Origin of the sequence: Fodinibius sp. Rm-B-1B1-1 (genome assembly GCF_038594945.1) — a bacterium.
GTDB lineage: Bacteria > Bacteroidota > Rhodothermia > Balneolales > Balneolaceae > Fodinibius > Fodinibius alkaliphilus.
This window is the reverse complement of record NZ_JBCFYD010000001.1, coordinates 1,153,429-1,211,099: the sequence shown is the minus strand read 5'-3', so window position 1 is coordinate 1,211,099 and position 57,671 is coordinate 1,153,429. Positions and strand designations below refer to the sequence as shown.

The 57,671-nt window shown below is 43.6% G+C and carries 47 protein-coding genes and 1 pseudogene (2 of these 48 only partly in view); 20 read left to right on the top strand and 28 right to left on the bottom strand.

The genetic code is table 11. From position 1 onward, the window contains the following. Both sucC and AAFH98_RS05495 read left to right on the top strand, forming a co-directional pair. Positions 1-500, top strand: partial view of an ADP-forming succinate--CoA ligase subunit beta gene (sucC, locus tag AAFH98_RS05500; protein WP_342521692.1) — the final stretch only. It extends 715 nt beyond the left edge of the window; 500 of the gene's 1,215 nt are visible here — the last part of the coding sequence; its start codon lies off the left edge, out of view; the stop codon is at positions 498-500. 130 nt (positions 501-630) lie between these two features. Next, positions 631-1,425, top strand: coding sequence for a hypothetical protein (locus tag AAFH98_RS05495; RefSeq protein ID WP_342521691.1), 795 nt, complete (start codon positions 631-633; stop codon positions 1,423-1,425). A 75-nt stretch (positions 1,426-1,500) separates the two neighbouring features. Here the strand turns inward: AAFH98_RS05495 and lacZ are convergent, their stop codons facing one another. The 3 genes from lacZ to bshA form a co-directional block, all read right to left on the bottom strand. Then, a complete protein-coding gene (gene lacZ, locus AAFH98_RS05490) occupies positions 1,501-4,725 on the bottom strand; it encodes a beta-galactosidase, LacZ type (protein ID WP_342521690.1) in 3,225 nt (1,074 codons plus the stop codon). 105 nt (positions 4,726-4,830) lie between these two features. Continuing rightward, on the bottom strand, positions 4,831-5,721 hold the full coding sequence (locus AAFH98_RS05485; RefSeq protein WP_342521689.1) for a DMT family transporter: 891 nt from the start codon (positions 5,719-5,721) through the stop codon (positions 4,831-4,833). Between the two features lie 45 nt (positions 5,722-5,766). Next, entirely contained in the window at positions 5,767-6,921 is a 1,155-nt protein-coding gene (bshA, locus tag AAFH98_RS05480; RefSeq protein ID WP_342521688.1) for an N-acetyl-alpha-D-glucosaminyl L-malate synthase BshA, read from the bottom strand. Between the two features lie 208 nt (positions 6,922-7,129). On the opposite strand from bshA, the gene AAFH98_RS05475 reads away from it, so the two are divergent. The 5 genes from AAFH98_RS05475 (at position 7,130) to AAFH98_RS05455 (ending at position 12,688) form a co-directional block, all read left to right on the top strand. Continuing rightward, on the top strand, positions 7,130-7,903 hold the full coding sequence (locus tag AAFH98_RS05475) for a YebC/PmpR family DNA-binding transcriptional regulator (protein WP_342521687.1): 774 nt from the start codon (positions 7,130-7,132) through the stop codon (positions 7,901-7,903). Between the two features lie 61 nt (positions 7,904-7,964). Next, positions 7,965-8,678 carry a bacterial transcriptional activator domain-containing protein gene (locus AAFH98_RS05470; protein WP_342521686.1) on the top strand — a complete coding sequence of 238 codons (714 nt, stop codon included), beginning with the start codon at positions 7,965-7,967 and terminating at the stop codon, positions 8,676-8,678. After that, a complete protein-coding gene (locus AAFH98_RS05465) occupies positions 8,662-10,446 on the top strand; it encodes a BatD family protein (RefSeq protein ID WP_342521685.1) in 1,785 nt (594 codons plus the stop codon). Before AAFH98_RS05470 ends, AAFH98_RS05465 begins: the two co-directional genes overlap by 17 nt. A 2-nt stretch (positions 10,447-10,448) precedes the next feature. Continuing rightward, positions 10,449-11,228, top strand: coding sequence for an SH3 domain-containing protein (locus AAFH98_RS05460; RefSeq protein ID WP_342521684.1), 780 nt, complete (start codon positions 10,449-10,451; stop codon positions 11,226-11,228). Between the two features lie 89 nt (positions 11,229-11,317). Next, positions 11,318-12,688 carry a dipeptidase gene (locus AAFH98_RS05455; protein ID WP_342521683.1) on the top strand — a complete coding sequence of 457 codons (1,371 nt, stop codon included), beginning with the start codon at positions 11,318-11,320 and terminating at the stop codon, positions 12,686-12,688. A 151-nt stretch (positions 12,689-12,839) separates the two neighbouring features. Here AAFH98_RS05455 and AAFH98_RS05450 read toward each other — a convergent pair whose 3' ends face one another. The 6 genes from AAFH98_RS05450 to AAFH98_RS05425 all read right to left on the bottom strand — a co-directional run bounded on the left by AAFH98_RS05450 (position 12,840) and on the right by AAFH98_RS05425 (position 19,945). Next, on the bottom strand, positions 12,840-14,879 hold the full coding sequence (locus AAFH98_RS05450; RefSeq protein WP_342521682.1) for a S9 family peptidase: 2,040 nt from the start codon (positions 14,877-14,879) through the stop codon (positions 12,840-12,842). Between the two features lie 125 nt (positions 14,880-15,004). Then, entirely contained in the window at positions 15,005-15,430 is a 426-nt protein-coding gene (panD, locus tag AAFH98_RS05445) for an aspartate 1-decarboxylase (protein ID WP_342521681.1), read from the bottom strand. An 8-nt stretch (positions 15,431-15,438) separates the two neighbouring features. After that, positions 15,439-16,320: a pantoate--beta-alanine ligase gene (panC, locus tag AAFH98_RS05440; protein ID WP_342521680.1), complete on the bottom strand. Its 882-nt coding sequence runs from the start codon at positions 16,318-16,320 to the stop codon at positions 15,439-15,441. A 36-nt stretch (positions 16,321-16,356) separates the two neighbouring features. Next, complete coding sequence (gene sucB / locus AAFH98_RS05435; RefSeq protein ID WP_342521679.1) at positions 16,357-18,141, bottom strand: 2-oxoglutarate dehydrogenase, E2 component, dihydrolipoamide succinyltransferase; 1,785 nt, start codon at positions 18,139-18,141, stop codon at positions 16,357-16,359. A gap of 171 nt (positions 18,142-18,312) precedes the next feature. Beyond that, positions 18,313-18,645, bottom strand: coding sequence for a hypothetical protein (locus AAFH98_RS05430; protein ID WP_342521678.1), 333 nt, complete (start codon positions 18,643-18,645; stop codon positions 18,313-18,315). Between the two features lie 175 nt (positions 18,646-18,820). Further along, positions 18,821-19,945, bottom strand: a complete 1,125-nt coding sequence (locus AAFH98_RS05425) for a trans-sulfuration enzyme family protein (protein WP_342521677.1) — start codon at positions 19,943-19,945, stop codon at positions 18,821-18,823. 70 nt (positions 19,946-20,015) lie between these two features. Here AAFH98_RS05425 and AAFH98_RS05420 point away from each other — a divergent pair, with 70 nt between their 5' ends. Together AAFH98_RS05420 and AAFH98_RS05415 are read left to right on the top strand one after the other, a co-directional pair. Continuing rightward, positions 20,016-20,885, top strand: a complete 870-nt coding sequence (locus AAFH98_RS05420; protein WP_342521676.1) for a LytR/AlgR family response regulator transcription factor — start codon at positions 20,016-20,018, stop codon at positions 20,883-20,885. A gap of 134 nt (positions 20,886-21,019) precedes the next feature. Continuing rightward, complete coding sequence (locus AAFH98_RS05415; protein WP_342521675.1) at positions 21,020-21,724, top strand: hypothetical protein; 705 nt, start codon at positions 21,020-21,022, stop codon at positions 21,722-21,724. Positions 21,725-21,770: 46 nt separating this feature from the next. On the opposite strand, the gene AAFH98_RS05410 is transcribed toward AAFH98_RS05415, so the two are convergent. The 4 genes from AAFH98_RS05410 to AAFH98_RS05395 form a co-directional block, all read right to left on the bottom strand. Next, positions 21,771-22,169 carry an ArsI/CadI family heavy metal resistance metalloenzyme gene (locus AAFH98_RS05410; RefSeq protein WP_342521674.1) on the bottom strand — a complete coding sequence of 133 codons (399 nt, stop codon included), beginning with the start codon at positions 22,167-22,169 and terminating at the stop codon, positions 21,771-21,773. A 186-nt stretch (positions 22,170-22,355) separates the two neighbouring features. Next, a complete protein-coding gene (gene sigZ / locus AAFH98_RS05405) occupies positions 22,356-22,967 on the bottom strand; it encodes an RNA polymerase sigma factor SigZ (protein ID WP_342521673.1) in 612 nt (203 codons plus the stop codon). A 103-nt stretch (positions 22,968-23,070) separates the two neighbouring features. After that, complete coding sequence (locus AAFH98_RS05400) at positions 23,071-24,300, bottom strand: M48 family metallopeptidase (protein WP_342521672.1); 1,230 nt, start codon at positions 24,298-24,300, stop codon at positions 23,071-23,073. A 53-nt stretch (positions 24,301-24,353) separates the two neighbouring features. Further along, a complete protein-coding gene (locus AAFH98_RS05395; RefSeq protein WP_342521671.1) occupies positions 24,354-24,692 on the bottom strand; it encodes a ribonuclease E inhibitor RraB in 339 nt (112 codons plus the stop codon). Positions 24,693-24,867: 175 nt separating this feature from the next. On the opposite strand from AAFH98_RS05395, the gene AAFH98_RS05390 reads away from it, so the two are divergent. Next, positions 24,868-27,105, top strand: a complete 2,238-nt coding sequence (locus AAFH98_RS05390) for an amino acid permease (protein WP_342521670.1) — start codon at positions 24,868-24,870, stop codon at positions 27,103-27,105. On the opposite strand, the gene AAFH98_RS05385 is transcribed toward AAFH98_RS05390, so the two are convergent. The 6 genes from AAFH98_RS05385 to AAFH98_RS05360 all read right to left on the bottom strand — a co-directional run bounded on the left by AAFH98_RS05385 (position 27,102) and on the right by AAFH98_RS05360 (position 33,793). After that, positions 27,102-27,803, bottom strand: coding sequence for a potassium channel family protein (locus AAFH98_RS05385; RefSeq protein ID WP_342521669.1), 702 nt, complete (start codon positions 27,801-27,803; stop codon positions 27,102-27,104). The two genes, AAFH98_RS05390 and AAFH98_RS05385, sit on opposite strands and share 4 nt — an antisense overlap. A gap of 24 nt (positions 27,804-27,827) precedes the next feature. After that, a complete protein-coding gene (locus AAFH98_RS05380; RefSeq protein WP_342521668.1) occupies positions 27,828-29,678 on the bottom strand; it encodes a TrkH family potassium uptake protein in 1,851 nt (616 codons plus the stop codon). A gap of 65 nt (positions 29,679-29,743) precedes the next feature. Then, positions 29,744-30,160: a hypothetical protein gene (locus tag AAFH98_RS05375; protein ID WP_342521667.1), complete on the bottom strand. Its 417-nt coding sequence runs from the start codon at positions 30,158-30,160 to the stop codon at positions 29,744-29,746. Positions 30,161-30,174: 14 nt separating this feature from the next. Continuing rightward, on the bottom strand, positions 30,175-30,426 hold the full coding sequence (locus AAFH98_RS05370; protein ID WP_342521666.1) for a hypothetical protein: 252 nt from the start codon (positions 30,424-30,426) through the stop codon (positions 30,175-30,177). 202 nt (positions 30,427-30,628) lie between these two features. Continuing rightward, positions 30,629-31,960: a sigma-54-dependent transcriptional regulator gene (locus AAFH98_RS05365; RefSeq protein ID WP_342521665.1), complete on the bottom strand. Its 1,332-nt coding sequence runs from the start codon at positions 31,958-31,960 to the stop codon at positions 30,629-30,631. 15 nt (positions 31,961-31,975) lie between these two features. Then, positions 31,976-33,793: a HAMP domain-containing sensor histidine kinase gene (locus AAFH98_RS05360; RefSeq protein ID WP_342521664.1), complete on the bottom strand. Its 1,818-nt coding sequence runs from the start codon at positions 33,791-33,793 to the stop codon at positions 31,976-31,978. A gap of 289 nt (positions 33,794-34,082) precedes the next feature. On the opposite strand from AAFH98_RS05360, the gene AAFH98_RS05355 reads away from it, so the two are divergent. Further along, positions 34,083-34,796: an SDR family NAD(P)-dependent oxidoreductase gene (locus tag AAFH98_RS05355; RefSeq protein ID WP_342521663.1), complete on the top strand. Its 714-nt coding sequence runs from the start codon at positions 34,083-34,085 to the stop codon at positions 34,794-34,796. Between the two features lie 413 nt (positions 34,797-35,209). Here AAFH98_RS05355 and AAFH98_RS05350 read toward each other — a convergent pair. The 6 genes and pseudogenes from AAFH98_RS05350 to AAFH98_RS05325 form a co-directional block, all read right to left on the bottom strand. Beyond that, positions 35,210-35,407, bottom strand: a pseudogene (locus tag AAFH98_RS05350) (BspA family leucine-rich repeat surface protein); the annotation flags it as partial. Between the two features lie 125 nt (positions 35,408-35,532). Further along, a complete protein-coding gene (locus AAFH98_RS05345) occupies positions 35,533-37,023 on the bottom strand; it encodes an InlB B-repeat-containing protein (RefSeq protein WP_342521662.1) in 1,491 nt (496 codons plus the stop codon). A 92-nt stretch (positions 37,024-37,115) separates the two neighbouring features. Further along, positions 37,116-39,077: a BspA family leucine-rich repeat surface protein gene (locus AAFH98_RS05340; RefSeq protein ID WP_342521661.1), complete on the bottom strand. Its 1,962-nt coding sequence runs from the start codon at positions 39,075-39,077 to the stop codon at positions 37,116-37,118. A gap of 70 nt (positions 39,078-39,147) precedes the next feature. Further along, positions 39,148-40,653 (bottom strand): BspA family leucine-rich repeat surface protein, encoded by a 1,506-nt coding sequence (locus tag AAFH98_RS05335; protein ID WP_342521660.1) that lies wholly within the window; start codon positions 40,651-40,653, stop codon positions 39,148-39,150. A gap of 91 nt (positions 40,654-40,744) precedes the next feature. Next, positions 40,745-42,829 (bottom strand): BspA family leucine-rich repeat surface protein, encoded by a 2,085-nt coding sequence (locus AAFH98_RS05330; RefSeq protein WP_342521659.1) that lies wholly within the window; start codon positions 42,827-42,829, stop codon positions 40,745-40,747. Between the two features lie 91 nt (positions 42,830-42,920). After that, positions 42,921-44,561 (bottom strand): BspA family leucine-rich repeat surface protein, encoded by a 1,641-nt coding sequence (locus tag AAFH98_RS05325; RefSeq protein WP_342521658.1) that lies wholly within the window; start codon positions 44,559-44,561, stop codon positions 42,921-42,923. Between the two features lie 440 nt (positions 44,562-45,001). Between AAFH98_RS05325 and AAFH98_RS05320 the strand changes: the two genes are divergently transcribed. The 9 genes from AAFH98_RS05320 to AAFH98_RS05280 all read left to right on the top strand — a co-directional run bounded on the left by AAFH98_RS05320 (position 45,002) and on the right by AAFH98_RS05280 (position 55,905). Further along, positions 45,002-45,571 carry a sigma-70 family RNA polymerase sigma factor gene (locus AAFH98_RS05320; protein ID WP_342521657.1) on the top strand — a complete coding sequence of 190 codons (570 nt, stop codon included), beginning with the start codon at positions 45,002-45,004 and terminating at the stop codon, positions 45,569-45,571. Positions 45,572-45,656: 85 nt separating this feature from the next. After that, positions 45,657-48,398, top strand: a complete 2,742-nt coding sequence (locus AAFH98_RS05315) for a serine/threonine-protein kinase (RefSeq protein WP_342521656.1) — start codon at positions 45,657-45,659, stop codon at positions 48,396-48,398. A gap of 338 nt (positions 48,399-48,736) precedes the next feature. Beyond that, positions 48,737-49,843, top strand: coding sequence for an alkene reductase (locus AAFH98_RS05310; protein WP_342521655.1), 1,107 nt, complete (start codon positions 48,737-48,739; stop codon positions 49,841-49,843). 148 nt (positions 49,844-49,991) lie between these two features. After that, positions 49,992-50,921, top strand: a complete 930-nt coding sequence (locus tag AAFH98_RS05305) for a VOC family protein (RefSeq protein ID WP_342521654.1) — start codon at positions 49,992-49,994, stop codon at positions 50,919-50,921. A 5-nt stretch (positions 50,922-50,926) separates the two neighbouring features. Continuing rightward, on the top strand, positions 50,927-51,856 hold the full coding sequence (locus AAFH98_RS05300; RefSeq protein WP_342521653.1) for a VOC family protein: 930 nt from the start codon (positions 50,927-50,929) through the stop codon (positions 51,854-51,856). Between the two features lie 150 nt (positions 51,857-52,006). Next, positions 52,007-52,684 carry an alpha/beta hydrolase gene (locus AAFH98_RS05295; protein ID WP_342521652.1) on the top strand — a complete coding sequence of 226 codons (678 nt, stop codon included), beginning with the start codon at positions 52,007-52,009 and terminating at the stop codon, positions 52,682-52,684. 4 nt (positions 52,685-52,688) lie between these two features. Then, positions 52,689-52,811: a hypothetical protein gene (locus AAFH98_RS05290; protein ID WP_342521651.1), complete on the top strand. Its 123-nt coding sequence runs from the start codon at positions 52,689-52,691 to the stop codon at positions 52,809-52,811. A 136-nt stretch (positions 52,812-52,947) separates the two neighbouring features. After that, a complete protein-coding gene (locus tag AAFH98_RS05285) occupies positions 52,948-54,522 on the top strand; it encodes a cation:proton antiporter family protein (RefSeq protein WP_342521650.1) in 1,575 nt (524 codons plus the stop codon). A 99-nt stretch (positions 54,523-54,621) separates the two neighbouring features. Continuing rightward, positions 54,622-55,905 (top strand): hypothetical protein, encoded by a 1,284-nt coding sequence (locus AAFH98_RS05280; protein ID WP_342521649.1) that lies wholly within the window; start codon positions 54,622-54,624, stop codon positions 55,903-55,905. A gap of 19 nt (positions 55,906-55,924) precedes the next feature. Here AAFH98_RS05280 and AAFH98_RS15070 read toward each other — a convergent pair whose 3' ends face one another. The 3 genes from AAFH98_RS15070 to AAFH98_RS05270 all read right to left on the bottom strand — a co-directional run. Continuing rightward, a complete protein-coding gene (locus AAFH98_RS15070) occupies positions 55,925-56,161 on the bottom strand; it encodes an SEC-C metal-binding domain-containing protein (RefSeq protein WP_407935479.1) in 237 nt (78 codons plus the stop codon). A 51-nt stretch (positions 56,162-56,212) separates the two neighbouring features. Then, positions 56,213-56,635, bottom strand: a complete 423-nt coding sequence (locus AAFH98_RS05275; RefSeq protein ID WP_342521648.1) for a MarR family winged helix-turn-helix transcriptional regulator — start codon at positions 56,633-56,635, stop codon at positions 56,213-56,215. A 114-nt stretch (positions 56,636-56,749) separates the two neighbouring features. After that, positions 56,750-57,671: the end of a glycogen/starch/alpha-glucan phosphorylase gene (locus AAFH98_RS05270; protein ID WP_342521647.1), read on the bottom strand. 1,532 nt of this gene lie beyond the right edge of the window; only the last 922 of its 2,454 coding nucleotides appear in the window; its start codon lies off the right edge, out of view; the stop codon is at positions 56,750-56,752.

The window sequence follows — 57,671 nt, the reverse complement described above, 5'->3', positions numbered from 1 at the left end:
TTGAAGAATTGCGCGATAAGTCGGAAGAGAATCCCGTTGAGCTGGAAGCTTCGGAGTACGGACTCAGCTACATCAAGCTGGATGGAAACGTAGGCTGCATGGTAAACGGCGCCGGCCTGGCCATGGCAACAATGGATATCATTAAGCTTTCGGGCGGTGAACCTGCCAACTTCTTGGACGTAGGCGGTAGCGCCAATGTTGAAACTGTGAAAAACGGCTTCCGCATTATCTTGGAAGATCAAAATGTGAAAGCGATCCTCATTAACATTTTTGGTGGCATTGTCCGCTGTGATCGCGTTGCCAACGGGGTCATCGAAGCAGTTAACGATCCCGAAATTGCTAAGAAAGTTGAAAATGTACCCATTATTGTGCGCCTGCAGGGTACCAATGCAGAGGAAGCAAAAGAGATCATTGACAATTCAGACTTAAATGTGATCTCCGCCGTACTCCTTAAAGAAGCAGCCGAAGAAGTTTCAAAAGTATTGGCACCTGCTTCATAAACAGGTTAATGACTTAGACTCTAACCCTGTCAGAATTAGATATTCTGACAGGGTTTCTTATTTAAAGGAACAGTCTATACTGTTTATCAGTTTTGTGTGTAGTTTATTTCATCCAATTCAGCTGACTTTCATGAAAAAGATACTTCAAATCGCCAATATTGCAGCACTTACTATTACCATCACTTTAAATTACGTAGCAGGTGCAGGTTTAATTAATGGGCAGACGATCGGTGATGTCTCAGCACGATATAATAACCTGTTTACTCCAGCAGGTTATGCTTTTTCGATATGGGGATTAATTTACCTGATGCTTGCAGGGTTTGTCATTTATCAGGTCCGCGGACTATTCAAAAAGGTGAATAACGATAACTTTATCCTTCAAATAGGTTGGTGGTTCGTTATAAGCTGTGTTGCCAACAGCCTGTGGCTTATTGCCTGGGTCTATGATATGATTGGCTTTTCAGTCCTACTTATTGTCTTGCTATTATTTTCACTGGTGAAGATTATCATCAATACCAACATGGAACGCTGGGATGCACCCTTTCCAAAAATTGTTCTACTATGGTGGCCCTTCTGTTTGTACTCCGGATGGATTACTGTAGCCATCATCGCCAATATCTCAACTTACCTTACAAAGATAGGCTGGAATGGTTTCGGTATTAGCGATGTAAGCTGGGCTATCACTATGATTATTATTGCAGGGTTCATTAATTTATTTATGATCGTAACCCGTAATATGCGCGAATTTGCACTGGTCGGTATCTGGGCTCTCGTTGCCGTAGCAGTAGCCAACTGGCAAACTCATCAATCAATAGTCATAACCGCACTTGTTGTATCAGTTGTTTTATTTATCGCTATTTCCATCCATGGCTATCAAAACCGCGCAACAGCTCCGCATGTAAAGTTCAAACAGATGCGTAAATAAATATGTATAATCCTCCCTCTCAGAAATCATACAACTCGCAGGGCACACCTTATCACTCCCATTTTTTAGTTATCCCTACTCATTGGGAAAGGAATAATTAGCAATATCATTAAGATTATCCATCTCAGTAGTAATTGGACGCAAATAATACCGATAGCGATAGTGTTCGCTTGTCGGCAATCGATACTGTGGCAATGCCCTTGCTAGTGACGTCCAGGTATTCGTCCCTCCAATTCCCTGCTGTTTATAATCCAGGTTTATGGTGTAAAAATCGCGCCGAGGCAGTTCATTGATGTGTTTTGCCTGCTCTAAATCCCACAACGTATAGGGCCATGCGCTCACACTCAATGTCTTTTCAGCAACTGCCATTATACCATTGCCCTGATCATCCGTAAACGCCACCCAACGCACGTCGCTGCGGTTTCCATTTTCCTGCGGATACGGGTAGTCAGTCCAAAGTGAATCAATTAAACCAGAATATCGACCAACGGCGATCCCCTTCTTACGATCCGAATAATTTTCTTCGGGGCCGCGACCGTACCACGTCATCCTTGTATATTCTTGTGGGATTTGCATTTGCATCCCTACCTTGGGAAGAGCCGGAGGAAGTTCTTTGCCAATAGGCTCTAATTGCTGATCAACCTGCACTGCGCCATTACCCAAAACAGTGTACTCAGTCTGGTAGGTTGATGCTCCAACTGGTAAAGTACCCTTAACCAAAATGCGCACCCGGTTGTTATTGACCTCTTTCACTTCAACGCTATTTACTGTTCGGTTTTTCGCCGCCTTCTTCCACGGGTCTAAATCGTTTTGCCACCCAGCGCGATCGTTATCTGTAGTGGCCCGCCAAAAATTAGGTTCGAGCGAACCGTCGATAAGATTATTGTCACCATACTTAAACTGCTCAAGAGCTCCACTTTTACGAGAAAACATCAAGTCAAAATCAGTACCGGAAACTGTAATCTTATTACCAGACTCCTCTACCTGTAACGGGGATACTTCCTCTACTGAAAACTCTGGAGCCGAACCTACTGCATAGGGCAACTTCATCTGTTCCCATGCTACCTTGAATCCCGCATCTGCCCAACGTGTCTCTTCTTTCAGGTGGAAACTCACATTTAACCAGTATTCTCTACCCGCCTGCAAATTAGGTGAAGAGGTCGGCAATGTTACTTCCTTTGATTCCCCGGGTCCAACATCCAGCTCGTCGACCCATCCCGACTGAACAGTTTGCCCATCTTGGTTCACCGACCAACGCAAACGGTAGTCATCAAGTGTTCGATGTGAATAATTATTCGTCACACGTACAACGCCTTTTTCAATATCAACTGGAGATACCGCAATAAATTGGTACGAATATTTCACTTTTTGAAGGGCTGGCTGCGGCTCCCGGTCGGGAAAAACAACCCCATTAACGTTAAAATTCCCGGCATTGGGATCATCACCGTAATCGCCGCCATATGCCCAATATCCCTCACCATTTTGGGTATCCTTCCACAATCCCTGGTCCACCCAATCCCAGATAAAAGCACCTATGAAATTACGGTTATTCTCCATTAGTGACATATACTCATCCAGGTTTCCCGTAGAATTACCCATTGAGTGCACAAACTCACACAACACAATCGGTTTGGTGATATCCGGATCATTCAACGCATCCTGCAGGTAATCCACAGATGGATACATGTAGCTCATCATATCGGCCACACTGTTCATATGCTGATAGTGAATAGGGCGCGTGGGGTCAGCTGTGCGTACGTCCGAAGCCATCTGCCTAAAATTGGCCCCATTGCCCGCCTCATTACCCAGCGACCATATTACCACCGAGGGATGATTTTTCCGTGCCTCAACCATGCTTCGGGCCCGGTCCATCACCGCATTGGTCCATTGCGGATCACTGCCCGGTAACAGGTTTTTGCGAAAGGAAATACCGTGCGTTTCGATATTAGCCTCATCCACCACATATAGTCCATATTCGTCAAAAAGATCATAATATTTAGCATCATGGGGATAGTGTGCCATCCGCACAGCATTCAAATTATGCCGCTTCATCAGTTTTACATCTTTCACCATGGTCTCATAATCCACTGTTCGACCGGTCTGTGGATCGTGGTCGTGCAGGTTCGCTCCCTTCAGTTTCACCTCCTTTCCGTTGACCATAAACATTTTGTCCCGGATTTCAACTTCCCGAAATCCCGTATTTTCGCGTGTAACTTCCAGCACTTTTCCATCAGAACCTTTCAGTACTAACACCACGGTATATAAATTCGGAGTTTCGGCTGTCCATTTTTGGGGATGATCGATCTCTGTCCGTAGTTTAGCCTGACTGTGCATTCCCGAGGGCATATCATGCTGCGTTTTTGCCGTAACTGCTGGTCCTTTTCCCACGCGATTACCCTGCGGATCAAAAAGATGTGCTTCTACCACAGGCGCAGAAATAGCCTCATCCGTACTGTTCCGCACCTCGGCTGTAACCTCCAATTCCCCATCTTGATATTGGTCATCCAATCCACCCCGGATCTCAAAATCCTGGAAATGCACATCGGGTTGGGAATGCAGGTACACGCTTCGATAAATTCCGCTCAGCCGCCACATATCCTGATCCTCGAGCCAAGAACCATCCGACCAACGATACACCTCCACCGAAAGCGTATTTTCACCATCTTTCAGATAGGGCGTAATATTAAATTCCGCCGGCGTCATGGATCCCTCGCTGTACCCCACTTTCTGGCCGTTCACCCACAGGTAAAATGCACTTTTAACACCACCAAAATGGATAAATGTCTGCCGGTCTTGCCAACCATCAGCCACGGTAAATGTCCGCCGGTACGAACCAACCGGATTATTATCACGAGGCACGCGCGGAGGAAACAAGCCACCCATTATCGACTCAAACGGGTATTGTGAATTCAAATAAATGGGTTGGCCATAGCCCTGCGTTTGCCACGAGGCAGGAACGGTGATTTCATCCCAGCTTCCGGCATCAAAACTATCTTCATAAAATTCTGCCGGACGATTTGTTGGGTTTGGCGACCACTTGAACTTCCACGGCCCATCAAGCGATTTGTGGAAATAAGAACCCATTTTATGATCGGTGTCATTAAGTGCCGATTGTACATCAGGATACGAGGCAAAAATGGTACGTGCAGGCTCCTTGTTGCTCCCAATGGTTTGGGGATTTTCCCAGTCGGGGAGCTCGGAAAGGGCAACCTGTGCTTGCACCTGCTGCCATCCCATCCCAAAAGAGAGAAACAGAAAGCTTAGAAAAGATAAGACTAATGATCGGGGATATTTACTCATAATGCTAATATTCTGTTGGCTTTGATCACTATGGTAACGCTAACATTTTATTTTGTAAAATCGAAATCCGTTACCAATTTTTTGATAGAGATAATGCTACTTCGACTACTTTTCTTGTGTAGCCCCAAGGTATATAGCACCCAATACAATAGTTGCCCCAGCATATTCTAAAGCTGTTGTAGGTCGGTCAAAGAATAATATATCCCACATAAAAGCCAGCGCCGGCTGTAGTAGCAAAGCTAATCCTGCTACTGAAGCATTCACCTGGGGCAGACCTTTTGAGATAAAAACCCATCCCAAAACTTGCCCAACAATCCCCAGCCCAACCAAGGCCCACAACGTTTGTGTATCTGGTATTCCAAAGTGTGCTCCCGGCTCAACTAAGACCGTTATTCCTAATATCGCTGCCGACATTAAACTTATCCACATCATATTGGTAATAAGGGAGTAGCGAAGTTTATATCCGGAAGATTGCGACTTTCGAAGGGTTAAAATATAAAACGCATACGAAAGTGCTGTAAGCAATCCATACAACACCCCCATTTCTACGTAACCACTTTCTTGTCCCCAATCGGTCTGCACAATCATAAATAATCCCACCACTGCAAAAGGAATCGCAACCAATAGTCGCCAACCAAGTTTTTCTTTTAAAAACAGTACCGCCAAAAGAGCTACAAAGAAGACCTGCATATTTCCCAGTATAGTGGCCAATCCCGGTCCTACAAAATTGATACTACGGTGCCAGAAGAAAAGGTCTAAACTGAATAACAGAGCACAGACAAGTGGAATACCGATACTCTTTATCCCAAACCATAAACGATCTCTTTTGGCAACGGTAATTCCCAATAAAATAAGTCCGCCAAAAAACATGCGGTAAAAAGCCGAAACGGTGGGACCTACATTCGTCAATTCTACTAATACAGACGTAAAGCTTACCATTGCCGCTCCAAAAATGATATAACCGATAGCGCGTAATGAAGTCTGAGAATCGGTCATATCAAATAGGAAATACTTTTTGACTTGATCATGAACACAAACCCTTTATGCCGCACTGCCCGACTCCTTTTCTAACTGCTGCTTACACTGCTTGTAGTATTCTTCGTACAAGGTGATAATTTTACTCATCTCAAACGTCTCAGCCTGCTTACGCGCATTTTCAGAAAGCTCTTTGTGCAACTTTTCATCTGATAGAATCTTAACTGAATAATCCCCCATGCATTCAATATCATCCAAATCGCATAAATACCCGGTTTTGCCATGAATATTAACTTCCGGAAGTCCCCCGATATTTGAACTCACCACGGGCACGCTGCAACTCATTGCTTCCAACGCGGCCAACCCAAAAGTTTCCGATCCCGATGGAATTAAAAACAGATCTGCAATAGATAAAATATCCTCCACTTGATCCTGCTTACCCAAAAAGCGAACCTGGTCGCATATCCCCAGCTCGCGGCATCGCTGCTCGGCACGCTGACGGTCGGGACCATCCCCCACTAACAGCAATTTAGCTTCAATACCATGCTCCAGGATATGTGCAAACACGCTTACTACTTCCGGCACGCGTTTCACTTCCCGAAAGTTTGATACGTGCACCACTACTTTTTCATCATTGGGACAAATTGCTTTTTTAAAATGATTCTGATTGGATTTCTGGAAACGATCCAAATCAATAAAGTTCGGTATGACCTTAATATCTTTTTTGATATCAAAACGCTCGTAGGTTTCATTCCTTAAATATTCAGATACCGCCGTAACACCATCACTTTGATTGATCGAAAAATCTACTACACTTTTATAACTGGGATCACTACCCACAATAGTGATATCCGTCCCGTGTAAAGTAGTAATCAACGGGACATGCGCCGCCTTTTCACCCAGGATCTGCTTAGCCAAATAAGCACTGGTGGCGTGCGGAATAGCATAATGCACATGCAATACATCAATTTTTTCGTATTCTATGAGGTTTGCCATCTGATTTGCCAACGCCAGATCATAAGGGGGATATTCAAACAGCGGATACGTATTCATATTCACTTCGTGATACGAAATATTGGTCCTAAATGTATCCAGCCGAGCCGGACGCGCGTAACTTAAAATATGCACATTGTGATCACGATGAGCCAACCCTTTTGCCAGTTCAGTAGCAACTACACCGCTTCCTCCAAAGGTGGGATAACAAACAATTCCTATATTCATTCGAAGCTATTTAAAAAATTATCGGAAAATTTCAGGCTATCACTTTTTGATAACCTAAAGGTGCAACAAAATAACAGTGTATCCCATTTCCTCCAATCCCATATTAGGTGCAAAGTGAGTTATCTATTATATTACAGGCTTTGAAAAATTTGGGTATCACCTGTACCCAAAAGCACATATTGTTTTTAAACAAAACAGATATTTACCTATGGCTGGTCATTCCAAATGGTCAAATATAAAACATAAAAAAGCGAAAGAAGACAAAAAGCGGAATAAGCTTTTTAATAAGCACCTGCGTGAAATTTCCGTTGCTGCACGCGAAGGCGGTGGCGATCCGGAAATGAATCCGAGGCTTGACACGGCTATCAACAATGCCAAAAGTGATAACGTGCCTAAGGATAATATTGAGCGCGCTATCAAAAAGGGTACTGGAGAACTTGACGAAGGCGACGGCAAATATGAAGATGCGACTTATGAAGGATATGGCCCCGGTGGCATTGCCTACTTTATTGAGGTAACCACCAATAACTATAACCGCACGGTGGGCGAAATTCGTCATATCTTTTCATCGCATGGCGGTAATCTGGGTACCGATGGGTCAGTGGATTATCTTTTTGAACAAAAAGGCATGATTCGCATAAAAAAAGAAGACCAAGAACATGATATTGATGAGGAGGAATTCATGCTCGAAGCTATTGATGCCGGTGCTGAAGATATTGATACCGATGGTGAGGTACTTAATGTAACAACTGGCCGCGAATCGATGTATGAGGTCCGTGACAATCTTGAAGAGCTTGACTACGAGATTGATTCAGCCGAACTTATTCGCATCCCCATGACTGAGGTAAAAGTAGAAGCCGATGTAGCTGAATCAAACTTTAAGCTAATGGAAAAGTTTGAGGATAATGATGACGTTTCCAATGTGTTTACCAATATGGAAATGGACGAGGAGACGTTGGCCATTGCTGAACAAATGGATTAACATCTCATAATTTTCAAGCCACTTTTTCGTTACGTTTTCTAAACAATTAATTGATTATCCCATGAGATATGTATTGGCTTTACTTCTGAGTATGTTCTTGCTGGCGCCTTCCATTGAAGATGCTCGCAAAGCAAATGAAGCTTATAATGAAGGCAATTATGAAGAAGCAATTACGCTTTACAAAAAGGCTATCGACGCTGATCCCGAAAATGAAAAACTTTACTTCAATCTGGCTTCTGCCCTTGCACAAAGTGGCCAGACTGAAGAGGCCATCCGTACTTTTGAACAGTATAAGTCGATGGCAGATAATGCTGATGATCGGGCAAAGGCCAACTATAACATTGGCAAAGTTTTATCTGATGCGAAAAAATGGGATAAGGCAGTAGATTACTTTAAAAAATCGCTGCGCTATACTGCTGGTGATGCAGATGCTAAACACAACTTTGAGCTGGCCAAAAAGAAAAAACAGGATCAGCAAAACCAACAACAACAGAACCAACAAAATAACCAGCAAAATAAAAATCAGGAGCAGAATAAGCAGCAACAGAACGAACAAAATAAGCAGAACCAGCAAGATCAAAATCAACAACAAAATCAGGATCGAAATCAACAAAATGAGCAGCAGCAAAATCAGCAACAACAGCCTCAAAAAATGAGTAAAGCTGAAGCTGAAAAAATCCTGAAAGCCCTTGAACAAAAAGAGAAAGAGCTACTCAAACAGTTCAAAAAACAAGAAACCGAGTCTGGAAACAGTTCTAATGAAAAGGATTGGTAACGCACTTTTTACGGCCGGCTTATTTCTTGTACTTACCTTAACAGGGAGCAGTGTTGGCTGGGCCCAATCAGATATTTCTGTTGAAGCAAGTGTATCCGAATCAACGGTTTATACCGGTGAACGGGTAAGCCTTTCTATTGAGATCAGCGGAAGCTTTAATAACGTTTCCCGACCGGAACTGCCCGACTTTGACAACTTTCGGTTGCTCAGTAATAGCCCTTCCACATCGCGTAGCTATCGTTATATAAATGGGCAGAGCAGTGTTACATACACCTATAGCTACTATCTGATCGCCCAAAAAAAAGGAGAATTTAAAATTCCTCCGGCCAACATAACCATTGACGGGGAAGCGTATACAACCAATGCAATACCCGTTCGCGTTGTCGATCGCGACGAATCGGCTAATTCTTCTGCCTCTGAACAACCTGATATTTTTCTCCAGCTGGAAGTATCTGACAAAAAACCTGTGGCGGGCCAGCAAATTATTACCGATGTCATCTTATTTTTCCGAGACGGATTAGAAGTAAATTCTTACCAACCGGTTCCGGGCTGGAAAGCGGAGGGATTCTGGAAAGAAGAGTTGGAAAATTCGGGTCGTCCCCGAGCAGAATCTACCATTATAGACGGTGTTCGATATCGAAAGGCGCGACTGCTACAATTCTCACTCTTTCCTACTAAATCTGGTAAACTCGAAATTAGTCCCTATAAAATTGTAGTTGCCGTACGATCTGCCCGTTCAAATAATGATCCATTTAGCAGCTTTTTCAGCGGTTTTGGCAATAACCAGCGCGAAGTAGAATTGACCAGCGATCCCATTACACTTGATGTTCAGCCACTATCAGAAACCGATAACGCCTATTACTTAGGAGCTGTTGGCGATTTTGATATTTCCCGAAGCATCAGCACGAATAACGCCATTGTGGGAGAATCGATTGAAATTGAAACCCACATTAGAGGTACCGGTAATATTCCGCTTATCTCAAAACCGAACTATGAACTTCCCGACGGTCTCGAAATTTATGAGCCACAGGAAAGTAGCCGGATCAATCGTCGTAATGGTGCTATCAGCGGCAGCAAAACATTTACTGATGTTATTATCGCACGATCACCGGGCAATTATACGATTCCGGAACGAACCGTATCATATTATGACCCGTCGCGTGATGAATATCAAACTACTACGCTGGCAGCCCTTACTTTTACTATAGAGGAAAATCCCGATGCCGTTGCAACAGCCACAAATTCTGGACAATTTCCCGTATCCCCCATTACAGGCTTGGCAAGCTGGGTTAGCGTTACACCAGCACCCGTCGATCTTCTTGCCATTTGGTGGTTCTGGGTGGGATGGATTATTCCCCTGCTTCTTTTGGGAGTTGCGTACTGGCGCAAATCGTATATCGAGAAAATGGAAACTGATACCGCTTTTGCCCGATCAGTTAAAGCAGCAGACAAAGCCCAAAATCGACTCGATAAAGCGGTTGCGGTCTCACAACAGGGCAACATCAAACAAGCATACAACCTGCTGCAAAAAGCAATTACTGGCTTCATCAGTGATCGATTAAACATGCCCGAAGCGGGCCTTTCAAATCAAGCCTATATAGAGGCTTTAAAAGATGAAGAAGTTGAGGAAAACCTCGTTAAAAATGTACGTATGCTTCTGGATAAATGTGCTTCAATCAGCTATGCTCCAAATACCACGCACGCGTACCTGAAATCACATGTAGGATTAGCCGAAAGCACGCTCGAAAAACTCCAAAAAGTATTATAAACGTGACAGCTCGACTCACAAGTACCATTTTTTGTATTCTTTTGTGGATGACCTTTTCATCTGCCGGCCTTGCGCAACCAAATGCCCAGGCTGTATTTGATGATGCTAATGAACAACTCCAAGCAGGCAATTACGGGCAAGCTCTTAGCCTATATCACGACTTGGAATTGCGTAATAATGTATCCGGAGCCCTCTTTTTAAATATGGGTATCACGTACCAGCGGATTGATTCGCTTGGCAAAGCTAAGTTTTACTTTTTAAAAGCTACAGAATTTGAAGAAACAGAACAGCGTGCCCAGCAGGCATTGGAATTTGTTAACTCACAATTCAGTCGGCAATCTGCAGTATTGCCTAAACTACCCTGGGATGTTGCCACTACTTGGCTACAAAAAAATATTGGAGCTAAGCTACTGCTTTTCATAGGTATTCTCCTTTTCAATTTGGGCATTTTTACTTTTATAACACACTGGTTTGGGCAGTTCTATCCCAAAATATTACGCATCTCGAGCTATTCTATCGTTGGATTTGCTATCCTTATTATTACTGCAAGCTTTTATACCCAATATATTAACGAGCGATACAGTACCGCAGTGATGATTACCGACCAAATTTCGGTCGTAGAAAATCCAACAGAGCAAGCACCAGTCGTAAGCCGTGCCTACGAAGGTTATACGTTTACAGTGGACCACTATCAGAGCCAGGATCAACCTAAATGGTCATATATTCGTATGAGTAATGGCTTGTACGGATGGATTCCAAACAGCGAGATACTTATACTCTGATTGGAAGTATTTGCTTATTCCGTAGTGCGTAGTACACCGATTTTACGCAATACGAAATAAGCAACACCATAAATTAAGATTATTTTCTTATGTCAACAGTATCTGAATATATCGATATCAATAAGGAACAGTTTAAACATGAGCTGTTCGATTTTCTGCGTATCCCCAGCATCAGCACCGACTCTGATTATAAAAATGAAATAAAGGATGCGGCTAATTTTTTGCTAAACAATTTAAAATCACTCGACCTTGACCGTACAGAACTGTTTGAGACAGATGGTAATCCCATCGTATACGGTGAACTAATTACCGATGAATCCAAACCAACGGTGTTGGTATATGGACATTACGATGTACAGCCACCCGATCCTATGGATTTATGGGAAACGCCACCTTTCGATCCAAAAGTGCGCGATGGTGATATTTACGGCCGGGGTGCCAGCGACGACAAGGGACAATCATTTACCCACGTGAAGGCGCTGGAGGCCTATCAAAAAACGGATACTGACTTTCCCGTAAATATTAAATTTATTTTTGAAGGCGAAGAAGAAATAGGCTCACCCAATCTTGTCCCATTTATTAAGGAGCACAAAGGTCTGCTCGAATGCGATATGGTATTGATTTCCGACACGGCCATGTTTGCCGAAGATACGCCTTCTATCACATACGGCTTACGTGGGCTGGCATATATGGAGATGGAAGTTCAAGGCCCCAATCGTGACCTCCACTCCGGCGTCTATGGCGGAGCGGTAGATAATCCGGCCAATGTACTGTGCGAAATTATTGCTCAACTAAAAGATGACGATGGAGTCATCCAAATTGACGGTTTTTATGATGATGTGATTGAACTAACTGAGGAAGATCGTGAAGCTTATCAAAAACTGCCTTTTGACGAAGAGGAGTATAAACAAAATCTTGGGCTCAAAGCACTCAAAGGCGAAAAAGGATACAACACCTTAGAGCGCACATCCGCTCGTCCAACGCTCGACGTCAACGGTATGTGGAGCGGCTACCAGGGCGAAGGGGCTAAAACGGTGCTTCCTTCCAAGGCTGGCGCAAAGGTAAGCATGCGACTCGTTCCCGACCAAGATCCCAAAAAAGTTGCGAAACTATTCAAAGAGCATGTAGAATCCATTGCTCCCGATACGGTTACTGTTAAAGTAGCGGAACATCACGGTGGACATCCGGCTATTACAGATTTATCGTTCTATGGACTGCAAGCTGCGGCGGATGCCTTTGAAGCGGTCTATGACAAAGAGCCATTGTTTGCACGCGAAGGGGGATCCATTCCCATCGTAGCTGACTTTCAAAAAGTACTGGGAGCCCAATCCATTTTGATGGGATTCGGACTCAACAGTGATGCTATTCACTCACCGAATGAAAAGTTTGCACTCAAAGATTTCTACCGAGGCATTCATACCTCCGCTAAATTCTTTGAGTTACTTCCCGATTACAGCTGATATTTGCTAATCATATCCGATATCTGGCCGCAGACCTCTGGTGTGCGGCCTTTTTTATTGAGACATGCCAAACCCGCCAGGTTTACCATAAACGAAATTGATGATTCCAAATTCACACCTGTTAAAAACCCTGCGGACTTAATTTCAACAATTATTCACCCGTTCGATACTGCTCAAACCACGCAATAATATGCTCAACCTTATCGATCAGCTGACTGGGACGGTTTGCGATAAAGTGAGAAGCTCCAGGCATCTCCACATATGCGGTTTCGATTTTTCGTAGCTTCAACGCACTGTACAACTGCTTGGCCTCCGAAGGTGGCGTTCGCAAATCATCCGTACCCACCATTACCATCGTAGGCGTTTCAATATTACCAACCAGAGAAACAGGCGAATTTTCCCAGTAGGCCTCGAAGTTCTCCCACGGCTGACCCGGATACCGGTAATTCGCATATCCATAATAATTGTCAGCAGTTAACGTCTTGCTGATCCAATTCATCACTGGTTTAATAACGGCTGCAGCTTCAAAGCGATTATTTTTACCAACCATCCAAGAGGTCATCGTACCACCAGCACTTCCGCCAGTGACAAACAGATTATCCTCATCCACATAGCCTTTCTCAAGTACTGCATCTACCCCATCCATCACATCGTGATAATCATCGCCGGGGTAATCATGATAAAGCAAATTGCCGAACTCTTCACCATAGCCGGTACTACCCCTGGGATTCGGATAAAAAACCACATAACCGGCCGAAGCGTAGAGCTGAATTTCCGGAGAAAATCGGTCGCCGTAATTCGAAATGGGGCCACCATGATTTTCGACTACCAGTGGATATTCTTTATTGGGATCAAAGCTGGGAGGCTTCACAATCCAGCCCTGGATTGGGCGCCCATCCACCGAAGACGTGTACCAAATCTCTTCGACCTGCCCTAAATCCCTATAATCAAGCAAAGCATCATTCAAACCGGTAAGTTTCGTTCCTTCTCCCTGATCTCTGGATGTCGTTGCCAATTCCGCCGGATGGTAGGGCGTCGTTTCATTATACGCTATAGTCCCATCATCAGCCACTGAATATGAACCGCCGCCATAAGGACGAGCTACCGTCGTTCCACCAACATCATTTGCTACTACCGAAGTTTCTCCATCAAGCGTTATATGTCCGATCTTGGTATTTCCCTCATCATCATACATAAAATACAGCCCCCGTCCATTTTCATCCCACTGGATGGAGGAAATACTTCGATCCAAATCCAACTCTACTTCTTGCTTCTCTTCACTATCAGTACTCATGGTATATAACTTGGTAAGCTGATAAGTCTGTACCTTGTCATCATAACCCAAATAGGCAATTGTTTCTCCATTCGGCGATACCCGGGCACTGTAATCCGGCCCCTTGCGATCAGTAAGCTGATCAATTTCTCCAGTTTCTACATCCACAGAATACAACTCAGACTCTCGGTAATTATGCTCCCAATCCTCATTCAGATTCGCGGAAAAAATTAGCTGTTCACCATCGCTGCTCCACTCAATATCTCCAGAATAATGATAATCACCCTCAGTGATTTGGCGCGGCGCTCCACCCTCAGCCGGAACCGTAAAAATATGTGTGAAGCCCGGATCAACATAACCCGAACCATCGGATTCATAATTAAGTCGCGTCGTCACCCGTGGACTTTCTGCCCACTCAGCTCCTTCTGGTGGATTTTTGGAATTCGTTAGCGTGGGATTTGATTCTTTCACCTTCATGTTAAAAGCCAAACGTTCACCATCGGGCGACCAACTGATTCCACTGGGTGCTTCCTCCAGCTGCGTAATGCGCGATAATGCCCCACTGTCCATCCAATACACATAAATTTCACTACCATCATCTTCTGTTGACGAAGTAAAGACAATTCTACTACCGTCGGGTGACCAACGCGCGCTACCTTCGCTAACATCCCGACCGGTAAGCTTCCGGTGATTGGAACCATCCGCATCCATAATCCACAGCTGCGAAGTACGACGATCTTTCATCTTATCCATCTGCCCCCGGGAATATACAATCTGCTCTCCGTTTGGTGATATTTGGGGATCGGAAACCCATTGCAGCTCAAAGACATCCATGCTTTTAAATGGTTTACTCGACTGGGCTATAGACATCAGTGGAAGCAATAAGACAGCAAATAGCGGAAGTAGTATACGTTTCATAAAAAGATCAATTTATTTAATGAGGACAATCGGAGGTTTTCTTCAAACTATATATACCCCTTAAATAAAAATAACCCTCAAGAAAGCAAATCCTGAGGGTTTTAAAAATCGTAAATAGTATTAGCTTATTCGTCAACCACCGTATTGTCCACCACGCCCTTTTTTAGATCATACTTGGTGGCATATTCGGTATCCTCAACAATAGTTTTGGGATCATTATTCTCATCCACAATAACCACCTTGGGCTTGAAGTCTTTGGCCTCTTCGGGCGTCATCTCGGCATAAGAAATAATAATAACCCGATCGCCCACTTGCGTTTTTCGCGCCGCAGCTCCATTTAGACAACAAACGCGCGAACCGGCATCACCAGGAATTGTATAAGTTTCAAGACGTTCACCATTGGTAATATTTACGACCTGCACTTTTTCATAAGGAAGAATACCCGACTCATCCAATAGCTCTTGGTCAATGGTAATGCTTCCCTCATAATGAAGGTTTGCCTCAGTTACCTTCATCTGATGCAATTTAGATTTGAACATCGTTAGCTTCATGGTCGTAACTATTTTTCAATAATGATATTATCAATTAAACGTGTTTCGCCTAAGTACACGGCGCCGGCCAAGATATATTTACTGTTTGCCTGGGGACTGGTAACCGGTTTCATCTTCTCAAACGAAAACAGGTTAAGATAATCAATTTTAAACCCTTTTGCTTCCAATTCGTTTTTCTGATGATCTAACAGTAATTCAACGTTTTTTGCTCCATCAACGATCTGCTTCCCCACATACTGCAGCGAACGATATAAACCCGGTGCTAATTTACGCTGTTCATCATCCAGATACTTATTACGACTACTCAACGCCAATCCGTCATTCGCTCGCTTGATTGGCCCCATGACCAATTCAATATCATGATTAAATTCGGTGACCATCTGCTGCAGAATACGGAACTGCTGGATATCCTTTTGACCGAACACCGCAAAATCAGGTTTGATAATATTGAAGAGCTTATTTACAACCAGCAAAATTCCCTCAAAAAAACCTGGGCGCGAACCGCCATCCATATATTCATTAAGTTCATCCACCTCAATACTTAAAAACTGCTTCCCGGGATACATAATCTCATCAGTGGGTGCAAAAACAGCTGCAACTCCTTCTTCTTCGCACTTTTCCAGATCATCTTGTAACTCTCGCGGATATTCCTCAAAATCCTCATCAGGAGCAAACTGTTCGGGATTTACATAGATAGAAGCAATGACCTTATCAGCCTTTTGTTGAGCAAGCCGAAAAAGGGACAGATGTCCCTCGTGCAGTGCTCCCATCGTGGGCACAAATGCGACCGTATTTCCCTCCCTCTTAAAGGATTGTACTTTGTCACGAATGTCTGCAATGCTTCGCTGTGATTCCATATAATTCCCAATAAAGAAGGGGTTTATTGCCATAAACCCCTTCTTTCAGATTATTATAATTTCGACTTCTTACACCGCGCGCTCGGGATCGAAGTTTTCGAGTAGCTCTTTAACTCGGTTAAGGAATGCTCCGCCATGAGCACCATCAACAATACGGTGATCGTAACTCATTGAGAGATACATCATGTGTCGAATGGCAATCACATCCCCTTCCGACGTTTCGCGCACAACGGGACGTTTTTCAATAGCACCCGTTCCGATAATAGCAACTTGTGGCTGATTGATAATAGGCGTACCCATCAGGTTACCTACACTTCCGTAGTTTGTAAGCGTAATCGTTCCGCCAACCAAGTCATCGGGATTCAAGTTCTTGTTCCGCGCCTTGATCGCAAGATCGTTAACCGATTTTGCCAAGCCGACAAGATTTTTCTCTTGTGCATGCTTAATCACAGGGACAATCAATCCGCCTTTACCCCCTTCACCCAGCGCCACGGCCAAGCCAAAGTTGATATCACGCTTCAACAGAATTTCATCATTCTCGGTATCCACCGAACTGTTGATAAGCGGAAACTCGCGTATAGCCTGAATCATTTTTTCAATGAAAAGTGGCGTATAGGTCAGCTTAACACCAGCCCGCTCCTGGAATTCCTGCTTATTAGCTTCGCGCCAGCGGACCAAATTGGTTACATCCACTTCAGAAAAAGTGGTTACATGGGCCGACGTCTGCTTAGATTTCACCATGTGCTCGGCAATCATCTTACGCATACGATCCATCTTGACGCGCTCGACATTTTCGGATGGGCGTTGCACATCAAGTTCACCGGCAGAAATAGATCCTTCCTTACCTTTTGCAGCAGGCTGTGATTGCATGCTCGGCTTACTGAGTCCACCTGAAGGCTGTGCAGTTTGTTGTGCCTTGCCAGCCTTACGATCTTCAAGGTAACTCATCACATCCTCTTTGGAAACGCGGCCGCCCTGACCAGAACCTTCAATACTTTCCAGCTCTTCTTGGGAGATGCCTTCTTCCTTAGCAATAGACCGAACTAACGGAGAATAGAATCGTCCGTCACTGCCAATACGCTGTGGTTCACTTCCACCAGAGGGTGCCCCATTTGTACTGGTAGATGCAGCAGGTTGTGATTTTTGCTCTTGTGTTGATGTCGTTTCTTCTTTCTTCTGAGTATCAGATGTAGGCTTTGTAGTTGAAGCAGCACCCGAAGCGGCCTTGCCGGTAGCAATAACAGCAATGGTTTGTCCAACCTCGACGGTGTCCCCTTCTTCAACCAGAATTTCAACCAATGTACCGGCTTGGGGCGAAGGCACTTCCGTATCTACTTTATCTGTAGAAATTTCTAAAAGTGTTTCATCTTCTTCCACTTCATCACCGATGGCCTTAGCCCATTCAATGACCGTACCTTCCATCACTGATTCACCCATTTGAGGCATCTGAACCTCAACACGTTCGCCTTCGTCATCAGCATCTCCACCACCTGTTTCTTCGGGAGACTCCTCAGTCTCCGAAGTCTCTGGCGCAGAAGAACCTTCTTCCGTCTCTGATTCTTCGGCTTCTTCCTCTGTAGATCCACTGTCACCTGAAGTATCGGCCGCATCAGCATCCGTTTCTATAACTGCAATGGGTTGGCCGACCTCAATGGTATCGCCTTCTTTGGCTAATTTTTCAATAAGAATTCCAGCTTGGGGTGAGGGCACTTCGGTATCTACTTTGTCAGTAGCAATTTCAAGAAGCGTTTCATCTTCTTCTACTTCATCACCGATCTCTTTACTCCATTCAATAACGGTGCCTTCCATTACCGATTCGCCCATCTGGGGCATTTCTACTTCAACTCTGGCCATTGGTACTCAGATTATATCATTAAAATTAAAATACCTTCAATCAAAATGCTGTTCATAACGTTCAAAATCAGCCCTCAAAGATCACAATAAATGGGATTAGATCAAAATAAATAGGCTGGCATAACACATATTTAAGTAACCAATTAGTTAATAGAATAAAACCTTACCTAACTAACTAAACACTCTCCATATCAATAAAAAGCAGGTTAACACGAAGAGTACTCCAAAAATCAAAAATATATAATCGGACAACCATTTCGGTAAAAACAGATCTGCTACGGAGCCTACTTTGGCCCCATGCTGCTCAGCCAGATCCGTCAGCGGACAGCGCCAGTTATTTAATAACAGTGCTAACAACTCTACAATAGTAATTCCAAACGCCCACCAAGTTAGGGTATTGATCTGATCCATGGCTGCCGTTACAAAAACATAGATCGTACTCCCCACTATCAAAAAGAAAAGCAGGGAATGAATCAGCTTTATATAAAATACGGTTTTGGACATCGATGTCATTAAGCATCAGAAAACTTGAGAACCTCATGTCATCCTGAATCCCAATGTGTCGGTACAAACGTTGTTGCTTGCAGGATCTACAAAAAACTCACTTTCACAGATGCTAAAATAAATTCAGCATGACACAAAACCTTTTAAAAAGTTAAAACTTCATACTTCCCACGAATCACTCATCTGATAACGCTCGTTCCAGATCCTCCAGCAGATCATCTGCATGTTCTAACCCAACGCTGATCCGGATCAGATTTTCCGGCGTAATCGAACCTTCGCCCTCACTGCTACGACGGTGCTCCCAGGTAGATTCCACTCCACCCAGACTGGTAGCCCTCCCAATAAGTTTGGATTTCCCAACAATTTCTATCGCCTCCTCGGCACTGCCATCAATCAAAAAGGAAATCATTCCTCCAAAACTGCTCATCTGCTTCGCAGCAATTTCGTGTCCCGCATGAGTAGCCAAGCCAGGATAGAAAACCTTTTCTACCTTTGGATGATTTTGTAGAAATCGAGCCAACGTTTCGGCATTTTGATTATGCCCTTTCATTCGATACGGCAACGTCCGTGTACTACGAGCCAACATCCAGCAATCATCCGGCGACGGCACTGCCCCACCTGTTCGTTGCACCATGCGAATTTTTTCAAATCTCTCATCATTTTTCCTACTAACTACTGCACCACCCAAAATATCACTGTGCCCGCCAAAATACTTCGTTGTAGAATGCACAACTAAATCCGCACCCAGCTTCAGGGGCATCTGGTTAATGGGCGTCGGCCAGGTATTATCTACACAAGCCATAGCATCATTTTGATGTGCCAAGTCACTAATGGCTTCAATGTCCATAATATTCATTAATGGATTAGAAGGCGATTCTATCCATATCAGTCTGGTATTGTCGTTAATATGATCCTCAACATTTTTTAGATCGGTCATATCAATAAAATCAGCCTGTAACCCCCAAGGCTTCATCAGATCATGTACCAGCTTGCGATTACCCGCATACACATCCTCGGGAATAATAATGTGATCGCCCGGTTCCAATGCCTGAAACACAGCAGAAGCGGCCGCCACGCCACTCGAAAATGCTGCAGCAGCTTCTCCTTCTTCCATCACCTTTAGCACTTGCTCCCACTGCACACGATTGGGATTTTCGAGCCGCGTATAATGCCAGTCGCCTTCGGATCGCCCTTCTTTATCCAGCTCGTAAACCGTAGAACGATGCACCGGCGGTACGATATCGGGATTGGGATTAGCAACTTCCATGGCAGCGTGAATTGCTTTAGTTTTGGTACGCATAGTTTAGAATTTTTTGTGCTCAATAGTTTGTAATTTATTGCAATAAAATAGAAGAATACTTTAAAAGCTAATGGGTATTTTGCGACTACTCGGTGTTTTCAATAAAGCATATCCTACAGACACCAACGAATCCAGACAAAAATGGTCTGTAATCTTAGTATCACTATTCGTTTTTTTATTTCTTTTCATCTTTGAACCTTTCGGCCTGCATACCTTCACGACATCCAATCGCCTCATAATTTGTCTTGGATACGGTAGTTGTACGGCTATGGCCATGAGCCTCAATTTCCTGGCTTTCAACTGGATAACCAACCGTTACCCGCTCGAAGAAACATGGACAGTCGGCACACACATCCTCTGGAATTGCTGGATACTACTGACTATTGCTTTTATTAACCTTCTTTATTCTAACCTTACTGACATCAGCAATTTTACTGCCCAAAACCTGTTTATCTCGCTGGGGCAAGTTTTTCTGATCGGCCTATTCCCCATTGGAGGTATCATATTATTAGACTACACCCATCTTTATCGGAAAAATATGCATCGAGCCAAAGAGCTCCGTAAAAAACTGAAACAAGAAACCTCCCATTCCTCTGAATTTATCATTTTACGTTCATCCAATAGTGATGATCGGCTGCAACTTAATCCCAATGAGCTACTCTATTTAACATCGGCCGACAACTACGTAAAAATAATTTACAGGGTAAATTCGACAATTAAACAAAAACTGCTTCGAGGCACCCTCAAGTATTTTGAGAATCACATTGACCACCCCAAAATCATTCGATGCCATCGCTCATATATTATCAACCTAATGCAGATCACCGATATTTCGGGCGATGCCCGTGGATACTCCCTATCCCTCCGGAGTACCGATACGACGATTCCCGTTTCCAAAACGTACGTCGATCATTTTAACCAGCAGCTATCGATTGATTAAGAATTGCACTTCATCCCTCATCAGTGCAATTCATCCCTTTGCCGCGATTAACTGTCCATCTTTTCATAGCTTTTCGATGGAACAGCACAAATGCTAATCTATTTTATCAACAGTAATTTCATTCTCAACGTAACATGATTCACATATTCTTAGTCATTCATATAATCGCGGGATTCGCAGCTCTTGTTACAGGATTTATTGCCATCACAACCCAAAAAGGCAAAGGATGGCATATTTATTCGGGACGCCTCTATTTCTGGAGTATGATTATAGTTGCTATTACAGCCATAATCTTATCAGCGGTGCGACCCAATTTATTCCTGTTGTTTATCAGTTTGTTCAGCTTTTATCTCACATGGTCGGGCTATCGTGCCATCCGGTGGAAAAACAATCCCTTGCCCGGCATAGCACATATCTTTGACCGTTTGCTGGTCCCACTATTTTTTGCAGCGGGCATCGCCATGATCGGCTTAGCATTAGGTGCAATATTTGAACTCCTTCACCATCCCCTCCTACAAAAAACCAAAATAATCATACTGGTTTTTGGGATAATATTTGCTGCCTTAACAGGACGGGATCTGGCATTGCGGATTGGATGGTTAGTCAAAACTAAATTCCAATGGATGTTCGAGCATATTCAAGGCATGCTTGCGGCATATATTGCCACCTTTACAGCATTCCTGGTTGTTAATGTTACCTTTCTGCCAATGGCGGTCGTATGGCTGGCACCAACTGTAATCGGTACGCCGGTTATTGCCTATTGGGTACGTAAATACAAACGAAAGTTTAACCGCCCCAACCCCTCATCCAAACAATCAGGAAAGAAAAATCCAGCCTAAATGATGAAAGCCCCCGGCAACTCTAAGGTACCGGGGACACCATAGGTTAACAGCACGCCGCCTCCTCTTCGGCGCTATATTCTTCACTTTCGCCAAAGGTGTGGAACGCCTCCCACTCTACGCCTTGCGGGTCGGCTACCCACGATTTGTTGGAGTTGGCATAGCAGCAAGTTGTTTCTCCCTCGTTACGAACCAACCCGTGCGTGCGATCGATATTGGATCGTAACTCCAGCAACTCTTCTTCACTTTCGGCCTCGATACCGAGGTGCTCGATTCCTTTTTCTCCATCGCGTTCAGCAATCGAAAAGTTTACCCGAGGATCATCGAGCATCCACTTGGCATAGTCTTCTTTTTGCTTAGTTGGAGCCACGCCAAAGAAAGTGCTATAGAATTCTACTGATTCATCAAGATTATTCACTTTTAACATTACGTGCATACGTTTCATAATGGTCACCTTTTTGTTTTTAGGATGATTAATTATAACTCTTCACCCTATGTAGTCGTGGCCCAACCCAAAAAGACGCAAAATTAATACAGATTTTTTTGATTGATCTGGTTATGCTCATGAATACTCTTTACAAAAATCGGGCATATCATCTAAAATCTCATCAGTCAAAAAGAAAATTAAACCTCAACAATCCTCACAAGACTCCTCTCCATTCTCATCTTTAATTTTGTGATATGCAACTGCACGTCCCTCTTCACCAAATTGCACCTCACAACAAGCCACCAACACGTCGCCCAACTTTTGCCGCGCCCGCTGCACTCTTGATTTGGCTCCTGATAGCGACAGCCCCAGATAATCAGCCACTTCTTGCTGCGTTTTGCCTTCGATATCTGCCATCTTAAGCGGCTTGCCATACTTCTCCGGCAGTTCATCAATCATAGGAATGAGCCAAGAAAGCACTTCTTCATGCACATCGTGATCCCCCTCAAATGTATTTAAATCTAACATAGGATCATCATCTCCGCCCATCGTTATTTCTGTACCAGCTGGCTCTTCTTTTTCTCTCCCTTTCTTTCGATAGTGGTCTGCTAATGCACGACGAGCGATCCCGAATACCCAAGATTGGACACGATCTTCCTGACGGAGATTATCAATACCTTTATGAATCCGAATAAAAATATCCTGGAGCACATCTTCGGCTTCATCATCATTGGATACTTTGGATCGTACAAATCCTCGAACTTGGTCGCTAAACTTACGCCAAAGCATTTCAGTATTAAGTTGATTTTCAGACATAGAAACAAAGAACTATCATTACTTTTTGTCTTTTATTCCTTACCACTAAGACACCAAGATAACTACGTTTTTTTTTGATTTAGTGCACAAAATGGTTTAGTGGTTACAAAGATCTAATCGCCTTTATTCGCTCCAGCACCGGCGGATGAGAGTAATTCAGGAATACATAAAACGGGTGAGGCGTAAGGTTCGATAGATTATCTTTTGAGAGCTTTTTCAATGCTGCAATCATCGGTTCTTTCTTGTAGGTAGTAGATGCAAATTCGTCGGCCTCAAACTCATATTTACGCGACAAAATCTGCATAAAGACCGACACAATCATATCAATGGGGGCATAGAGCATCCCAAAGAAAATGAGTCCGGCATAAACAGACATCTGCTCCATATAAAAAGCCTCGAATAATCCTTCAGAGGATAAGAAAATGGACAGCAGGAAAAACATTATTCCCGTCTGTGCAATGCTGATGGCCATATTTTTGATGATATGCTTCTTTTTATAATGACCAATCTCATGAGCTAACACTGCCACGAGTTCATCCTCTTCATGGTTGTCAATAAGCGTATCGTAGAGCGCAATTCGTTTGTTCTTTCCGAATCCGGTAAAAAAAGCATTCGACTTGCTGCTGCGTTTGGAGCCATCCATCACATAGACGCCCTCCATCGCAAAGTTTACCTTGTCAGCATAATCACGGATTTTTTGCCGCAGATCGCTTTCCCCGAGCGGCTCAAAGTCATTAAAGATGGGCATGATCCACTTCGGAGCAATGAATTGAATAAACAGCGTAAACACGGTAACGGCTCCCCAGGCATACAACCACGCGTATTGATCAATGAATATAAAAAACGCTAAGATACCCGCCAGCAGCGGACCGCCGAGCACAATGCTCAATCCCAAGCCTTTCAACAGATCCAAAACAAAAATTTTGGGCGTGGTTTTATTAAAGCCGTACTTCTCTTCAATTACAAAAGTAGAATAGATGCTAAAGGGTAGCGACAGTAGTTGTTTGGCAACAATCAGAATCCCAATATACACAAGGCCGGTCCAGATGAGACCAAGCTCCCAGCTGCGGACGATCTCATCCATCCATTGAAATCCGCCGGCAAACCAAAAAACAAGTAGTAATGCCAGATTAAATACTGATGTCAGGATTCCAAATTTGGTGCGTTCTTTGGTGTAACGCTGTGATTGCTCGTAAGTCTCTTCATCGTACACATCCCGAAACTCCTCGGGAAGCTCTTCATCAAGTGATTTGAGGTTCAGGTAGTCACTAACCAAATTCAGGATAAAATCGATAGCCAGCGTGGCTAAAATAATGATGGCAAAAATATTCATCTATTTATTGCGGATCTAAACTTTTAAGGTCTAACTCTTCTTATGTGATTCTATTATGCAACGTCGGCTTCATCTTCTACAACCGTCGTACCCCAACCATCGTAATTGCCATTTTTAGCCCGTGCCAACCGTTCAAAAAAGTTTTTAAGCTCCAAAAACCTATCCTTGGTAGGCTTGATCTCTTTTTTTGCTAAACACAACCAATTATCAGATGACTCGGAATAATGTACAGAGGCGTCAAACTGTAAATTCATCAGGCATGACTTAGTTACGTAGGCGTCCCACTCTGTTGGGAAATACAAGAAGAACTCCATTGATTGTTCTACCTCCGGATCGCCATCCGGCGTCTCAATGTTATTAACTGCCATCTGTTCTACTGTTTTTCGTGCCATCGTTAATGAAATTAATTTTTAATGCTCGATGTTTTTTTTAATTCCATCACGAAAGGTACGGAAACTGAAGCTTTTCATTAAATCCGAAAATAAACCCTAATAACCTATATTGTGAAGAACCCAGAAATTTGTACCTTTCTCCGTCTTTTAAACAGAAATTAAGTGCTTTTAGGTTATGGCAGATTCTTCGGCAGACCAAGAATTAGCGCGCGATCTTGGATTTTTAGAAGCGTACACCATTGGTGTTGGCACCATGATTGGCGCTGGTATTTTTGTATTGCCCGGAATTGTGGCCGAAAATGCAGGTCCTGCCGGAATGATCTCGTTCCTTATTGGGGGATTTGTCTCGCTCCTTACGGCCCTTTCGTTGTCGGAGTTAGCCACGGGCATGCCTAAAGCAGGCGGAAGTTATTACTACGTGAACCGAGCCATGGGGGGATTTTTCGGCTCCATCGTAGGGTGGAGCATGTGGGGCGGGCTCATGTTTGCTACAGCTTTCTACATGCTTGGCTTTGGCCAGTACCTGACCTTCTTTTATGGCAATATTCCGGTTGCGGGATCTGCTCTTGTCATGGCCGCCGCCCTCATTGGAATAAACTATCGTGGAGTTAAGGAAGTCGGGGCTTTCCAAAATATTATTGTCATTTTGTTAATAGGATGCATTCTTGTCTTCCTTTCATTTGGCGTCTTTAATATCGACTGGGACGTGTTCCGTCCGTTTAATCCCGGTGGATGGGGGGCCGTAGCTGCTACTGCTGCTACGGTATATGTAAGTTTTGTGGGATTTGAGGTCATCGCTACCAGCGCTGAAGAGATCAAAAATCCAGGTCGCAACCTGCCACTTTCGATGATTGCATCGGTACTAACCCCCACACTCTTTTATGTACTGGTTATGCTCGTATCTACGGGCGTGCTTCCCGTAAGTGAACTGGCTGAATCCTACATTCCCGTGGCCGATGTGGCCAGTGAATACCTGGGCAGTATTGGCGCTTTGATGATGGTGATTGGTGCCGTACTTGCAACGGTTTCCAGTGCCAATGCTTCTATTTTATCGGCAGCCCGCGTTAATTTTGCAATGGGACGTGATAAAATTTTATCCAGCTGGCTCAACAAAATTCACTCAGATTACCGTACGCCCTTCCGAGCAATCTTAATCACGGGCGCCGTTATTTTGGGACTCATCGCTTTTGGGGTGGGATTAGAAACGCTCGCTGATGTAGCCAGTTTCTCTTTCCTCATTACCTATATGCTCGTACACGTTGCTGTTATTGTGATGCGTCGTGCCAATCCGGACGATTATAATCCCGATTTCAGAATTCCCAACTGGGCGTATCCCATTATTCCCATCATTGGTGCTGTTTCATGCTTGGTTATTGTCACTCAAATGCGTCCCATGGTGATGGTTATAGGGACAGGAATTATTTTAGTAGGTGTTGGATGGTACCTGTTCTATGCTATCAAACACGCCGAAAAATCCAGCCTGGTGGGTGATGCTATTGCGGCTCGCGATAAAGCCCCGACTCCTAATGAACGATATCGCATTGTTATACCCATTGCTAATCCGAAAACCGAGCAATACCTGATTAAAGTGGGGGGAATGATCGGCGCCGACTTTGGCGATGCTGAAATTGTAGCCGTCAGTGTTCTGGAAGTACCCCAGCAGACATCCCTTGAACAGGGCATCCAGTTTGAAGATGAACGAATAAAACGACAGCAGCAGCTTCTTGACAATGCCCGCGAAACGGCTCAAAATGCCGGACTTGGACTTCGTACCCGCGCCCTTGTTTCGCATAGCGTGAGCTCTTCGGTCCTGAATATCCTTAAAGAAGAACGTGCCCAACATCTTGTATTGGGGTGGAGCGGCAAACGAAAACCCTACCAGCATATCCTGGGCTCTAATATTGATAACATTGTCAATAATGCAGAATGCGAAATTTCCCTGGTTAAAGCGGGTAACAAACCGATCAAAAATATTGTCGTGCTTGTAGGGACTGGTCCTAACACAGTCCTGGCTGTTAAACGGGGACAAGAACTCAAGAAAAATACGGAGAATGCACAACTCACACTGCTTACCGTACAGAAACCAGTAGAGAATGACTCCAACATTGATCCTGAACAAGAAGGGAAAGGACTGATTACATCTGTGGCGCATCAAGTAGGCATTGATCCCGAAATGTTCACCCCAGAAGTTGTTATAGCCGATGATATACGAGAAGCCCTCATGCAAAACATTGAAAACTTTGACACAGTGATTATCGGTGCTACGCGGAGCACAGCAGTACGTCAGGCGCTCTTCGGATCTATCCCTGAAGCGATTGGCGAAAAATCCAATGCGAATGTCATTATTACCCGTGGACGCGAATATAAACCGCGAACGGTGACTGAGGGCATTATTGAACGACTTTCTCGCTAATTGGTATCCAGCATTTTATCGACATCTTCTTTGCTGCCAACCAACAAAAGCCGATCCCCTTTTTTAATCTCCGTACTTCCTTTAAGAATACCAAGCGGCTCATACTGTTCGGGCAAACCAATCTTTTTACCTGATTCGCTCAAACGTTTTATAGTAATTAAATTCAGCTGATATCTCTTTCTTATTTTAAGGTCTTCAAGTGTATATCCCGCCATAGAATCCGGGGCTTCCACTTCAAACATGGCTAACCCTTCCCCAAGATCAAACACATCCGACATACCGCGTCGCACTAAAGAAACACCCATGCGCTCGGCAACTTGTCGCTCGGGATGAATGACATCCGTAATACCGATTTGTTTTAAGATCTGTTCCTGAGTATATGAACCCGCACGACCATAAACTTCCTTAACACCGGCATTAAGCAGGTGCATCGCTGTTAGAACAACAGGCTCAAATGTTTCACCAATTGCAATAACGGCCACATCCACATTTGTTATACCGTGCTCTTCGAGCAGTTCCGCATCAGTCCCGTCAAAACAGATTGCATCAGAAACATAATCCTTAACCTGCTCGATGTGCTCCATATTATTATCTATGGCAATTACATAGGCTCCCTCCTCGGATAGCTTTTTTGCCAAAGCATTGCCAAAAGCACCAATTCCAATAATAGCAAACTGTAATTCCGTACGTCGTTTCATAAAATAATTGATTAATAATTAACCTTACGACACCATAATACTTTCTTTGGGATAACGATATTTCCGGTTGTCAGCTCGACTTGCAAACGCCACCATAAACGTAAGTATACCCACCCGCCCAAGAAACATAGACAAAATAATAATCGATTTACCCCATGTGGTTAGATCGCCGGTAATACCGCGAGATAACCCAACGGTAGCAAAAGCCGAAACTTCCTCAAATAACAAATCCATAAAGGCATGGTTTTCGACAATGGCAAGCAATATGGTACTAACGCTGATGCAAGAAACGGCCAATAAAATGACCGTCACTGAACGAAAAATAATAGTATTTGGGATCGTCCGATTGAACATTTCCATACGATTATTTCCCCGGATGGTCATCGTCATAGAGCGGACCAGCACAGCAAAAGTTGTCGTTTTTATTCCACCCGCCGTAGATGCCGGGGATCCACCAATCAACATAAGAATTAACATGCCAAGAATTACAGGAATACCCATAGCACCAGTATCAACCGTATTAAATCCAGCCGTTCGGGTAGTAATACTTTGAAAAAGCGATAACAGGAATTTGTCAACCGTTGAATGGCCAGCCAGCGTATTATCCCATTCTAATATCATCACTACTGCTGTACCAACCACAATTAAAATGGCGGTAGTTACCAACACCAAGCGGGTGTGGACAGAAAGACGACGACGCCATATTTTACGCTCGGACTTCCGCTGTATAATCTCCCAGATCACCGTAAATCCGAGTCCGCCTAATACAATTAAAATCATTGTTGTAATATTGATGGGCCAGTTTGTAGCATTGTGCGCATCAGCCAGACTATTGGTAAAGAGCGAAAAACCGGCATTACAAAAAGCCGATATAGCATGAAATACCGAAAACAGCACACGCTGTCCCTGAGATGAAAATTCCATATCCCAGCTGACATAATATGCTATCACAGCTATGCCTTCGACCAGAAAGGTGAATCCTACTACCTTTTTAAGGGTAGCCGTAACAAGATTAGTGTTCTTTTCGGCTACCATATCTTTGATGGTATTCATCTGCCCGACCCCAAGTCCCCCGCTAATAAACAAAAATAGAAAGGTAGCAAAGGTGATAATTCCGATACCTCCAAGCTGGATAAGCGTCATAATCACGATTTCACCAAATAGCGTAAAGTGCGTGGCCGTATCCACAACGATAAGTCCCGTTACACAAACCGCACTCGTAGAGGTAAACAAGGCATCAATAAAAGCCAGCCCTTGACCATCCTGGGTGGCACCGGGCAACATCAGTAATAGCGTACCTGCGCCAATAATGGAAAGAAAGCTATACACCAGAAATCGCGCCGTATTTTTCTGATCCTCCAACAGTTCTGGCAGATACTGTACAAATTTGATGATCACAATAAGCAGAAGATACCCTTTCAAAAACTGCAGGAAGAATGCCTCCGGGTTATCAGCCGTAAAAAACAACCCTTCCACAATGCTATACCCAGCAACGATGTCAATCAAAATTAGCGTAGAAAAGCCAGTAAGCACCCCTTCGAACCACCTCTTCCGCAAATAGGCCCCCCGATCACTGGTAAGAACTAACCGTACAAAAAAGCTCAGCACAAAGCCAAAGAGCAACCAACCTTCTACTTTTTGATTTAGCTGTTTTAGCTCTGGCGTAAGCTCAAACCCGAGTGGGATAAGCAGGCTGGTAACGACCAACATAACGAGCAGGGCCGAAAACGCACGCACATATGGATGGGCAACTTTATCAATTTCATAAATATCGTCCTGCACATAGTGGAAAAAGAGGTTAGCTTTTTTCTTAAAATCACGCCAACGTCGCAGGACTTTCAGCCATTTCTGTTTCCAGTGATACGGTAATTTCATAGAGAGCGAAGATAGAAATTATTCTGAAATACCACAGAATTTAATAACACTTGGCAAGACGGGATTTATATCTCTTGAAACTGCTCGATAGTAATAGAATTGATATCACTTTGAGAACCATTTTGTTTTTGTTCAATACAAAATGTACGGGTAGGATTTCCCTCATCAGAATAGGCATGAACCCTAATCTTAATACCAGTTACTGGTATTAACTTTCCTGCTTGATGCTCCAAGGCAGACAGCTGTCTTTCAAGCCTCATAATTTGCACGTTGATCTGCTGCAGCTGCTCCTCAAATTCATCCACTTTCTCCCCGAAGGAGATCGACTGCCGATAGGAAAGACTATTTTCATCGCACGTTGGTTTTTGCGCAAGATGATTTTCCTTCTTCTCCTTAAATTGTTGCAGCTCATGCTTTAAATCAACAATTCGCTGCGCCTTTTGGGCCAGCTTATGCTCTTTATATTGCAAATCATCCATCATAGATACTTTGGATATTAACTATTATACGGCCGATTAAACTTTTGTATGTCATGCTCATCAAGGTACCGGTCAATTTTTTTCTTGATCTGATGTACCCCTTCATCCCGGCTACTTGCCTCCGCAACAAAATCAACTTTCATATTTTGTTGATCAGGATGCACCCCTTCCCCGACAATTTTAACATTCAGTGCCTGCCCTTCAGCGGCATTAACCTGATCAGCCTCATAAAGTCTTGTACCTCTGTATGTTCCTATATCTTTTTTCATTATGTCACCCTCACAGCGTGAGATTGGTTTTCAGTTTCTTTTATACTGAAAATTCTATGCCATCTAACAGCGAGGAGATCAATATTTACAAAAAACCACCCTTATTCATCAAAAGTGAGCATATCTTGATGCATAAAGATAAAATTGATCAAAAAGGTATTTCAAAATGGTAGATACCATTCCCAGTTTGGGATAACGAATTCTATAAGTTGTATTCCTCTATTTTGCGATAGAGTGTGCTGGTACCGATGCCCAAAATTTTAGCAGCTTGGGTTTTATTTCCTTCCGTCTTTTTTAATACCCGCTGTATATGATTACGCTCGACCTTTTGCAGCGAGCTCGTTGAAGATATATAACCTGATGAACCTTCCTCCTCGTGAAACTCCGAAGGTAAAAGATCAGGCGTAATCACTGCTCCCTCTGACAAAATTGCCGCCCGTTCAATCACATTTTTCAACTCCCGTACATTACCGTGCCATGGATAGAATTTTAATCGCTGCATAGCCTCATCCGAAATCTGTTGTACCCGGGAATGTAATCGCTGCAGAACAAAATTTGCCAGCAATGCAATATCCCCTTCCCGGTCTCTCAACGGTGGAATTTTTATCGTAAATCCTGCCAGACGGTAATACAGATCGTCCCGAAATCCTCCCTCATCGGCCGCTTGCTTTAAATCTTTATTTGAAGCTGCAAGCACTCGCAGATCCACCTCACGCTCTTTCGTTTCTCCCAGTTTGGTAAACGTTTTATGCTCTAAAAATCGTAATAGTTTTGCTTGCAACCCCACATCCATTTCCCCAATTTCATCTAAAAATAACGTCCCACCATCGGCTTCCTCGATCAGCCCTTTTTTGGATTCTGTTGCCCCGGTAAACGCTCCCTTTTTGAATCCAAACAACTCCGACTCCAGCATATCCTTTGGAAAAGCACTACAGTTCAAAGCCACAAACGGTCCATCTTTTCGGTTGCTTGCTTGGTGTATAGCCTGGGCAAAAAGTTCTTTGCCCGTACCTGTTTCGCCCTGCAGCAGGACACTCATGTCAGATTTAGCCACCTTTCTGGCCATTTTAATAGACTTCTGGATGGCATCCGATTCCCCTACTATGCTATCAAAACTGTATTTGCTTTCAACCCGCTGCTCAAGATGCTGTAGCTTGGCATTAAGGTTGGCTTTCTCCGCTGCACGTTCTACGACCACATGAATATGATCGTCATTATCCCCCTTAGTAATATAATCGAAGGCGCCCTGCTTCATCGCATTCACCCCGTCTTGGATCGTACCAAAGGCTGTAATCAGGATCACTTCAATTAATGGGTACTCTTTCTTGATTCGCTCCAATATATCAAGGCCATTCCCATCGGGCAGTTTTACATCACAAACCACCACACTTACTGTCTCATTCTCTAAAATATTGAATCCCTCTCGAGCATTTTTGGCCTGTAAAACCTCAAATCCCTCCAGTCCAATGATGCGTGACAACAGCTTACGAAATCGTTCCTCATCATCAATCACTAAAACGTTATTTCTTCTCATAATACCTGTCTTCATCTATTCTTTCACCTTAGGTAACGTGAAGTAAAATGTACTTCCTTTGCCAACTTCACTTTCAACGCCAATCTCTCCCCCCTGCGCGTTAATAAATTCTTTGGCTATCGACAGCCCCAATCCGCTGCCATCACTATCACCATAGACCTGAAAATACTTTTGAAATATTTTATCAAGATGTTCCTCAGCAATGCCTTCTCCCATATCAACGACTGAAAATTGTACTGATGATATTTTATTCTCACCCCGCATTATAATTTTTCCATCCTGTGGTGTGTAGCGAATAGCATTCGATAATAAATTAACGAGCACCCAAACGGTTTTCTGCAAATCAACCTTTACCGGGGACAATTCTTGATCAGATTCGGTAGAAATCTCAATATTTTTCTGATTCGCCTGCATAACCATTGTCTCGTAGGCATATTGCAGCAGATCCACTGGCTTGGCCGGCTGGGTATTAAGCTGAATATTCCCCGTTTCGATTTTAGATAAATTCAATAGTTCAGCGGTCGTCGTTTTCATCCTTTCGGCATCCTGACGTATATTCCTGATCAGCTCCGATTGCTCATCATTTAACGGTCCCACTCGTTCATCCTCGAGCAAACGCAAACTCATATTAATGGAAGCAATAGGCGTTTTAAGCTCGTGAGAAACCACTGCAATAAAGTTGGTTTTGGCCTCATTGATCTCCTGGAAATGTGTTACATTTTTCAAGGTAATAATAGATCCGATTTTCTTTTTGGGATTCGAAGATTGCTCATTCAACAATACCGGCTGAACCTCCTTCGAGTAATACACAAACCGATCATCAGTTGGTAACTTAATTAAATCCGGAGAATTGGCCTGATCCTTGTTCTTATCCTCATTGTTCGAATCAGAGAGCATCTTTCGAATCAAATCATTTTTAACAGCTAAGTCCGGGACATATTTACCCACCAACAGTTCTCGATCAATGCCTATGAGCTCTTCGGCTTTGGCATTTACAAACAAAATATTGTCTTCATTATCCAAGCCAATCACTGCCTCATTCATCTGGTTGATAACAGCTTCAATCCGCTGCTTTTCACTCTTTATTTTCGCCAGGTTACTCGACTCAAATTCCTGCAGCCGTGCCGCCATCGTATTAAACGCCTTGGCCAACTCTTCGTATTCGTCCCCAGTTTCAAACTCCAGCCGCTGATCATAATTTTGGTTGGCAATACTCTTTATACGGGCAATAAGCTCTTGGATCGGATTCACAATGTAGCCGGGATAGTTTATCAACAATCCCACTGCCAATAACAAGCTGGCAATACCGATAATACTCATGTAAAAAATAATATTTCCAGCCGTTTTCTGGGCCCGATCATTTTTCTGATGAATGGCCTCCAGGTTCATATAAGTAATCTGTGCCAGCAAATATTGTAGTTGCCCATATTCCTCGTCCAGGGATTGAAAGAATGCATCATTACTAACACTCTGATTTTTTTGATCATCAATCGCATCAAAATATTTGACTATCCTTTTTTGGAGCTTGTTACTGAGTTCTGCCTCTCCCTCTTCCGTAATGTTTTGTTGCTGATTGCGTAGATTTTGTAAAATCTCCTGCTCCAACGAATCCACTTTCCCCAATCTTTCTCTCGACATCCCCAAATGGATTTCTGTCAGTGCCTGCTCCATATTCTGCATATAGGTAACCGTACGATTGTTGTTTTCAATAATCGCGCCCGAAGTATCAGCCAGTGTACTTATAAAAATTAGCCCGCTGGTCCACAGCAGAATAATCAGTAAGACTAAAAAACCAAGACCGGCATACAGTTTCGTTTTAAGATTAAGTTTCATGTCATTATTTCCTTGCGTAAAAATCAAATATTACACTTATATAACTTAAAAATAAGAATATCATACTACTTAAATGAGTTATTGACTGCGTTACGGAAACACTGATAAGAAATCCATGCCACTATCCGAGCAATAGTCTTACTATCAACTGTGGGTGCCATTTGCCCAACCTCAAGATTATTTTTGCCTTAAGTATGTTATTTTGATAACCCGTTTATCAAAATGAAAGGAATGCACGTACTTTCCCACTTGTTATTTAGTTCAATATAAAATTAAATGAATTGTTACTATGGATTTTTCCGATCGTCATTTCATCATAACAGGCGGTGCCGGCTCGTTGGGTACGGCCGTTGTGCAATTGCTTTTGGATGCTGGAGCTCGTTGCAGTGTACCCTGTTTTAACAAATCCGAGCTGGACAACTTTGATCTGACCGATCACAAAAACGTATTCACAAAAGTTGATGTAGATCTCACCGACGAAGATCAGGCACAATCGTTTTTTGAGGATGCGATAGACGAGCAGGGCCCACTTTGGGGGTCTATCCACATTGCCGGGGGATTTGGGATGGGTTCGATTCAGAAAACTTCCAAAGCTGATTTTATGAAGCAGATTAACTTGAACCTGGTTACCTGCTACAATAGTTGTCGGGCTGCCGTACAACAGTTTAAAGACCAAGGCGACGGTGGCCGTATTGTCAACATCGCCGCACGTCCCGCCTTGGAACCACGGCAAGGAGCCGGAATGACCGCCTACACGACATCCAAAGCAGGTGTGGCTGCACTCACGGAATCACTGGCCGCCGAGGTGGTCGAAGATGATATCTTGGTCAATGCTATCGCCCCTTCCGTAATTGACACCTCACAAAACCGTGAAAGCATGCCCAATGCCAATTTTGATAAATGGCCCAAGCCTGAGCAGCTGGCCCAACAGATTGCTTACTTAGTTTCGCCTGAAAATAAGGTGACGCGCGGGAGTGTGGTTTCGGTGTACGGTAAAAGCTGACAATTTGAAGTTAGCCTATAGTGTCATTCTCAACTTGTTTCAGAATCTTTATCATAAATGCTGGACGCTTCTGAAGTACCGGATATTTGATTCCGATGTATGGCAACAGTTAGATAATATGTAACGTGCAGAGATTATCCCCGGTAATGGGTCTCGATCCAGCTGGGTAAACTGCCAGACTTACTACTAACTTGTTGTGATAGACACTGTGATATGCTTTTGCTTATCTCCTTCCCAAGCCCAAGCTCCAGCAAGTATATGGTCCGAGCGGACGCTCGAACCATTAGTCGTTTAGGATATAAAAGCGGCAAGTCTGAATGATCAACCCATTTGATTATTAGCAATAATACCAGTGCAAGATCCCATCTTACACTGGTATATGTGGCATTATAAAAATCCTGTGAACTCGTCACCTATGAGCCACAGGAATCACCCCAGTCTGGCATTTTAGTACTTGTTAAAGCACTACCGTCCGAAAAACCACTCGGTTCATCTGGAATATCTTCAACACACCATTCGCTGAGGTCTCCACCAAAGACAGAAGCATCTTTAAACATATTACTCATATCTCCCACACTGCTGACATCCCATAGACTTATGTTGCTACTAAATGAAGTCTCCTGATACTCATAAAACTACGTTTGTGGCATTTTTCGGATCCTGCCGGGTTCCGATGACTACACCATATGCATTTGAACATTATCAACGAATGGTTGGTAATTCTGTTTTACTTATTCTATGAACCGGAACACTTAGCACCCCAATCCGGCAGCTTATTAATATTGCCTTCAAAATCATCATGTGTCCCGACATCAAAGTCATCGGGCTTTGTTGCACCAATGTTCTTTACACACCAACCGCTGAGATTTTGATTGAAGTCACTGGCAAGCCAAAACATCCTATCCATGTTTTTAACACTGGACACATCCCAATAGCTTATATCTTGGTTAAATAGATCAACACCAGTAAACATGCGGTTCATGCGGGTTACCTCAGATACATCCCAGTGGGTGATATCTCTATTAAAGGAGTCAGCTCCCTCAAACAAAGAGCTCATATCCGTGATCCCGCTAGTACAAGTAGTTGGAGCATTGTCTGTAGTAATCTGGTCGACGGTACGTTTAATATATTCATCACCATTTACTGTTCCGGATTCGCCTACACTGGCTTCCTCACATTTTATGGTAACCCCATTTCCAGCCAAATAGAATTTTGCTTGTGTTTCCTCAAATACCGCTGTTACTATTTTTTCGGCATCAATAGTTATTTCAACAGGGTTATCAGTACTGGCTTTGTCCCCGGTCCATTCCACAAATTTATATCCGTCAGCAGGTGTCGCCTCCAACTCGACAGTCGTTTCATATTCATACGTTGACTGATCGGGCGTTTTTGTAATCGAACCGCTTCCGCTTGTATTTGTAGTCAATGCAAAACTTTTCTTTCCAAAAACAGCCGTCACTTCCTTGGCTTTATCGACGGTTATTTGGGACGGATTATCACTGCCAGACAGATCTCCGGTCCATTCTGCAAATTTATACCCATTCCCGGCATTCGCGGTCAACTCCACAACCGTACCATGATCGTACGATTTACTTTGGACAACTTCTTCGTTTACCGCTCCTTTTCCTTCGGTGTTTATAGTCAGCTCATAGCTTTTTTTCTCAAATACCGCTGTTACATCTTTCGGATCGTCCACGGTAATCTGAGCCGGATTATCTGATCCTTCGATATCCCCTTTCCATTCGACAAACCTATACCCTTTGGCAGGATTGGCGGTGAGTTCTACAACCGTACCATGCTCATATTCTTTGGATTTTTCCTGAACCACATTTTCATCTATGGCCCCTTCCCCTTCGGTATTAGTCGTCAGAGCATAGCTTTTCTTTTCAAAATTAGCCGTCAGAAAATAGTCTTGGTCTACAGTAAGCGATAGAGGGTTGTCTTCGCTTTCCATATCACCCGTCCACCCTGAAAACAGATATTCGTCGCTGGCCTCGGCCGTCAACTCTACGGTTTCCCCTTCGTCATATGGCCCATCGGCTGACCGAGAAACTGAACCACTTTCTGATGGCGATATGCTAACGTCCACACTGTAGGTAGTTTCGCCTTCACTGTTATTGCCATTGCCTTCGTTATCTGAACTGGGTCCGGTACCGGAGTCGCTGCATGACAACAGTATTAATCCTGTGAAAATTAGTACGGTAAATAGTGCAATTAGTCGTTTCATAATGATAAATTTTTGAAAATTTTAATCTGTATTCTCATGTGATGCCAGCCCGGTTTACCATGGGTCGGCATCTGAATTTGAAAAAAATTAAGCTAATTACCGGGACAGGTTCCCCAGACCGGCTGCTTCCCGGTATCCGGATCGTCATCGCCTTCAAAACCGGCATTGGTATCAAAATCTGATGGCTTTGAATCAATTTTTGAAACGCACCAGCTGCTGATATCCTGGTTAAAAGAGGAAGCATTCTTAAACATTTTGTCCATAGTGGTTGCTGCCGAGGTATTCCAGCTGCTGATATCTTGGTTGAATAATGTGGCCTCCTCAAACATACCGTGCATGTCAGTTACATTGCTGACGTCCCAGTTACCAATATCTTGGTTAAAGGATGAAGCCTCATGAAACATATATCGCATAGTAGTTACTGCAGATACATCCCAGCTGCCAATATCTTGTTTGAACGAACTGGCATTAAAAAACATCCAGGACATATCGGTTACGCTACTGACATCCCAATCGCTTATATCCCTATTGAAATTGCTATCGCGAAACATATAACTCATCCCCTCCACATTACTGACATCCCAACTACTGATATCTTGGTTAAAGTCCTCGGCACCACTAAACATAAAATTCATATTAGTTACGCTACTAACATCCCAGCCACTGATATCCTGGTTAAATGATGAAGCATCAAGAAACATTCTATACATATTCGTGACACTGCTCACGTCCCAGCTATTTAGATCTTGATTAAAGTCTGTTACGTTGTAAAACATTCGATTCATATCGGTTACATTACTTACATCCCACTGGCCAATATCCTGATTAAACGTGACTGGATCACCAAAAAGACCACCAAATAAATTATACATATCCGTAACGGGAGTTGTACAAACCCGGGTCACATCCTCGTCGTTTTCAATCTTTTCTACCAGCATGGCCCGGTCCACGGCTTCATACTGCTTGCCATTCGGATCACCGTTTAAAAAGCCTTTCTGGCCGGGATCGGCTTCCGGGCATACTACGGTATATCCATTTTGGGCTGAATAAAACAGAGGTTTCTCTTCAAAGACGGTCGTAATATCTCGCTCCGAATACACCGTGACAGTTATTTCGGGCGTCGTGCCGGAAATTTCACCTGCCCACTCTTTAAAGGACCAGTTATTGTTGGGCTCGGCCGTCAGGATTACCTTTTCACCATATTTGTATTCGGTCTGGTCGGGATCTTTGGCGACGCTGCCTTCGCCCTGAATATCAGGGGCCAGAGCAAATGTTTTGCGTTCAAATACGGCGGTTACATCCTTGGCCGCATCAACGGTAACTTGGGCGGGATTATCCGAACCCGAGAGGTCGCCGCTCCATTCAACAAATGTCCACCCTTCGGCGGCGCTGGGGGACAGCTCTACGACATCCCCGTACTCATAGCCCTTGGCTTTTGATACCACCTGCTCCGAAACCGCTCCGCTTCCATTGGTGGTAACGGCCAACTTGTAGCTCTTCTTTTCAAAAACGGCTGTTACTTCTTTGGGATCATCCACGGTAATCTGCATTGGGTTATCCGTACCGGTCTCATCCCCGTTCCATTCAACAAACTTATAGCCTTTGGCTGGAGTCGCAATCAATTCTATCGCTGTACCATGCTTATATTCTTTGGATTTTTGCTCCAACACATTCTCCTGAACCGAGCCTTCTCCTTCTACGTCAGTACTCAGATCATAATTTTTGAGCTCGAAATTGGCCGTGAGATTAAAATCCTGACTCACGGTTAAGGGTAGCGGATTCACATCTCCTTCCATATCCCCGCTCCAGCCAGTAAATACATACTCATCTTTAGCATTGGCCAGCAGCTGAATTTCTTTGCCCTCCTCATAGGTCTCCTCTGTTGTCGGGGATACCATTCCCGCATCCGATGGCGTCATATCTACCGAAACTGTGTAGGTTGTAGCTTCTTCATTTTCATTGTTGTCGGGGTCGGGGCCGGTGCCCGAATCTCCGCAGGCCAACATGATTCCTGTGAATATCAGTATGGTAAGTAGTGCAGTTAGTCGTCTCATTTGATTGATATTTTTTGATTTGTACCAGCCTATCTGATGTGACCGGCACGGTATATTATTAATCTACTTTCTACGATCCGGGACAGGTTCCCCACACTGGCTCGTGTTCTTCTGCAAGCCCACTGAACGATGAAAAACCAGCAGGTTTTTCCGAAATATTTGGTACGCACCAGTCGCTGATATCTTGGTTAAAGTCATCAGCGTTATAAAACATTGTTTCCATATCTTCCTTAGCAGATATACCTGATAGATCCCAGCCACTGAGAGCTCCATCAAAGGATGAGCTTCCTTGACTATCACCGGCGAACATGCCGCTCACATCAGTTACGCTGGAGACATCCCAGTCGCTAAGGTCTTGGTTAAAGCTGAAAGCCCGATAAAACATCTGACTCATATCTTCTACTTTGGAGACATCCCAACTGTTGAGACTTTGGTCAAAAACCGTAGCCTCAAAAAACATGCGTCTCATATTGGTAACACTGCCTACATCCCAGCCGCTGATATCCTGATTGAAAGAGGTGGCCCCGGAAAACATTCTATTCATATACATGGCGCTGCTGACGTCCCAATCGCTTATATTTCCGTCAAAGGAAGTGGCATCTCTAAACATGTCGGCCATACTTTTTACGTTACCCACATCCCAGCTGTTGAGATCTTGGTTAAAGGATTCAGCATTCAGAAACATGGATGCCATATCTTCTACACCGGAAACATCCCAGTCACCGATATCCTGGTTGAAGGATATAGCACCATGAAACATGTCTTGCATATTCGCAACAGAAGAAACATCCCAGCTGCTTATATTTCCGTTAAAAGGAGTGGATCTAAACATATAATCCATACGGTTAACATTGCCCACATCCCAGCTGTTGAGATCCTGGTCAAAGTTATCAGCATCCCAAAACATACTTCTCATCGTTTCTACAGCAGATACATCCCAGTAACTGATATCCTGGTTAAAAGATCCGGCATTATAAAACATGCGCATCATATTGGTTACGCCAGACACATCCCAGGTGCTTATATCGCCATTAAAGTCCGTGGAATCCCGGAACATAGAATACATATCTGTGATGCCGCTGGTACAGGTTGTAGGAGCGTTATCCGAGGTAATCTGATCGGCGGTACGTTTGGTATACGTGACGCCTTCCACCGTGCCAGTGTCACCGACGGAAGCAGCATCACAAATAACGGTTACCCCGTTGGAGGCCAGATAAAAGGATGGCTTCTCCTCGAACACCACTGTTACCTCTTTAGACTCGTCCATGGTAACTTCTTCGGGATTCTGGGTGCCGGATAGGTCCCCCTGCCACTCCACAAAACCATAGCCTTCAGCGGACTCGGCGGTGAGCTCTACGGTTTCACCTTCGTCATACGGCCCATCGGCTGACCGAGAAACTGAACCACCTTCTGATGGCGATATAGTAACATCCATAGTGTAGGTGGTGGTTTCATCGCTACCATCGCCACCATTATCTCCGTTATCCGAACTGGGTCCGGTACCGGAGTCGCTGCATGACAACAGTATTAATCCTGTGAACGTTAGTACGGTAAATAGTGCAATTAGTCGTCTCATAATGATATTATTTTAAACTTATAACCTATTCTCTTATTTGATGCACAGCCCGATTTACCATAGGTCAGCATCTGAATTTGAAAAAATTAAGCTAGTTACCGGGACAGGTTCCCCAGACCGGCTGCTTCCCGGTATCCGGATCGTCATCGCCTTCAAAACCGGCACCATCATCAAATCTAGTAGGCTTGGAAGAAATATTAGATACGCACCAGCTGCTGATATCTTGGTTAAAAGTAATGGCATAATTAAACATACCATACATGTTAGTTACATTGCTGACGTCCCAGTTGCCGATATCTTGGTTAAAGGCATAAGCACTCCAAAACATACTTCCCATATTCGTTACACTACTGACATCCCAGCCGCTGATATTTCCGTTAAAGGAGCTTGCACCCTCAAACATCTTGCTCATATCGGTAACGCTCCCCACAGCCCAGCTGGAAATATTACTATCAAATGAATCGGCAGAGTCAAACATAGCCCGCATATCTGTTACATTGGACACATTCCAATTGTTAAGATTTTGGTTGAAGGAGTTAGCACCAGCAAACATGCTTTCCATACTGGTTACGCTGGATACGTCCCAGCTGCCAATATCTTGGTTGAACGATGAAGCACCCCAAAACATCTCTTGCATAGTTGTTACACTACTGACGTCCCAGCTGCCAATATCACTGTTAAAGGAACTGGCACCATTAAACATCCTTCTCATATTCGTTACTGAAGAGACATTCCAATTGCCAATATTCTGATTAAAGATGGTAGCATCCTGAAACATTCCATGCATATCCGTTACGCTACTGATGTCCCAACTGCTGATATCTTGATTAAAGGAATCAGCGTTAGAGAACATATTACTCGTCTTGGTTACACCAGACACATCCCAGGCACCAATATCCTGGTCGAAGGAACTGGCATCTTTAAACATCGACTTCATATTAGTTACACTGCTCACATCCCAATGGCTGACATCTCCGTTAAAAGAGCCGGCACCATCAAATAAATTGCTCATATCGGAAATGCCGGAGGTACAAGTCGTCGGGGCATTGGAGGGAGTAATCTGATCGGCGCTACGTTTGGTATAAGTATCTCCGTTTACCGTCCCAGTTTCCCCTACGCTGGCGTCTTCACACTTTACGGTTACTCCATTGGATGCCATATAAAAGGTTGACTCAAATACCGCCGTCACTTCCTTTTCTTCATTTATTTGCAGTTTTTCAGGATTTTCAGATCCTGTCATGGCACCTTGCCACTCTACAAATTTATATCCTTCGGCAGCATTTGCGGTGAGTTCTACCTCTGTATTATACTCGTATGTAGATTGATCGGGATCCTTCGACACCGATCCGTCACCAGATGTATCGACCATTAACTTGTACTCTTTCTTCTCAAAAACAGCAGTAACTTTCTTCGCCTTATCCACTGTTATTTGAGCAGGGTTATCATTTCCTGTCAGATCTCCGGTCCATTCCACAAATTTATACCCATTCCCGGCATTCGCGGTTAATTCCACAACCGTACCATGATCGTACTCCGTGGACTTATGTTGTACTACCTCTTCGGCAACGGCCCCATCACCATCTGTATTTACCGTAAGGTTATAACTTTTTTTCTCAAATACGGCTGTTACCTCTTTTGGGTCGTCCACGGTAATCTGAGCCGGATTTTCGCTGCCTTCCACATCCCCTTTCCATTCGACAAATTTATACCCTTCGGCGGGATTGGCGGTGAGTTCTACAACCGTACCATGCTCATATTTTTTGGATTTTTCCTCCACAATTTCTTCGCTAACGCTGCCATCACCTTCCTTATTAATGGTGAGCTCATAGCTTTTTAGCTCAAAATTTGCCGTTAGCGAATAGTCTTGGTCTACCGTAAGCGACAGTGGGTTGTCTTCGCTTTCCATATCACCCGTCCACCCTGAAAACAGATATTCGTCGTTGGGGTCGGCTGTCAATTCTACGGTTTCCCCTTCTTCATAGTCATTGGCCCCGGAAGGAGACACCGTACCCCCCTCGGCCGCTGAGGCCTCAACGGTATATGTAGTCGGGTCGTCTACGTTATCGCCATTATCTCCGTTACCCGGATCGGGGCCCGTCCCGGAGTCGCCTCCGCAGGCTACCAGTGTTAATCCTGTGAATATCAGTATGGTAAGTAGTGCAGTTAGTCGTCTCATTATGATAAATTTTTGAAAATTTTAATCTGTATTCTCATGTGATGCCAACCCGATTTACCATAGGTCGGAATATGAATTTGAAAAAATTAAGCTAGTTACCGGGACAGGTTCCCCAGACCGGCTGCTTCCCAGTATCCGGATCGTCATCGCCTTCAAAACCGGCACCATCATCAAAATCTGATGGCTTTGAATCAAAATTCTCCACACACCATCCGCTGATATCCTGGTTAAAGGAGGAAGCATCCCGAAACATCCCAGCCATGGTAGTCACATTTGATACATCCCAGTCACTAAGATCTTGGTTGAATGACCCTGCACCGTCAAACATTTTATGCATTTGTGTGACACTGCTAACATCCCAACTGTTGATATCACCATTAAATGCTTTTGCATCCTGAAACATATATGCCATATCATTTGCACTGGAAACATTCCAGCTACTGATATCTCCGCTAAAAATAGTAGCTCCCACAAACATTGCTCTCATATCTGTTACAGCAGAGACATCCCAACTACTTAGATCTCCGTTAAAGGATTCTGCATTTATAAACATAGTCTGCATATCTGTCACGCTAGACACGTCCCAACCACTGAGATCCTGGTTGAAGGGTGTAGCTCCATTAAACATTGATCGCATATTCGTTACCCCAGACACGTCCCAACTACTAAGATCTTGGTTAAAATCAGTGGCACTCATAAACATAGCCTGCATATCTGTCACGCTGGACACATCCCAATGGCTGATATCTCCGTTAAAAGAGCCGGCGCCATTAAATAAATTACTCATATCCGTGATACCGGACGTACAAGTCGTCGGGGCATTGGCCGGAGTGATCTGGGACTTGTTGCGCTTGGTGTACGTGGTGCCGTTAATCGTGCCCGTATCGCCCACACTGGCCACATCACAAATAATAGTTACTCCATTCGATGACACATAAAATGGCTTCGATTCAAACACAACCGTTACCTCTTTGGCCCTATCGATAGTGATTTTCTCTGGATTACTATTACCCGTCAGGTCACCTTGCCATTCAGAAAACGTCCACCCAATAGCAGCGTTAGCGGTCAAATCTACAACCGTGCCGTGTTCATAGCTTTTGGCTTGCACCACCTCTTCGGCCACGGCCCCTTCTCCCTGCTTATTAATCGTAAGCTCATAGCTCTTTTTTTCAAAGACGGCCGTCACTTCTTTGGGGCTGTCCACGGTGACCTGCTGTGGATTACCGGTGCCGGTCACGTCTCCGGTCCACTCTACAAATTTCCACCCGTCAGCGGGATTAGCCGTTAGTTCTACCACCGTGCTGTGCTCGTAATCGGTTGACTTTTTCTGAACCACATTTTCATCTATGGCCCCTTCCCCTTCGGTATTAGTCGTCAGAGCATAGCTTTTCTTTTCAAAATTAGCCGTCAGCGAATAGTCTTGGTCTACAACAAGCGATAGAGGGTTATCTGAACTCTCTACATCTCCTGTCCAATCGATAAACCGATATTCGTCATTGGGATTCGCCTGTACTTCAACCTCTTCGCCTTCTTCGTAAGTATCATCCGCGGAAGGTGATATGGTCCCTGCATCCGATGGAGTCATATTTACCGAAACCGTATAGGTTGTAGCTTCTTCATTTTCATTGTTGGCATTGTCAGGGTCGGGGCCAGTACCCGAATCCCCTCCACAAGACCATAAGATTAAACTTGTTACTGTTAGTACGGTAAGTAGTGCTGTTAGTCGTCTCATCATGATATTATTTTAAACTTATAACCTATTCTCTTATTCGATACCCAATCCAGTTTAGAATTGGCTGGTACTCTCCAGTTCTGGTATCCTGATAAAAACATCTACTCGTAGCTTATATGAGATAATGGATAGCGTTTCATTACAATTAGATAAATAGCCGAAACAGTACCTCCAGGTAATCAAATACGTAAACGAATACAAAAAGGGCTCATATTCGTCAATAAAGTGGTCATCTACCGCACCAGAAAAAACAAGTCGCTGTTCAAAGTTTAGGAAGGAAATTATTCATGGACCAAGTAACATAACCTGTGATGAATTTTATTGGTGATAAACTAATTATTTTTTTTATTGCATATATATAAATAGCTATCATCAATCAGTTACCAGAATAAAGGTTTTTTCATCAGGTACTAAGCTTAAATCTATGATCCCACGTAGAAATGTCTGAGGTTACTCAACTTTTAGTCCGGCTCAAAGAGGGAGAAAAAGGGGTTTTTGATAAACTGTATCCCCTCATCTATAAACGGCTCCATAGCATGGCGCACGCCCATATGGCACGCCAAAACCCTGATCATACGCTTTCTAAAACCGAATTGGTTCATGAAGCTTACCTTAAGATGATTGATCAAACACAAATTGATTTTAATGATAAATCACATTTTTTAGCTATTGCATCACATTGCATGCGGCAAATCCTTATTGATCATGCACGTAAAAAACAGGCCGGAAAAAGAGGCGGTAAAGAAAAAGACGTTACCTACATTGACGGTATTTTGAATGAACAGAAACAAAAAACAGAAGAACTTATAGATATTGACGCTGCGCTAAACGATTTGAAAACATTAAATGAACGTTTGAGCAAAGTGGTAGAAATGCGCTTTTTCGGGGAAATGACCATTGCTCAAATTGCTGATGTCCTTGAAATTTCTGAAAGCACCGTCAAAAGAGACTGGATGAAAGCCCGAGGATGGCTTTACAACAAGTTAAAACCCCGATATGAAATTGAATAAATCAAGCTAATGTGTGTTAGGGTATACATTCTGATTCACCACTTTAATTCTTTGCTTATATTTTATATTTGGATCATTACTTATTATGGGTAATCAAGACTGGGAAAAAATTGAAACCATTATTGATCAGGTTTTAGACCTCCCGCGAGAAGAGCAGCAGAGATTTGTTGAAAAACAATGCAGTGACGACCCGGAATTAATGGGAAGGGTTACGCAATTACTCAAATCCATTTTTGATTCCGAAGGATGGCTTGAAGAGCTCAAGGAGCACAAGTATTATCCCGGTGAAGATGTTGCTGATGACATTAAGGCCCTTACCGGCAGTAATAATGACCTTACCGGACAGCAAGTCGGCTCTTATACGATTAAAAAACAAATTGGCAAAGGCGGCATGGGCTCGGTATATCTCGCCGAACGTACTGACGGGGAGTTTGACCATCGCGTAGCTATAAAAATCATCCGACAGGGACATAACACCCATAAAAACATTCTGCGTTTTCGGCGTGAACAGCAAATTTTAGCTGGGTTAAATCATCCCGGTATTGGGCGACTGTATGATGGCGGGATAACTGATGATGGATTTCCGTATATCATCATGGAATACGTGGATGGCATTCCCATTGATGAATACTGCTTACAGCATAACTGTAGTGTTGATGAAAAAATTGAACTCTTTAAACAAGTTCTGGAGGCCGTCCGTTATGCCCATGAAAATCTCGTTATTCATCGTGATCTGAAGCCCGGAAATATTCTTGTTGATGGTTCCGGTAATATTAAAATACTTGATTTTGGGATTTCCAAATTATTGGAAGATGAGGAGGATACCAGCCTGACACAGACAGGTGCCCGGCTGCTAACCCCAAAATATGCCGCACCAGAGCAGATCCGCCAGAAACATATCACAACCTCCTGCGATTTGTATGCCCTGGGCATGGTATTTTACAAGCTACTTGCCGGGATACTGCCTTTTGACTTTGCGGGATGCTCCGGTTACAAAGTGGAGCAGACGATCCTCCATAAACAACCACCCGCCCCAAGCAAAAAAGTGAAAAACCCTAACACGGAAAACCAACTCAAAGGAGACCTGGATGCCATTGTACTGAAAGCGATCCGTAAAAATCCTGAAGAGCGCTACCGAGGAATAACAGAGTTGTTGGATGACATCAGGAATTATCAAGAAAATATGCCGGTCAATGCCCAAAAAGGTAGTACCGCATATCGCATCAGCAAATTTTTTAAACGTCATAAAACACCCATAGCTGTTGCAGTTACTTTTCTTTTGCTCATATTTAGCATCGCTTTTTACTATACCAATCAAATTGCCAAAGAGCGTGACCGGGCTAAATTTGAAGCTCAGAAAGCTACCGAAATCCAAGAATTTTTGGTAGATATTTTTAGATACAACAATCCCGACGCCAAAGAGTATGCAGGCAAAGATTTGACGGCCCAAGAACTATTACAAGCAGGGCTGTCAAATGTGGAAAATGAGTTACAGTATCACCCGGAAACACAAATCGGGATTATGATTTCGATTGGCGCGGCATTCCGGAACCTCGATGAATTAGAAGACGCAGAAGAAGCTATAAAAATGGCACTTGAAAAGAGTAAGGACCATTTTGGTATGGACGATATGCAGACAGCCAGCATTTATACGTCACTGGCAAAAATAAAACGCGATGCCGGAGAATATGAGAAGTCGGATGAGCTGATTAATCAAGCCATTGAGATCAACGAAACTATTGCCGATACCGCCCTCAAAAAGCTGGCAAATAAATATTCCATCCTTGCTTATAATCAAGCATATAAATCCAAATACCATAAGTCTGAAGAGCTTTTTAACTACACCGATAGTTTGTATATCGCCGCGGATGCTTCTAATTCGTTAGGACGATACAATTCTCTGAGTAATTTTGCAGAGGTAAAGGTAAAACTGGGGGAATATGAGAAAGCCCTGAAATATAACAAAAAGGCATTGGATTTTTACCGGGAATTGTATGATGGCGATCATATCAACATTGCCACAGCATTAAACAAAATAGGAAACATCCATCAGCGCCTGGGTAACCATGAACAGGCTGATGAGTATTACCGGCAATCGCTTGATATGAAATTACAGTTACTGGACGAAGACAATACTTCCGTCGCCATTTCCTACCAGGATATCGCTATTAATTTGCGGATAATGGGTCGTTATGCCGAGGCTGAAAAATTTGCCCAAAAAGACCTGGAAATTATGGAGGAAGTGTATGACGAGGATCATATTAAGATTACGCCCTCCTTGAATATTGTTGGACTAGTCAAAAGAGATCTCGAAGAATATGAAGAGGCGGAAGAGTTATTTGAAAGAATCATTGCCATAAAAGAGAATTATTACGAGAAAGAACTGCCCACATTGGCCGCGTCCATTTACAACCTGGCTCATCTCTATCAGACCACCGGCCGATATGAAGAAGCATACGCCATGTATAAGCGCGTCGTTGATATTGACAAAAACAATCTGGGGCCCGAACACCCTGAGGTAGCTGTCGATCTGAATAAGCTCGGTGATGTAAGCCGTGAGATGGAAGCATACAGCCAAGCTGATTCCATTTTTTCCGAAGCGAAACCTATTTTTATGGATGCATTTCCGAATGACCACTACCGAGTAGCGGAACATCTGGTCAGTCACGGGCAACTAAAACTCAGACAGAAACAGTTTGAGGAAGCCCAAAAGGATTTTGAACGCGCCGCTGACATCTTCAAAGAAAATTTTGGCGAAGACGACACCCGCGTTGAAGAAACCCTTTCTTATTTAGAAAAGGCAAAGAAAGCTACAATTAACAGATAACCGGTTGTGCCAAACAATTCAATTGGAGCCTGTTCTCATAATAGCAGAGTGTGGAAAAAATTAAGGGATATAACTCCCTTAAAGCTAAAATAACTGGCGCTTGTGGCACAATCCTAAATCTGACCACCATTTCTCTTTTGTTTATCGTTAATTGATTTTGGTAAGCATAATAAACGTGCCTCAATAGAGCATAAGCACAACTTTACACAGAAAAAGTTCACCTACTCTGTCTTAATCATCTCCAATCATCCCTATCGATATTATCTATTTTGTTATTGAATAGTTTAACATTAAATTAATATTCGAGTTAAATAACATTGATCAAAAATTCTATAATTATGAGCAAGCAACCATTGTTAACATCATACAATTTATCGGGACTCGAATTATCCAACCGCATGGTGATGGCCCCGATGACACGCAGCCGCGCCGGCGAAGGCAATGTGCCTACTGATTTGATGGTCAAATATTATCGTCAGCGAACATCGGCGGGATTGATTATTTCTGAAGGTACCCAAATCTCGGAACAGGGCATTGGTTATCCCTGGACGCCGGGCATCCATACCTATGAACAAGTTGAAGGATGGAAGAAAGTCACCAGTGCAGTTCACAACGAAGGCGGAAAGATATTTGCACAAATCTGGCATGTGGGACGCATTTCGCATCCCCACTATCACGATGGCGAACCACCCGTAGCACCATCGGCCGTTAAACCAGAAGGACAAATTTTTACTGCTGAAGGCATGAAGGATTTTGTGACGCCACGTGCCCTTGGAACCGATGAAATTCCGGGAATTATCGAGGACTATGCACAGGCTGCCCGTAATGCTGTTAAAGCCGGTTTTGACGGGGTAGAAATACACGGGGCCAACGGCTACCTCATTGATCAATTCTTGAAAGATGGAACCAACAAACGTAATGATGAGTACGGAGGGAGTCTTAAAAATCGCAGTCGGCTTACCCTTGAGGTAACAGAAGCCGTTTCAGACGCCATTGGGAATGAGAAAACAGGCATTCGCTTTTCGCCGACGGTACGTAATCACGGCATCAGCGATTCCAATCCTAAAGAAACCTTTAGCTATTTGTTAGAACAACTCAATGATTTCAACCTGGCTTATATCCACCTAATGGAGCCGATGGATGACGTGAGCGATTTGGATAACTACCCGGAAGAAGTAACAGAATATTTTCGCGATATTTATAACGGTACTATCATCACCAACGCGGGCTTTGATCAGAATAGTGGAAACAAAGTTATTGAAAATGGAACGGCTGACCTGGTTGCTTACGGCCGACTCTTTTTGGCAAACCCTGATCTGCCCGCACGCTTTTCTGCAGATGCTGATCTCAATGAGCCGGATCAACGTACGTTTTATGGCGGCGATGCAGAAGGATACACCGACTACCCGTTTATGAACGAGACTACTGAGGTGGCGGCCGAATAAGATAAAAAGTCCCTCTTAGACATACAGGAACTCATTAATCAATAATATTTTATCCTACAATTGACTGAAACCACAATATAGATTTTTATACTGCATCCGCTATTTTGTACTCAACAGCTCATGTAACCAAAGATTATAATAACTATTTATGTCACACAGTAAAGGCATCCATCATATCACGGCCGTGGCCGGTGATCCCAAAGAAAATCACCGATTTTATACTGAAACACTGGGACTCCGACTCGTCAAAAAGACCGTCAACTTCGACGACCCCTCGGTATACCATTTGTACTATGGGGATGAATCCGGAAACCCGGGCTCGATTCTTACATTTTTCCCGTGGGAGCACTTGCGGGATGGGAGTCCCGACCGCGGACAAGTAGTAGCGGTTTCGTTTTCAGTTCCCACTGGCTCTAAGGCCTTTTGGCTTGAACACTTACGTAATCACGGCTTAGATATTGAGGAACCGTTTTCGCGATTTGGTAAGGAGGTGATTGGGCTTCAAGATCCCGATGGATTACATCTTGAGCTGGTACTCGATCCTGAAGCCAATTCCTACGATGGATGGTCGGACGGAGCTGTACCACAACAGCATGCTATTCGCGGCATTCACGGTGCCACACTGGGCGAAAAAGAGTACCAATCTACTGGAGCATTGCTTGAAAATTTTCTGGGATTTCAACTTACAAACCAACTTGAAAACCGCTACCTATATGAAAGCGAAGCTTCTTTTGGATCAACGATTGAAATAATTGATCAGTTTGGACCGCGTGGCCGATCCGGAAAAGGTACCGTACATCATATAGCTTTTCGGGCTGAGGATGAACAAGAACAGCTTTCTCTCTGTGAAAAACTGGAATATAAAGGGTACTACCTGACCGAGGTGAAAGATCGCGATTATTTCAAATCAGTATATTTTCATGAACCCGGCGGAATCCTGTTTGAAATTGCGACCGATCCCCCCGGCTTTACGCGAGATGAAGAACTGAATGAGCTTGGCTCATCCCTAAAACTACCCGATTGGCTTGAACATGAGCGACATGTTATTGAAGAAGAACTTCCATCATTAAATAATTAAAAATTATGTCACAGCACAGAGGATTACATCACATTTCCGTTATAGCCAGCGATCCACAGGATAACTATGATTTTTATGTCAAAAAATTGGGCATGCGAATGGTTAAAAAGACCGTCAACCAGGATGATCCTACCAAGTATCATCTTTTTTATGCCAATGCGGATGGAAACCCGGGTTCCAGCCTGACCTTCTTCCCCTGGCCAGGAGCACGACAAGGCACTCCCGGATCCGGTGAAGCAACTGAAATTTCACTGGCCGTGCCTAATGACTCACAGGACTATTGGCAAAATCATCTAAAAGAACAGAACATCTACCACAGCGATCCCTTTACTCGCTTTGGGAAAACCCATATTTCGTTTGAGGATCCCGACGGATTGCAGTTACACTTAGTTTTTGATTATGATGATAAACGGCAAAGCTGGGATCAATCTCCCGTTCCTGAGGAGCATCAGATCCAGGGATTCTGGAGTACAACACTTAAGCTGGATCAGGTCGAAGAAACGGAAGAACTATTAACCACTATTTTAGGTTTTAAAAAAACGCAAACGGAGAACAATCGCACGCTTTATGAAACAGAAAGCCGGCTGGGACACAGCCTTATTATTGAAGAGGTTGACAATCTGCCGGGACGAAATGGGGCTGGAATTGTACATCACGTAGCCTTTCAAAGTGAGGATGAAGAGGACTTAACAAATATGCGGTTTGAAGTAATTCGAAAAGGGCTGCAACCTACCGAAATTATTGACCGTCACTTTTTTAAATCGGTCTATTATCGCACGCCCGGCGGCGTGTTATTTGAGATGGCCACGAATGGACCGGGCTATTTTGTTAACGCAGATAAATCAAAAGATCAGTCCGAAATATTAGAACTTACACCTTGGCACGAGTCTAAACGAGACCAAATTGAATCGGCCTTACCGCCGATAAAAACGTAAAAATGTGATAGTAAAAACTGTCAATTTTCCTTCTCCAAAGAGGAACTTCTTAACCTAATCTGAGACAAAATAACAACCCCTCTTAGAAAAGAGGGATTTAGGGAGATTGAATACAACAATTTATTTACTATATATAATTAAAAAATCACGATGTCTTTATTCCGAATCGGTCCCGAAACCCCTTTTAACGGCCCACATCAAAATCAAGAAGTAGTGACCAGTGGAGCAAAAATCAATAATGCCGAAATGGCAATGATTTTTATTCACGGACGTGGCGCATCTGCGCAAAGCATGATGATGTTTGCGGATGAGTTTGAGGGCAATAATATCCACTATCGGGCTATACAAGCCAATAGACATACGTGGTATCCACGGTCATTTCTGGCTCCCAAAGAGATGAATCAGCCGGGTATCAAAAGCGGATTGCAGGCTATTTTTGATCAGATATCTGAGTTAAATGAAGCCGGTATCCCTACAGCAAAGATTATACTGCTTGGGTTTTCACAGGGTGCGTGTCTCACGACTGAATTTGCCGCTCGTCACCCACAGCGTTTTGGAGGTGTAGTCGGATTCAGTGGCGGACTGATTGGTGAAGAAGTGGATCCCGACAATTACCAGGGATCGCTGGAACAAACACCGGTATTTCTGGGATGCAGCGACCGTGACCCACATATTCCACAGGGGCGTGTGGACATTACTGAAGAAGTCTTTGAGAAGCTTAGCGCTGATGTCACCAAGAAAATTTATGTAGGGATGGGGCACACCGTCAATAAAGATGAGATCGAGCATGCACAGCAAATCATAAATCATATTCTTGAAACCGACTAATTTTATGAGCACATCACTTTCTACTCTTGATATGTCGGCAGTCTTCGAACAGGATCAAAAGTGGACTTTGGGATTAGAGGTTTCAGTGGAATATAATTTCTTAGCTGATGATAAACCGGCAGGCTAAAATTAATAAAATTCATTTGTAGTAATTTAGATTGGTCTATTGCTTTATCGCTGATATTGAGGTAATTATAATTCAGCATATCGGTTCACTCGATTTAAAACCTAAAATTCATAACTCTTCTAAGTATCATTAAATAATGGATATTGTCTGGATTGGGATGGCCTTTGTGTTTGGAATGCTCTTTTCGCGCATCAAGCTGCCGCCACTGGTCGGTTATCTCGTAGCGGGCGGAGCATTATCGGCTTATGGCTATGAAGCTGGAACTGCACTTCACGAAATAGCACATCTGGGCGTCTTATTTCTGCTTTTTACCGTGGGTCTTCATCTTCGTCTCAAAAACATTATCCGCTCGGAAGTACTCGGTACCGGCGGTATCCACTTGGTTGTAAGCACAGCTATTTTTCTCCCCGTTGCTATACTTCTTGGATATAGTATTACTGCGGCTATCATTATCAGTATCGTGTTGGGATTCTCGAGCACCGTATTAACAGCTAAAAACCTGGAACGACGAAATGAGCTGGGCGCTTTCCACGGACGTGTGGCTATCGGGATTCTTATCCTTCAAGATATTGTGGCAATCGTAATTTTAGGGCTTACCAGCGGCACTGCCCCATCTCCCTGGAGCCTTGCACTACTTGGACTCCCGCTTATTCGTCCGGCTGTTATCAAGATTATAGAGCTTGCCAACGAAGAAGAGCTCAAACTTTTATTTGGATTGATGCTGGCCGTTGGCGGAGGCTCGTTATTTGAAGAATTGGGACTCTCTTCTGAACTTGGAGCACTCATTGCAGGAATGCTGTTATCAGGACACGATGTTGCCGATGAACTCTCAAAAAAACTCTGGGGAATTAAAGAAGCATTCCTGGTCGGATTCTTCCTTGAAGTAGGATTAACCGGCCTTCCCGCATTACAAGATTTTTATCTTGCCTTAGCAGCACTGGCAATCTTACCGCTCAAATCTATCCTCTTTTTTGGGCTAATGGTAGCGTTCAAACTCCGAGCGCGAACCTCATTTATTGCCACTATCTCACTTTCCTCATACAGCGAATTTACCCTCATTGCCGGAACTGTAGCGGCATCCGCCGGGTTTATACCTTCGGGTGTCGTAGTAGCTTTTGCTTTGCTAACAGCTATTTCCTTTGCAGTAAATGCTCCCCTTGCTATCTGGGAAGAAGAACTTTGGCAAAAAATGGAATCTTTTCTCATACAATTTGAACGTGATGTACGCCACCCCGACCAGCAAACTGTATCACTTGGGTCAGCCGAATATTTGATTATCGGGATGGGTAATGCCGGTCAGGCCGCTTATGATAGGCTAAGGCAATCAGCAAAACACGTGGTTGGAATGGATATCGACCCAGCTCGTATCCAGCAAAATATCGAAGATGGACGACGTGTTATCTATGGCGATATGCAGGATATTGAGCTTTGGCAAAAAATTGATCTAAGCCATATAAAATCAGTAATATTGGCGATAGGAACTAAAGAAGCCAAACTCAATGCCACAAAGTATCTCCGATCAAATGGCTACCACGGAACTATTATTGCCCTTACCTCTCAAGAAGATGAACTTCATGAACTCAGCGAAGCCGGTGCCAGCGCAGTTTGTATCCCCATCACCCAAGCTGGGCAAAAACTTGCAGAACTAAGTCTTTCGGATGAAATAAATCCCGGCGATACTGTTTTGGATCCAGATTTTTCCACTCCGTAAACGCTTCTTAGCATCAAAGTTTCTGGGAACTATTTGAATTATTAGATCCCAATTTTTGTAAGCTATATCTGGGAATTCAAATAAAGTTGGGGATATGTTATGGATATAAAATCATTTATCACTAACTCTGCACCCTCACTTCGTTCATTTCTTTCAATACTTTTTGGACTTCTCATTTTCTTTTCATCCTCAGCCTTGGCCTTTACTGATAATGATGAGCAAGGAGATTCTGGCCCTTCCATCCTGGACTCCGGTGTACTAACAGTGGCTAATGAAGATACCAGTAACTATTTATCACTTGGAGGTGCACTACGCTATAACTTGTATCTTGAGGATTATGGCGGATCTATCAGTGAAACAGACAGCGAATTTACTTTTGATATGTGGCGTCTCAACGTGGAAGGACGCGCCGAAGGCATCAATATAAATTTGGAGTACCGCTTTTATCCAACTTTTGGCACACATTTTATCAAGCAGGGTTGGCTGGGTTATGACTTTTCAAACCAAACCAATCTACAGGTCGGCGTTACCCAGGTTCCATTTGGACTACTGCAATATGCCTCTCATAACTGGTGGTTTCAACTTCCCTATTACTTGGGACTGGAAGACGATCACGACATGGGATTCAAACTTACCACCTCGCATGATAACTGGAATTTTCACTTGGCCTATTTTATGCAGGCCGATCCCAACGGCATTGCCCAATTTGCTCCACAAAACACGGCCCGTTATTCCTATGATATCATTGCTGAGCCCAATGAAGGATTGTCGAACTCAGAAACCAGTCAATTTAATGGACGTGCCGCCTACAACTGGGATCACGGCTCATTGGGCAGCACCGAATTGGGATTTTCCGTACAATACGGGGGAATCTATAACAGTGCATTGGATGAGATTTCTGAACACTACGCTTTTGCCCCACATCTCGATGGCACCTACGGTAACTTTAATGTAAAAGTGGAATACATCTATTATAATCACAATGCCCAAAACGATCTTGGCAACCCAGTTGATGTCGTACAAATGGGCGCTTACGGATTCCCGGCAAGTGATGGCACTCCGGGATATGATGTGGCTGCTGAGGGGAATATGTACGTACTCGGTGTTTCATACTCTACAGATGTAGACTGGGGACCGGTATCAAATCTCACCTTCTACGATAACTATACCTACTTGGATAAAGTCAATGACTCTTTTACAGATTCCCAACACAACGTACTCGGATTTATGGTCACGGCCGGCAAAGTTTACACCTATTTTGATATTGCTTCCGGAAAAAACCAGCCGTGGCTTACCGATAGTTTTGGTAAAGGCTTAGGTTCTGGTGCAAACGATCCCCGTTGGAATACCCGATTTAATATTAACATTGGTTACTACTTCTGACCAACTACAAGGATCAAAATTAGTGGCAATGCTGATGCGATTCTGACCAAGTTTGTCCAGCCGGACAATCTGGTGATTCACCTCCACTCGACAATGCTGAGCTTAAAAACCAAAGTCCAAGCACAACCATTAATACGAGTCCAACAACACCTAATCCAGATATAATTGATGTATTGTCTTTCTCGATACAGCAATTCTTATACTTTTGACCACTTCCACAATGACAAGGATCATTTCTTCTGGGTTTATCAGCCATAATCCTACATTTAAATAGTTATCAATTTTATTCTAACAGAGTAAATAGAATTTATTCTCTTTCTACTGTACTAATTGCATTAGCAATCATTTCCGAAAGCACTTCCACGTAACGGTCTCCCAACTGATCCTTTTTCTGTTGGATGAGCTGATCCCACTTCTGCTGTATCTCTTGTGCCAGCCCTCCTCCTTTATCAGTACAACGGATCGCAATTGCTCGACCCTTCGATTTTTTTTCTACCAACCCCCTTCGCTCCAACTTTTGCACCAACCGCGTAATCGTTGATGGTTTCAACTGCATCTGATTGGCCAACTGGCTCGGCTGTATATTAGGATTATCATTTATCATCCAAAGCAGTAATGCATGGGATGAAGAAAGTCCCACTGTAGCAAAAACATCATCCGCCTGATTAGTTAGCTTTCGTGACAGTGCACCTGTCAAATAAAAAAGGTTATTTTCAATAATATCAGCCATAAGACCTTATTTTGTTTGAGCATACAAGTAAATATAAAGAAGGATCACCTAAACAAAAATTTCTGGGAATAAATGATGCCATCACTTCAACCGAAACAATAACATCTCTAAATTTTACACCTCCACATCCCAAATTCGCTCGCAGTAATCTTTGATTGAACGATCCGACGAAAAGTGTCCCATATTAGCGACGTTGATTATGGCTTTGCGATTCCAGTCGAACTCATCGCGATAATTAACCTCCACCTCTTCCTGCTTTTCTACGTACTTGCGATAGTCAGCCAACACCATAAAATAATCCCCTTGATTTAATAACGCATTGGTTACGGGATGAAACAGATCGGGATTATCGGGACTAAAGTACCCCTCGTGAATCTGATCAATCACGCGTTTAAGCTCTTCATCCGACTCATAAATTTCCTGCGGGTTATAGCCCTTGGTTCGAACCTCCTCGATCTCGTCGACGGTATGACCAAATATAAAGATATTCTCTTTCCCAACCTGCTCACGAATCTCAATATTAGCCCCATCCAACGTTCCAATCGTAAGTGCACCATTGAGCGCAAACTTCATATTCCCGGTCCCCGAGGCTTCCATTCCCGCCGTAGAAATTTGTTCTGAAAGATTCGCAGCAGGAATCATTTTTTCGGCCAGCGACACGCTGTAATCCGGCAGAAATAATATCTTTAGCTTGGGTGCCACCTCCGGATCGTTATTAATGACTTCTGCCACGCTGTTAATCAGTTTAATATGCATCTTCGCCATCGTATATCCCGGGGCCGCTTTACCGGCAAACAACAACGTTCGTGGCTCTACGTCAGCATTGGGATTATCTTTAATCCGATTATACAGCGTGATAGCATGCATCAACGCCATCAACTGACGTTTATACTCATGAATGCGCTTGATCTGTATATCAAAAATGGATTCGGGATTAACCCTCACACCCATGGTTTCCTTAATATAATCGGCCAGCTTCTGTTTATTACGCAGCTTAATGGCCTTAAACGTTGACTGAAACTCTTCATCCTCAGCA

Bases quoted from the DNA above. Each gene is read 5' to 3' on its own strand.
- AAFH98_RS05370 (WP_342521666.1), bottom strand. From the start codon at position 30,426: ATGAAAAAAGATATAGGAACATACAGAGGTACAAGACTTTATGAGGCT.
- AAFH98_RS05335 (WP_342521660.1), bottom strand. From the start codon at position 40,653: ATGAGACGACTAATTGCACTATTTACCGTACTAACGTTCACAGGATTA.
- AAFH98_RS05410 (WP_342521674.1), bottom strand. From the start codon at position 22,169: ATGAAACGTATGCACGTAATGTTAAAAGTGAATAATCTTGATGAATCA.
- AAFH98_RS05360 (WP_342521664.1), bottom strand. From the start codon at position 33,793: ATGAAACTTAATCTTAAAACGAAACTGTATGCCGGTCTTGGTTTTTTA.
- AAFH98_RS05400 (WP_342521672.1), bottom strand. From the start codon at position 24,300: ATGAATATTTTTGCCATCATTATTTTAGCCACGCTGGCTATCGATTTT.
- AAFH98_RS05355 (WP_342521663.1), top strand. From the start codon at position 34,083: ATGGATTTTTCCGATCGTCATTTCATCATAACAGGCGGTGCCGGCTCG.
- bshA (WP_342521688.1), bottom strand. From the start codon at position 6,921: ATGAATATAGGAATTGTTTGTTATCCCACCTTTGGAGGAAGCGGTGTA.
- panD (WP_342521681.1), bottom strand. From the start codon at position 15,430: ATGAAGCTAACGATGTTCAAATCTAAATTGCATCAGATGAAGGTAACT.
- AAFH98_RS15070 (WP_407935479.1), bottom strand. From the start codon at position 56,161: ATGGCTGATAAACCCAGAAGAAATGATCCTTGTCATTGTGGAAGTGGT.
- AAFH98_RS05475 (WP_342521687.1), top strand. From the start codon at position 7,130: ATGGCTGGTCATTCCAAATGGTCAAATATAAAACATAAAAAAGCGAAA.
- AAFH98_RS05495 (WP_342521691.1), top strand. From the start codon at position 631: ATGAAAAAGATACTTCAAATCGCCAATATTGCAGCACTTACTATTACC.
- panC (WP_342521680.1), bottom strand. From the start codon at position 16,320: ATGGCAATAAACCCCTTCTTTATTGGGAATTATATGGAATCACAGCGA.
- AAFH98_RS05420 (WP_342521676.1), top strand. From the start codon at position 20,016: ATGGGTATTTTGCGACTACTCGGTGTTTTCAATAAAGCATATCCTACA.
- AAFH98_RS05300 (WP_342521653.1), top strand. From the start codon at position 50,927: ATGTCACAGCACAGAGGATTACATCACATTTCCGTTATAGCCAGCGAT.
- AAFH98_RS05395 (WP_342521671.1), bottom strand. From the start codon at position 24,692: ATGGCACGAAAAACAGTAGAACAGATGGCAGTTAATAACATTGAGACG.
- AAFH98_RS05425 (WP_342521677.1), bottom strand. From the start codon at position 19,945: ATGCGTACCAAAACTAAAGCAATTCACGCTGCCATGGAAGTTGCTAAT.
- AAFH98_RS05470 (WP_342521686.1), top strand. From the start codon at position 7,965: ATGAGATATGTATTGGCTTTACTTCTGAGTATGTTCTTGCTGGCGCCT.
- AAFH98_RS05280 (WP_342521649.1), top strand. From the start codon at position 54,622: ATGGATATAAAATCATTTATCACTAACTCTGCACCCTCACTTCGTTCA.
- AAFH98_RS05430 (WP_342521678.1), bottom strand. From the start codon at position 18,645: ATGTCCAAAACCGTATTTTATATAAAGCTGATTCATTCCCTGCTTTTC.
- AAFH98_RS05365 (WP_342521665.1), bottom strand. From the start codon at position 31,960: ATGAGAAGAAATAACGTTTTAGTGATTGATGATGAGGAACGATTTCGT.
- AAFH98_RS05390 (WP_342521670.1), top strand. From the start codon at position 24,868: ATGGCAGATTCTTCGGCAGACCAAGAATTAGCGCGCGATCTTGGATTT.
- AAFH98_RS05485 (WP_342521689.1), bottom strand. From the start codon at position 5,721: ATGACCGATTCTCAGACTTCATTACGCGCTATCGGTTATATCATTTTT.
- AAFH98_RS05385 (WP_342521669.1), bottom strand. From the start codon at position 27,803: ATGAAACGACGTACGGAATTACAGTTTGCTATTATTGGAATTGGTGCT.
- AAFH98_RS05305 (WP_342521654.1), top strand. From the start codon at position 49,992: ATGTCACACAGTAAAGGCATCCATCATATCACGGCCGTGGCCGGTGAT.
- AAFH98_RS05275 (WP_342521648.1), bottom strand. From the start codon at position 56,635: ATGGCTGATATTATTGAAAATAACCTTTTTTATTTGACAGGTGCACTG.
- AAFH98_RS05375 (WP_342521667.1), bottom strand. From the start codon at position 30,160: ATGATGGATGATTTGCAATATAAAGAGCATAAGCTGGCCCAAAAGGCG.
- AAFH98_RS05330 (WP_342521659.1), bottom strand. From the start codon at position 42,829: ATGAGACGACTAACTGCACTACTTACCATACTGATATTCACAGGATTA.
- AAFH98_RS05465 (WP_342521685.1), top strand. From the start codon at position 8,662: ATGAAAAGGATTGGTAACGCACTTTTTACGGCCGGCTTATTTCTTGTA.
- AAFH98_RS05315 (WP_342521656.1), top strand. From the start codon at position 45,657: ATGGGTAATCAAGACTGGGAAAAAATTGAAACCATTATTGATCAGGTT.
- AAFH98_RS05380 (WP_342521668.1), bottom strand. From the start codon at position 29,678: ATGAAATTACCGTATCACTGGAAACAGAAATGGCTGAAAGTCCTGCGA.
- lacZ (WP_342521690.1), bottom strand. From the start codon at position 4,725: ATGAGTAAATATCCCCGATCATTAGTCTTATCTTTTCTAAGCTTTCTG.
- AAFH98_RS05450 (WP_342521682.1), bottom strand. From the start codon at position 14,879: ATGAAACGTATACTACTTCCGCTATTTGCTGTCTTATTGCTTCCACTG.
- AAFH98_RS05295 (WP_342521652.1), top strand. From the start codon at position 52,007: ATGTCTTTATTCCGAATCGGTCCCGAAACCCCTTTTAACGGCCCACAT.
- AAFH98_RS05345 (WP_342521662.1), bottom strand. From the start codon at position 37,023: ATGAAACGACTAATTGCACTATTTACCGTACTAATTTTCACAGGATTA.
- AAFH98_RS05415 (WP_342521675.1), top strand. From the start codon at position 21,020: ATGATTCACATATTCTTAGTCATTCATATAATCGCGGGATTCGCAGCT.
- AAFH98_RS05310 (WP_342521655.1), top strand. From the start codon at position 48,737: ATGAGCAAGCAACCATTGTTAACATCATACAATTTATCGGGACTCGAA.
- AAFH98_RS05320 (WP_342521657.1), top strand. From the start codon at position 45,002: ATGTCTGAGGTTACTCAACTTTTAGTCCGGCTCAAAGAGGGAGAAAAA.
- AAFH98_RS05325 (WP_342521658.1), bottom strand. From the start codon at position 44,561: ATGAGACGACTAACAGCACTACTTACCGTACTAACAGTAACAAGTTTA.
- AAFH98_RS05455 (WP_342521683.1), top strand. From the start codon at position 11,318: ATGTCAACAGTATCTGAATATATCGATATCAATAAGGAACAGTTTAAA.
- AAFH98_RS05290 (WP_342521651.1), top strand. From the start codon at position 52,689: ATGAGCACATCACTTTCTACTCTTGATATGTCGGCAGTCTTCGAACAG.
- sigZ (WP_342521673.1), bottom strand. From the start codon at position 22,967: ATGTCTGAAAATCAACTTAATACTGAAATGCTTTGGCGTAAGTTTAGC.
- AAFH98_RS05285 (WP_342521650.1), top strand. From the start codon at position 52,948: ATGGATATTGTCTGGATTGGGATGGCCTTTGTGTTTGGAATGCTCTTT.
- AAFH98_RS05340 (WP_342521661.1), bottom strand. From the start codon at position 39,077: ATGAGACGACTAACTGCACTACTTACCATACTGATATTCACAGGAATC.
- sucB (WP_342521679.1), bottom strand. From the start codon at position 18,141: ATGGCCAGAGTTGAAGTAGAAATGCCCCAGATGGGCGAATCGGTAATG.